48 protein-coding genes, 1 other RNA gene and 1 pseudogene (1 of these 50 running past the window's edge) are annotated in these 57,671 nt (G+C 55.8%); 19 read left to right on the forward strand and 31 right to left on the reverse strand.

Features of this window, described 5'->3' with window-relative positions; all coding sequences use genetic code 11:
* Positions 1 to 142: 142 nt before the first annotated feature.
* The 8 genes from Pla52o_RS18195 to Pla52o_RS27040 form a co-directional block, all read right to left on the reverse strand.
* Positions 143 to 604, reverse strand: a complete 462-nt coding sequence (locus tag Pla52o_RS18195) for a hypothetical protein (protein WP_146596064.1) — start codon at positions 602 to 604, stop codon at positions 143 to 145.
* 345 nt (positions 605 to 949) lie between these two features.
* On the reverse strand, positions 950 to 1,429 hold the full coding sequence (locus Pla52o_RS18200) for an HD domain-containing protein (protein WP_146596065.1): 480 nt from the start codon (positions 1,427 to 1,429) through the stop codon (positions 950 to 952).
* A gap of 109 nt (positions 1,430 to 1,538) precedes the next feature.
* A complete protein-coding gene (locus Pla52o_RS18205) occupies positions 1,539 to 3,263 on the reverse strand; it encodes a DUF5060 domain-containing protein (RefSeq protein WP_146596066.1) in 1,725 nt (574 codons plus the stop codon).
* Positions 3,264 to 3,562: 299 nt separating this feature from the next.
* Positions 3,563 to 4,708, reverse strand: a complete 1,146-nt coding sequence (locus Pla52o_RS18210) for a glycoside hydrolase family 130 protein (RefSeq protein ID WP_146596325.1) — start codon at positions 4,706 to 4,708, stop codon at positions 3,563 to 3,565.
* On the reverse strand, positions 4,708 to 5,022 hold the full coding sequence (locus Pla52o_RS27030; RefSeq protein ID WP_197169344.1) for a hypothetical protein: 315 nt from the start codon (positions 5,020 to 5,022) through the stop codon (positions 4,708 to 4,710). The genes Pla52o_RS18210 and Pla52o_RS27030 overlap by 1 nt, the downstream gene beginning before the upstream one ends.
* Positions 5,023 to 5,028: 6 nt before the next feature.
* Positions 5,029 to 5,490 carry a hypothetical protein gene (locus tag Pla52o_RS27035; protein ID WP_197169345.1) on the reverse strand — a complete coding sequence of 154 codons (462 nt, stop codon included), beginning with the start codon at positions 5,488 to 5,490 and terminating at the stop codon, positions 5,029 to 5,031.
* The gene (locus tag Pla52o_RS18220; protein WP_146596067.1) at positions 5,487 to 6,092 is read right to left on the reverse strand and encodes a histidine phosphatase family protein; all 606 of its coding nucleotides are present in this window, start codon (positions 6,090 to 6,092) and stop codon (positions 5,487 to 5,489) included. The genes Pla52o_RS27035 and Pla52o_RS18220 overlap by 4 nt, the downstream gene beginning before the upstream one ends.
* The gene (locus Pla52o_RS27040; protein ID WP_197169346.1) at positions 6,089 to 6,253 is read right to left on the reverse strand and encodes a hypothetical protein; all 165 of its coding nucleotides are present in this window, start codon (positions 6,251 to 6,253) and stop codon (positions 6,089 to 6,091) included. The genes Pla52o_RS18220 and Pla52o_RS27040 overlap by 4 nt, the downstream gene beginning before the upstream one ends.
* Before the next feature lie 613 nt (positions 6,254 to 6,866).
* On the opposite strand from Pla52o_RS27040, the gene Pla52o_RS18225 reads away from it, so the two are divergent.
* The 10 genes from Pla52o_RS18225 to Pla52o_RS18270 all read left to right on the forward strand — a co-directional run bounded on the left by Pla52o_RS18225 (position 6,867) and on the right by Pla52o_RS18270 (position 15,080).
* Positions 6,867 to 7,748 (forward strand): oxidoreductase, encoded by an 882-nt coding sequence (locus Pla52o_RS18225; protein WP_146596068.1) that lies wholly within the window; start codon positions 6,867 to 6,869, stop codon positions 7,746 to 7,748.
* A gap of 541 nt (positions 7,749 to 8,289) precedes the next feature.
* Positions 8,290 to 9,807, forward strand: a complete 1,518-nt coding sequence (atpD, locus tag Pla52o_RS18230) for a F0F1 ATP synthase subunit beta (protein ID WP_146596069.1) — start codon at positions 8,290 to 8,292, stop codon at positions 9,805 to 9,807.
* The gene (locus tag Pla52o_RS18235) at positions 9,779 to 10,186 is read left to right on the forward strand and encodes a F0F1 ATP synthase subunit epsilon (protein WP_231612464.1); all 408 of its coding nucleotides are present in this window, start codon (positions 9,779 to 9,781) and stop codon (positions 10,184 to 10,186) included. Before atpD ends, Pla52o_RS18235 begins: the two co-directional genes overlap by 29 nt.
* The gene (locus Pla52o_RS18240) at positions 10,179 to 10,535 is read left to right on the forward strand and encodes an AtpZ/AtpI family protein (RefSeq protein WP_146596070.1); all 357 of its coding nucleotides are present in this window, start codon (positions 10,179 to 10,181) and stop codon (positions 10,533 to 10,535) included. Before Pla52o_RS18235 ends, Pla52o_RS18240 begins: the two co-directional genes overlap by 8 nt.
* Positions 10,528 to 10,851: an N-ATPase subunit AtpR gene (locus Pla52o_RS18245; RefSeq protein WP_146596071.1), complete on the forward strand. Its 324-nt coding sequence runs from the start codon at positions 10,528 to 10,530 to the stop codon at positions 10,849 to 10,851. Before Pla52o_RS18240 ends, Pla52o_RS18245 begins: the two co-directional genes overlap by 8 nt.
* Positions 10,832 to 11,536, forward strand: a complete 705-nt coding sequence (locus Pla52o_RS18250) for a F0F1 ATP synthase subunit A (protein ID WP_146596072.1) — start codon at positions 10,832 to 10,834, stop codon at positions 11,534 to 11,536. Before Pla52o_RS18245 ends, Pla52o_RS18250 begins: the two co-directional genes overlap by 20 nt.
* Positions 11,537 to 11,557: 21 nt before the next feature.
* The gene (locus Pla52o_RS18255) at positions 11,558 to 11,839 is read left to right on the forward strand and encodes a F0F1 ATP synthase subunit C (RefSeq protein WP_146596073.1); all 282 of its coding nucleotides are present in this window, start codon (positions 11,558 to 11,560) and stop codon (positions 11,837 to 11,839) included.
* A gap of 3 nt (positions 11,840 to 11,842) precedes the next feature.
* Entirely contained in the window at positions 11,843 to 12,640 is a 798-nt protein-coding gene (locus Pla52o_RS18260; RefSeq protein WP_146596074.1) for a F0F1 ATP synthase subunit delta, read from the forward strand.
* Entirely contained in the window at positions 12,637 to 14,205 is a 1,569-nt protein-coding gene (locus Pla52o_RS18265; protein WP_146596075.1) for an alternate F1F0 ATPase, F1 subunit alpha, read from the forward strand. The genes Pla52o_RS18260 and Pla52o_RS18265 overlap by 4 nt, the downstream gene beginning before the upstream one ends.
* On the forward strand, positions 14,202 to 15,080 hold the full coding sequence (locus tag Pla52o_RS18270; protein ID WP_146596076.1) for a F0F1 ATP synthase subunit gamma: 879 nt from the start codon (positions 14,202 to 14,204) through the stop codon (positions 15,078 to 15,080). Before Pla52o_RS18265 ends, Pla52o_RS18270 begins: the two co-directional genes overlap by 4 nt.
* Positions 15,081 to 15,247: 167 nt before the next feature.
* On the opposite strand, the gene Pla52o_RS18275 is transcribed toward Pla52o_RS18270, so the two are convergent.
* From Pla52o_RS18275 to Pla52o_RS18295, 5 genes are read right to left on the reverse strand one after another with little or no spacing between them, the layout of a single operon-like run.
* Positions 15,248 to 16,354: an ABC transporter permease gene (locus Pla52o_RS18275; protein ID WP_197169347.1), complete on the reverse strand. Its 1,107-nt coding sequence runs from the start codon at positions 16,352 to 16,354 to the stop codon at positions 15,248 to 15,250.
* Positions 16,355 to 16,365: 11 nt separating this feature from the next.
* Positions 16,366 to 17,613 (reverse strand): ABC transporter permease, encoded by a 1,248-nt coding sequence (locus Pla52o_RS18280; RefSeq protein ID WP_197169348.1) that lies wholly within the window; start codon positions 17,611 to 17,613, stop codon positions 16,366 to 16,368.
* Positions 17,610 to 19,496 (reverse strand): ATP-binding cassette domain-containing protein, encoded by a 1,887-nt coding sequence (locus Pla52o_RS18285; protein WP_146596078.1) that lies wholly within the window; start codon positions 19,494 to 19,496, stop codon positions 17,610 to 17,612. Before Pla52o_RS18285 ends, Pla52o_RS18280 begins: the two co-directional genes overlap by 4 nt.
* Positions 19,493 to 20,563 carry an efflux RND transporter periplasmic adaptor subunit gene (locus Pla52o_RS18290; RefSeq protein ID WP_146596079.1) on the reverse strand — a complete coding sequence of 357 codons (1,071 nt, stop codon included), beginning with the start codon at positions 20,561 to 20,563 and terminating at the stop codon, positions 19,493 to 19,495. The genes Pla52o_RS18285 and Pla52o_RS18290 overlap by 4 nt, the downstream gene beginning before the upstream one ends.
* A 2-nt stretch (positions 20,564 to 20,565) precedes the next feature.
* Positions 20,566 to 20,907 (reverse strand): hypothetical protein, encoded by a 342-nt coding sequence (locus Pla52o_RS18295; RefSeq protein ID WP_146596080.1) that lies wholly within the window; start codon positions 20,905 to 20,907, stop codon positions 20,566 to 20,568.
* Between the two features lie 796 nt (positions 20,908 to 21,703).
* Between Pla52o_RS18295 and Pla52o_RS18300 the strand changes: the two genes are divergently transcribed.
* The 3 genes and pseudogenes from Pla52o_RS18300 to Pla52o_RS27950 form a co-directional block, all read left to right on the forward strand.
* Complete coding sequence (locus Pla52o_RS18300; protein ID WP_197169349.1) at positions 21,704 to 22,966, forward strand: NRAMP family divalent metal transporter; 1,263 nt, start codon at positions 21,704 to 21,706, stop codon at positions 22,964 to 22,966.
* 11 nt (positions 22,967 to 22,977) lie between these two features.
* Positions 22,978 to 23,457: a GNAT family N-acetyltransferase gene (locus tag Pla52o_RS18305; protein WP_146596082.1), complete on the forward strand. Its 480-nt coding sequence runs from the start codon at positions 22,978 to 22,980 to the stop codon at positions 23,455 to 23,457.
* 644 nt (positions 23,458 to 24,101) lie between these two features.
* Positions 24,102 to 24,350: pseudogene (locus Pla52o_RS27950) on the forward strand (HvfC family peptide modification chaperone); the annotation flags it as partial.
* 443 nt (positions 24,351 to 24,793) lie between these two features.
* On the opposite strand, the gene Pla52o_RS18310 reads toward Pla52o_RS27950, so the two are convergent.
* From Pla52o_RS18310 to Pla52o_RS18355, 10 genes are all read right to left on the reverse strand, one after another.
* A complete protein-coding gene (locus Pla52o_RS18310; protein WP_146596083.1) occupies positions 24,794 to 26,083 on the reverse strand; it encodes an SGNH/GDSL hydrolase family protein in 1,290 nt (429 codons plus the stop codon).
* A 415-nt stretch (positions 26,084 to 26,498) separates the two neighbouring features.
* Complete coding sequence (locus Pla52o_RS18315; RefSeq protein WP_146596084.1) at positions 26,499 to 27,407, reverse strand: dihydrodipicolinate synthase family protein; 909 nt, start codon at positions 27,405 to 27,407, stop codon at positions 26,499 to 26,501.
* 359 nt (positions 27,408 to 27,766) lie between these two features.
* Positions 27,767 to 28,144, reverse strand: a transfer-messenger RNA (tmRNA) gene (gene ssrA, locus Pla52o_RS18320).
* A 308-nt stretch (positions 28,145 to 28,452) separates the two neighbouring features.
* Positions 28,453 to 29,196 carry a YebC/PmpR family DNA-binding transcriptional regulator gene (locus tag Pla52o_RS18325; protein ID WP_146596085.1) on the reverse strand — a complete coding sequence of 248 codons (744 nt, stop codon included), beginning with the start codon at positions 29,194 to 29,196 and terminating at the stop codon, positions 28,453 to 28,455.
* Between the two features lie 45 nt (positions 29,197 to 29,241).
* On the reverse strand, positions 29,242 to 30,324 hold the full coding sequence (locus Pla52o_RS18330) for a hypothetical protein (protein WP_146596086.1): 1,083 nt from the start codon (positions 30,322 to 30,324) through the stop codon (positions 29,242 to 29,244).
* Between the two features lie 77 nt (positions 30,325 to 30,401).
* Positions 30,402 to 30,854: a 30S ribosome-binding factor RbfA gene (rbfA, locus tag Pla52o_RS18335; RefSeq protein ID WP_146596087.1), complete on the reverse strand. Its 453-nt coding sequence runs from the start codon at positions 30,852 to 30,854 to the stop codon at positions 30,402 to 30,404.
* Positions 30,855 to 31,119: 265 nt separating this feature from the next.
* Complete coding sequence (gene infB, locus Pla52o_RS27730; protein ID WP_146596088.1) at positions 31,120 to 34,104, reverse strand: translation initiation factor IF-2; 2,985 nt, start codon at positions 34,102 to 34,104, stop codon at positions 31,120 to 31,122.
* A gap of 753 nt (positions 34,105 to 34,857) precedes the next feature.
* Entirely contained in the window at positions 34,858 to 36,399 is a 1,542-nt protein-coding gene (nusA, locus tag Pla52o_RS18345; protein ID WP_146596089.1) for a transcription termination factor NusA, read from the reverse strand.
* A gap of 676 nt (positions 36,400 to 37,075) precedes the next feature.
* Entirely contained in the window at positions 37,076 to 37,582 is a 507-nt protein-coding gene (locus Pla52o_RS18350; RefSeq protein ID WP_146596090.1) for a hypothetical protein, read from the reverse strand.
* A 277-nt stretch (positions 37,583 to 37,859) separates the two neighbouring features.
* A complete protein-coding gene (locus tag Pla52o_RS18355) occupies positions 37,860 to 38,045 on the reverse strand; it encodes a hypothetical protein (RefSeq protein WP_146596091.1) in 186 nt (61 codons plus the stop codon).
* Positions 38,046 to 38,413: 368 nt separating this feature from the next.
* Between Pla52o_RS18355 and Pla52o_RS18360 the strand changes: the two genes are divergently transcribed.
* Positions 38,414 to 39,586, forward strand: coding sequence for a baeRF10 domain-containing protein (locus Pla52o_RS18360; protein WP_146596092.1), 1,173 nt, complete (start codon positions 38,414 to 38,416; stop codon positions 39,584 to 39,586).
* 35 nt (positions 39,587 to 39,621) lie between these two features.
* The gene (locus Pla52o_RS18365; protein WP_146596093.1) at positions 39,622 to 40,977 is read left to right on the forward strand and encodes a diadenylate cyclase; all 1,356 of its coding nucleotides are present in this window, start codon (positions 39,622 to 39,624) and stop codon (positions 40,975 to 40,977) included.
* Between the two features lie 33 nt (positions 40,978 to 41,010).
* Here the strand turns inward: Pla52o_RS18365 and Pla52o_RS18370 are convergent, their stop codons facing one another.
* Both Pla52o_RS18370 and Pla52o_RS18375 read right to left on the reverse strand, forming a co-directional pair.
* On the reverse strand, positions 41,011 to 43,293 hold the full coding sequence (locus tag Pla52o_RS18370) for a TIGR00730 family Rossman fold protein (RefSeq protein ID WP_146596094.1): 2,283 nt from the start codon (positions 43,291 to 43,293) through the stop codon (positions 41,011 to 41,013).
* 172 nt (positions 43,294 to 43,465) lie between these two features.
* A complete protein-coding gene (locus tag Pla52o_RS18375) occupies positions 43,466 to 45,163 on the reverse strand; it encodes a Na/Pi cotransporter family protein (RefSeq protein WP_146596095.1) in 1,698 nt (565 codons plus the stop codon).
* A gap of 453 nt (positions 45,164 to 45,616) precedes the next feature.
* On the opposite strand from Pla52o_RS18375, the gene Pla52o_RS18380 reads away from it, so the two are divergent.
* A complete protein-coding gene (locus tag Pla52o_RS18380) occupies positions 45,617 to 46,567 on the forward strand; it encodes a universal stress protein (RefSeq protein WP_146596096.1) in 951 nt (316 codons plus the stop codon).
* A 127-nt stretch (positions 46,568 to 46,694) separates the two neighbouring features.
* Here Pla52o_RS18380 and Pla52o_RS18385 read toward each other — a convergent pair whose 3' ends face one another.
* The 5 genes from Pla52o_RS18385 to Pla52o_RS18405 all read right to left on the reverse strand — a co-directional run bounded on the left by Pla52o_RS18385 (position 46,695) and on the right by Pla52o_RS18405 (position 51,744).
* Positions 46,695 to 47,597 carry a universal stress protein gene (locus Pla52o_RS18385; protein ID WP_146596097.1) on the reverse strand — a complete coding sequence of 301 codons (903 nt, stop codon included), beginning with the start codon at positions 47,595 to 47,597 and terminating at the stop codon, positions 46,695 to 46,697.
* Between the two features lie 159 nt (positions 47,598 to 47,756).
* Positions 47,757 to 48,686: a universal stress protein gene (locus tag Pla52o_RS18390; RefSeq protein ID WP_146596098.1), complete on the reverse strand. Its 930-nt coding sequence runs from the start codon at positions 48,684 to 48,686 to the stop codon at positions 47,757 to 47,759.
* Between the two features lie 52 nt (positions 48,687 to 48,738).
* Positions 48,739 to 49,008 (reverse strand): hypothetical protein, encoded by a 270-nt coding sequence (locus Pla52o_RS18395; RefSeq protein ID WP_146596099.1) that lies wholly within the window; start codon positions 49,006 to 49,008, stop codon positions 48,739 to 48,741.
* 200 nt (positions 49,009 to 49,208) lie between these two features.
* Positions 49,209 to 49,568 (reverse strand): SpoIIAA family protein, encoded by a 360-nt coding sequence (locus Pla52o_RS18400; RefSeq protein WP_146596100.1) that lies wholly within the window; start codon positions 49,566 to 49,568, stop codon positions 49,209 to 49,211.
* Positions 49,569 to 49,863: 295 nt separating this feature from the next.
* The gene (locus tag Pla52o_RS18405) at positions 49,864 to 51,744 is read right to left on the reverse strand and encodes a heavy metal translocating P-type ATPase (RefSeq protein ID WP_146596101.1); all 1,881 of its coding nucleotides are present in this window, start codon (positions 51,742 to 51,744) and stop codon (positions 49,864 to 49,866) included.
* Between the two features lie 250 nt (positions 51,745 to 51,994).
* Between Pla52o_RS18405 and Pla52o_RS18410 the strand changes: the two genes are divergently transcribed.
* On the forward strand, positions 51,995 to 52,564 hold the full coding sequence (locus Pla52o_RS18410) for a TerB family tellurite resistance protein (RefSeq protein WP_146596102.1): 570 nt from the start codon (positions 51,995 to 51,997) through the stop codon (positions 52,562 to 52,564).
* A gap of 255 nt (positions 52,565 to 52,819) precedes the next feature.
* On the opposite strand, the gene ppsA is transcribed toward Pla52o_RS18410, so the two are convergent.
* Positions 52,820 to 55,246 (reverse strand): phosphoenolpyruvate synthase, encoded by a 2,427-nt coding sequence (ppsA, locus tag Pla52o_RS18415; protein WP_146596103.1) that lies wholly within the window; start codon positions 55,244 to 55,246, stop codon positions 52,820 to 52,822.
* Positions 55,247 to 55,678: 432 nt separating this feature from the next.
* Here ppsA and Pla52o_RS18420 point away from each other — a divergent pair, with 432 nt between their 5' ends.
* Both Pla52o_RS18420 and Pla52o_RS18425 read left to right on the forward strand, forming a co-directional pair.
* Positions 55,679 to 56,515, forward strand: a complete 837-nt coding sequence (locus tag Pla52o_RS18420; protein WP_146596104.1) for a pyruvate, water dikinase regulatory protein — start codon at positions 55,679 to 55,681, stop codon at positions 56,513 to 56,515.
* A 212-nt stretch (positions 56,516 to 56,727) separates the two neighbouring features.
* Positions 56,728 to 57,671, forward strand: the 5' portion of a protein-coding gene (locus Pla52o_RS18425) for a helix-hairpin-helix domain-containing protein (protein ID WP_146596105.1). It continues 28 nt past the right edge of the window; the window shows 944 of its 972 coding nt (coding positions 1-944); its start codon is at positions 56,728 to 56,730; its stop codon lies beyond the right edge, outside the window.

A 57,671-nucleotide genomic window follows, 5' to 3' on the forward strand; every position in this document is an offset into this window, starting at 1 on the left:
GGTTCGCATGCTGATTGAACAGGAGCAAACGGAGCTTCGATGTTCGTTATTTGATGTCGGCAAAACCTCCCCGACGGCGACCGATCGAGGATCGATTCCGTCGGCCACGCATGGGAGACGGCCGGTAGGAACCGGCCTTACTTCACTTCGTGTGCAAGCTGACTAGGTATTGGCCTCCAGTGGTCGCGATTTCCGTGCGCACCTCCAAGTCGGGAGTGAGACGCGAGAGTCGATCAATCAGCCAGGCCGCTGCGGCGTCGGCGTCTTCCCGCGTGGGGCAACGCGCCATCGCTTCGCGGCCCCCCATTCGCTCCAGTCGCTCGGCGGCTGCGATGATCGGTGCCGGGTCCACGACAATCAGGTGATCCGCCCAGGGCACCACGGGATCATTCGCGCCCTTGCCGGTGTTGCAGCCCTTGTGTGCCAAACGCTCGGGTGGCAAGTCGCCCTTGTCCTGCTTTCTTTTCTTCGCGCGGCCCTTGGTGATGCGAGTGTCTACACTGGCTGCGCGAGGATCGTTGGGCGACATCTCGCGCTGGACCGGTTCGTCACACAGCCAACATCGCCAACCGTCGGCCTCGCCCACGTCATTAAGTTGTCCCATCCGTTTTCATTCCTGGATTCGTTGAAAGATTCATGAATTGCTGGGCCTCATCCGGGCAAGTCCACCGCAACATATCCAGGCTGCGAGTATCCAGATACGGGGGTTCGGCCATCGCGTGATGGGGCCCTTGCACCCCCGAGACTCGTCTCGCCATCGTTTGGAATTGGGCTCAGGCGGACCGCGGTTTCTCGATCGGAGCCACACCATCCTAAGTGGTGGATGCATCGAGCCCCACACGGGGCTCTCCGTTTCCTCCCTTCCATCCTGTTACCCCCCCGCGGCCGCTCGACAAACTGGGCCCGTTGTCTTTGCCCTACGCGGTTGCTTTGATTGACACCGCGGAGGCTAAATGGTCGGCAAGGCTTTCATCCGTCGGCGATAGCTCGGCTCATCAATCTCGTCAGTCAAGAACTGGTGGCTAAGCAAGTACTTTTGGATTCGCACCGTATCCCGCCCTTCACAGCCTTCACGCAAGAGCACCCGTCGAGGATCGGTGTTGTCGCGAAGATCGGCAAGCTTGACTTCGCGAGCAATCGGATTGGCTTTGATACGCGCCACATAGTCCTCGTACGAGTCCGTCGGATGGTGCGTGACCAACTCCACCGCGGTGAGTACCGATTCAGAGAAGCCCTGTTGCCGCAAATCATCCATCGTCACCGAAGTGTCTTCGACCAAGTCATGCATCACCGCGACGATCTTGGCATCAAGCGACTGGACTCCCATCATTGCCCGCAGACAGTGCAGCACATAAGGCGCGCCGCTCTTGTCGCGAACTCCACGAAAATGGGTCGTCACCAAAACTAACGCTGCATCGAGATCCGACATCAAAATTCCGTTTCAATCATTGGTTTCCCATTCAGCAGCAACGCTTCCGCGCCGACGATTCCGCCGTTAAGGCGACACGAGCTGCAGTTCAAATTGACGCCTAACCCACCTAAAGTGAATCTTTGAGTCGGATCCGGAAAGCCCAATTCCGTAATGGGTCCGGTACGCGGGGCCAGCGCAGTTTGCCGTTTTCATCCGTTTTGATGGTAGTCGCGTCTTGCCATCGGCCTGTTTCAACGTCCCACCATGCAAAGAGATAGTCACGATTCGGTGGAAGGCCTTTGACAAATGAGGCAGGGAATCCCTTTGTACAAAAACCTAACGCAAAGCTCTTGTTGTCACTTGAGATCGCCAACGCATGCATGTCCCCATGACTGTTTCCCAGGTGGGTATCCGATGCCGGTTTCAAAACCCGATAGTCGTGTCCTTCGTCCAGCACGTAATTTTTTAAGTGCATCATGCCCGAGGACTTCCACTTGGTGAGCGCATGCTTCTGCTGACGCTCGTCAGCTGGAATCGGATACTTTTTATCGATCCAGAACGCGACTCCGCCAAAATAAGCATCTCCCCATGCGTGCCCGCCGAAGCCGCCATTGAGCACCGATCCATACATTTGGAACTGAGCCATCTCCGTAGCATCCAGACCTTCGACTTCACCAACGGGAACCGCCGGGTAGTAGGGTTCGACGTTCATCGCGGGATGTTGTGGCGAATTGCGATACATCTCTCGCAACCACAAATACATTCGCTCGTCACGGTATTTATTGCTGACATTGTGCAGGTCCAACAGTGCCGGCTCGTCCTTCGCCCACGTCTTTAGACTACTTCCATAAGCCATCGCCGTGCGAGGTTGACCGTAGGGCAACTTGCCCGTGCCATTTTTAGCTTTGAGATAAGCGTGTGCATTCTTCACTAGCGGCAACCAATCAGGGTAGACACGATCGACGGTATCCCAGTGCAGCCAGCTGTAGATCATGTTGTAGCAACCATAGCGAGCGATCAGGTATCTCGTATAGTTCGTGAACGCGTTTTTCTGAGCCGTGCTCTTTCGCGGCCACACTTCGTGACGTCGGACCGACTCAAAAAACGGGACGAACCCGTTGTCGGACAAGTACTCCATTTTCTTGTCCGTCTCTTGCCAATACTCGGGATGGATGCGTGTGTAATCGGCTTGGTCCAAGACGATTTCGAAGGGAGTAAGACCGGTTTCGGAAACCTTTTGACCGCGTACTTCTCGCGCCCAAACGCCCTCGGCCGAAGTGGTTGTATCGGTGGGATAACTGGCGATCACATTGACGCCGTTAAACCCCTGACGTTTCCGCTGCGAAAAGTAATCCTGGAAGGAAATCCCGGCGATGCCTTCCGCGTTCCAAGGAAAGATTTTTGTGAATGCGACCCATACCGTATCGGCGGTAAAGAAATAAGGGGTTCCGTCGGCATACTCCAAGGTCGCCCCACGGGTACGAATAAAACCACGACGGTTCGGGTTCTCTTGCTTCTGAGTTTTGGTCGTTGCGGTGGCAATATAGGATCCGCTCTTATTATCGAGTCCTGAATCGTTAGTCGTGGTTCCGGTTGACCAGGACCATTGGCCCGGCGAGGTTGCGACCAAGCGTACGCGAAACACATCCTCGCCATCCCAAAAGGCGGGCACCAAGTACGTTTCGCCGCTCGGTCCCGAAAGTGTGACCCACAGGTCCACGTCAAGGTACGGGTTGCTGTAACTTCGTGACGCGTTAAAGCTAACTTCGTTGACCTGCATGACCTCAACGGCTTGAGCACGCAACGCGATGAAGCAGAAGCACACGCAAGTGACGAATCGAAGGGTTTTCATATTGATAAAATCGGTAAGCGGCGAGTTTTTTGGGCGGTCTAAATTGTACCGACATTCTTGTAAAATGCACTTTAGGCAAACGACGCTTTCCACAGGATTGGGCGATATTTAAACGCTTGAGGCGACGGGGGCGTTTTGCCTCGGGTTCCTCGGTCAGTGCACGACGCCAGGACCGATTGATGGGCGCAAAGCGTACACCAAAGTCTGGTTCGCTCGGCGACGACCTCATTCATCCATGGGACATCGTATCCTCCCCCTGATACGCTGTGCCGCTTGGCGTCTTGACTCGCGGCCCGCCATCAATTCCGCGAAGGTCGGTTCGCGACGATTGGCACGATTGCGTTCGGTGCATCGACTCTCGGTGCGATCGTGATGGGAAGTTCCCGTGGAAGCGTCATACTCGCTACGCCGATTCGCGAGTCGGCCATGCCGTAGTAGATATCGAAGCGATCCGGATGACCAATGTCACTGCGGCAATCGATGCCGGTGGGAAAAACCACATTTGCGACAACGCCGTCTCGTTCGTGGGGAAAGTTAGGGGTCAACACGGGTTCGGCGGACCGGTACAGAATCGTGCGAGGATGGTCCTTGGATAGAATCATGACACCGGCCGAATAGCAGAGATGTTTTCCGATTCCGTCCATTTCATTTGATGTATGAACACCATGGTACAGAATCATCCAGCCCAGACGTGTCAGCACCGGCGGTGTGCCGCCGCCGATTTTGAGTGACTCCCATGGTTCAATAGGGGTAGCCAGGCGGTGATGGGAATTGAAACATCCCAGATGTTGTGAGCCGACGCCATCTAATTTCATCGGGCAATACGAAATCCAAATACTCTCGTGATCAAGGTCGACCATTCGAGAACATGCTTCGCACTCGGTTTCTTCCGGCCGCGATCCAATGAAAAGTGGACGGTGAATCATCGCCAGCTGCAACTTTCCTTGATGGTTCGGGACGGCAACCGGAAACAGACTCGCGTCCTTGTTGTCCACATTCACGAAATCGATCCCACCAAACGGTTCAAAAGTGGCGAGCCCAAGTCGCTGCCAATGAAACAAGTCCTCCGAAACGGCCAATGCAATCCGGGGACCGACTTTGGAGAATGCGGTGTAGGTCATAACGTAGCGTTTGAGGTGTTCGACATAAGTCACGCGAGCGTCTTCGCATCCGCCGCGACCGTCCGCTTGCAGTTCGTAATCCGCCTCCGGTGCCAATGCGATCCCCAACCGCTCGACTCCGCAAGGGTCGCCGGCTTCGCTAAATTGCACTCGCGCGATGCCGATGCGTGAGAAGTTGTTCTTCCCGACCAAGCGTGGAAACAAGTACAGATTGCCATCCGGTCCACGAACCGCAGCCGGATTCAGCACTCCGCCAACTTCCTGTGGATTGCCAGGTTCAGCCTCCATCAATAGACCAAGACGCTTCAGTTCAAAGTCATGCATCATGTCACTTCCGTGGTGTTCGCGGTTATCGGATCACTCAGGCATGCGATGATCGTTTCGATAATACGTTTCGTTTCATTGGGATCTCTGACGCAGATCGACGGCGTCCCGCTTTGCGTAGTCGGATGGTCGTTGCCGCCGGGAAAGATTGCATCGCCCACGAAGATCCTATCGCTGATTTCAATCCCCAGTGTGTCGCGTCGCTTTCGGATGCCATCCCCCTTGTCGATGCCCGGCTTAGTGATGTCGATGGACGTCGTGCCATCAAGGTTCACGGCAACCTCAGGAATCAGTTCACGAAGGCTCGCTTTCATTTCATTTCATTTCGCTTGGTGAAGTTCGGATCCCACTTTTCTTTCGCGTCGATCGGAGCCTTGTGAGGCTAACCCTGAAAACGTGATTTGACTTCCACGGTCCTCGAGCGGTTCACCCCAGACATTTTCAACTTCAGTCTCTGTGACGTGAATCGCATTTCCCAAGGCACTGATGATCTTTGCTTTCTGTGCTGCGTCAAAGTCTTCCGAATCGATTGGCGTCCACTCGCCGATGAATCGATAGAACTTCGTCCCACAAGCCGGCAGGATCGACAGCTGCTCGAGCTTGGCGTGGTCCGGTAATTGTGCGAGCACTTGTTTTTCAAACTGCGGCCAAGCACCACCGGAAATCACTGCGACGTCGACGATGCTGAGCACCCCGGTGAGCCGTTCCGCCATCTCGTCGTCGAGCGGGGATTTGGTCTGAGCGAGCGTGCCGTCCAAGCCGAAGGTAACTAGTTTTTTCATAGCGTTCCCCCGCCGAATCTTTCCAGCGGTGCGGAGTTCCACAACGCAATGGCGGGTTGGTCTGGCCGATCGTGTTCGTAGCCGAGAATACTCAGTGACGCGGTGTTGAGCAGAAATTGCTGAGCATGCTTGGCCGACAAACCGATCCAACGTGCGGCCAGGACACGCCCAAAATGACTGTGCGAAAAAAGAGCAATATCGCCATCCAACTCAATCAGTCTGTGAATCAGTCGGTCGGCCCGGGCCGAAATTTGCTCGGGCATCTCACCGTTGGGGCAGCCGTCTCGGAACAGATTCCATCCCGGATGCGTCGCGACGATTTCCTGATGAGTTCGGCTCTCGTAGTCGCCGTTGTCCCATTCCATCAAGTCGGATTCGATTTCCGCTGGCCGCGGCAAACCCGCCAATTCGCACGTCCGCTGCGCACGTTGTAACGGGCTGGTCATGACGTGGCTAAAAGTGAAGCTGCGAATCCGATCACCCAGTTGACGCGCTTCGTGCTCGCCATTCTCGGTCAGCGGAATATCGGCACGACCGCTATGTTGTCCAGACAGCGACCACGCGGTTTCACCATGTCGAACAAGGAATAAACGCAGTGTCATTGTGGTACTCCGACGTTGCTCTTGAGCCAACTCAGCGTGACTTCGTTTTCGGATTTGGAAAAGTGTTTGACGTCGGGATACACGCGGTGAGCGGTTTCCAACGGTCCCGAGGGCTCGAGAATGCACCCCCCATCGGCGGAAAGGAATGTGTGTTCGAGCATGGGTCGGGTCTTCCAATAAAGTGAATGCAAACGGCCGTTATCGTCGGCGACTAAATCCCTCGTCATCCTTGCCGATGCGGACGACGAGCTAGCCGAAGTTCTTTCCAGTGGTCCGACCAAATACATCCCCATCGTGTTCGTACTCAAACGCTCGCATTGTTGGACCGCTGCAAAATTGCGAGTTCAGAGTGATTCGCATGCATTTGTACTTTTACTCTCATCGATTGCTCGAAACGTAAGGCAATGAATCGATTGGAATCGCCTTGGATCCCTCTGATTTGATAATCGCAACCAACATTTGCTATTTTCGCATTAACGCGTCGAAACGCAATCCAAAGCGTGCCCCACGGTTCCATGGCGGTATCCACCAAGGTGCATTCGTGAACCTCTCAATGCGAAAAAACGCGTTGTGGGAGGGAACCGTTAAATCAGGAACGAAGTTTCAACCTGCTGCTTAACCAATCCATCGTGACCTCTGTCGTTTGCAGACCTTAGCTGACAATCCGAAAGCAATTTCGATGATTGATCCAAAGTGGCCCGCCAAATGCACTGAAATGCACTCTCAGTTGAAAACGCTCCGTTTGATGGTTCCTGAACAAAGAAAAGTAAAGCAATGACATCCGCAACAAAGAACAGCAAGCAATCCGAGACGCCCGTTTGGTTCATCACGGGATGCTCCACAGGATTTGGGCGGCAGATCGCCAAGCATGTGCTGGAACTTGGCTATCGCGCAGTCGTGACGTCTCGCGATCCGGAAGATGTTCGTGACTTGGCGGAACTCGGAGACGCTTTGGTTCTCAAGCTGGATGTGACGGACAGGTCACAAGCGGAAGCAGCCGTCAAAGCTGCTGAGGACCATTACGGTGGCATCGATGTGCTGGTCAACAACGCGGGCATCGGCTACTTCGCCGCTGTGGAGGAAAGCGACGAGGAGGGAGTCCGAAACATGTTCGAAGTGAATGTGTTTGGGCTCAGTCGTATGATCCACGTCGTGCTGCCTGGAATGCGAAAGCGTCGCCAGGGTTATATCGTTAACCTGTCTTCGATTGGCGGACTACGGTCGTTCCCAGCGCTTGGCTATTACAACGCGACGAAGTTTGCGGTCGAGGGATTGTCGGAAGCACTGTGGCAGGAAGTGGAACCACTGGGCATTAAGGTCATGCTGGTCGAACCGAGCGGCTTCCGAACCGATTGGGCTGGACGATCAGCGAACCAAACCGAACACCAGATCGCAGACTATGCGAACACGGCGGACAAGAACATTCGTCAGCTACGTGCCAATTCAGGCAATCAGAATGGCGACCCAGTCCGTGCCGCTGAAGCGATTGTAAAGGCTGTTGAGTCCCCCAATCCACCCCACCGTTTGCTGCTTGGTAACGATGCCTATGATGGCGCGATTTCAAAGCTTGACGAACTGCGTGACGAGTTCGCGGCATGGGAAGCGGTATCCCGTGGAGCCGATTTCCCCGATGCGACTCCCGCAGCGACAAAATGATTCAAATCAGATTGTCGCTTGGCGAATCAACCGTTCGACCTCGAATCGAGATTTTCAAAGGGTGCAAGCCGTCAATGGCGATACTCAAACATTGACGCTCGTGAACGCCGAACTTTCGCGGTTCGCACAAGGGCGACGATCGAGCGGAAAATCGATGTCGACTTTCGTTTTGCGAAAGTAGCGTTTCTGCATTCTTCCGCGGAGCGAAAGACGCCCCAACACGGCTGCGTCCATGGTAGAATCCGACATCTGGGGCATGGCTTCCGGCTCGATGACGAATCAAGGGATTTGCACCTCGACTCGCAATTCTATGATCGTCATTCCAATAGCGATCAACGGATAAGCAGGGAGGCAGGAATGATTGGGTGAAATCCCATTAGCCGCTTGGGCGTTAGCCTCAGTTGAACCGCTTGAACCGTGGCTAACGCCAAAACGGCTAATCGACCGAAAGACTCCTGCCTACCTGCTTAGCTGAGTGCGAACGCGCCTCGCCTGATCGAGTGGGCGCTAATTTGCTACAGAACTGCAAAGAATGCGACTGATGACGACATCGCACGAAACAACCCGCACCCCATCGACTGACACCTCAAAACCGGGATCGCATTTCGGCAAGGTGGTCGCAGTGCGCGGCAGCGTTGTGGATGTTAGCTTCAATGAACGGTTGCCTGCGATCCATACGATGTTGCGAGCTGGGCCCGACCAGGAGATCGCGATTGAAGTGCTCGCCCAACTCGATGCCCATCTCGTGCGTGGGATTGCGCTGACGCCCACGCAAGGATTAGCACGTGGGATGAAAGTGCAGGACACACAAAGTCCCTTGTTGGCTCCCGTGGGCAAACCGATTCTATCGCGAATGTTAGACGTGTTTGGCAACACGATTGATCGGGGCCCGGCTCTGGCAGACGTCCAGTGGCGAAGCGTGCATCAAGCCCCACCTCCACTTGTCCGCCGATCGACGAAATCCGAAGTGTTCGAGACGGGAATCAAAGCGATCGACGTGCTCCTGCCTTTGGAACGCGGTGGCAAAGCCGGTCTGTTCGGCGGCGCCGGAGTTGGCAAGACGGTGCTGTTGGCTGAGCTGATTCACAATATGGTCGGCCACGAAGAAGGGACGAGCATTTTTTGTGGCATCGGAGAACGTTGTCGCGAAGGTGAAGAGCTTCACCGCGAAATGAAGTCCGCCGGTGTGCTGGACAACATGGTGATGATTTTCGGTCAAATGAACGAACCACCGGGCAGCCGGTTTCGTGTTGGCCACGCAGCCCTGACGATGGCTGAGTATTTTCGTGACGAAGAACATCGCGACGTGTTGTTGTTGATCGACAACATCTTTCGCTTCATCCAAGCCGGCATGGAAGTCTCTGGTTTGATGGGTCAAATGCCTTCGCGCTTGGGTTATCAACCGACGATGGGAACCGAGCTTTCTGGGTTAGAAGAGCGGATCGCCAACACCGATTCGGGCGCGATCACGTCGATCCAAGCCGTGTACGTCCCAGCCGACGACTTCACCGACCCCGCCGCCGTCCACACGTTCTCGCACCTGTCGGCTTCGATTGTGCTGTCACGTAAACGAGCGAGCGAAGGCTTGTTTCCGGCGATTGATCCGTTGCAATCGAATTCCAAAATGGCGACACCGGGAATCGTCGGTATGCAGCACTATGAATTGGCTCAAGAAATTCGACGTACGCTCGCTCAATACGACGACTTGAAAGACATCATCGCGATGCTAGGGCTGGAACAACTATCGCCGAACGATCGAAACGTCGTCGCTCGCGCTCGGCAGTTGGAACGATTCCTGACCCAACCGTTCTTCACTACCGAACAATTCACCGGGCTGAAAGGCAAAGCGGTCAGCTTGGAAGATTCGCTCGACGGATGCAGGCGGATTCTGAACGATGAATTCAAGGACTACCCAGAAAAATCGCTGTACATGATTGGCAAGATCGACGAAGCCAAAATGCCCAACTCCCCAAACCCCAGTGGATCGGAACCCAACGGATCCGATCCGCACAGCGACAAGGAGACCGAGCATGCCAATCTCAGCACACATGACGCTTAAGATTTTGTTGCCGTTTGAAGTGCTCGTCGAGCATACGCGTGTTTTGCGGGTGGTCGCGGAAACTCAGTTTGGCTCTTTTGGACTCTTGCCGCACCGACTCGACTGCGTGGCCGCGATCACGCCCGGGATACTAGTCTACGAAACCGAAGACGCTGGCGAGTCGTTTGTGGCGGTCGACGACGGCGCGATGGTAAAGACCGGAATGAACGTGTTGGTTTCGGTTCGCAACGCAATCGTGGGCGCGGACTTGAGCCAGCTGCGTGAAGCAGTCCAACGAGAATTCTTGACGTTGAATGAACAAGAGCAAAACGTTCGCGCCGTGCTGGCAAAAATGGAAAGCGATTTCGTTCGTCGCATCGCGAATTTGCATCATGAATGAAAAACCCGACCCAAATCGAACGAACCAAGCGAATCAAACGAGCCACTCATCTACGTTTGCTCGCCAAGTAGACACAAAAGCAAAGCGAAAAATGAAAGCGATGCGGCGACATGACTCCGGCGTTTGGTTCGGACTGGGCATGATGGGGCTAATCGGTTGGTCGGTCGTGGTGCCGACGTTGGTGGGAACGGCCGTTGGTCTGTGGCTTGACCGTCACTTCCCACGTGCTCAGTCGTGGACGTTGATGTTGTTGGTGGCCGGTTTGCTGATCGGTTGTTTCAATGCTTGGATGTGGGTTTCCAAAGAGGATAAAGCGATGCACGAAGAGAAGGACGACGAAAATGAATGAGCTACTCAACACGGGGGTGCCCCTCATTTCTGGCTTGGCCTTAGGTGCATTTTTCTTTGGTGGGTTATGGTGGACCGTTCGCAAAGGGCTGACCTCGGATCATCCTGCGGCTTTGTTTTTGATCAGCCAACTGTCGCGAATGGTGGCCACACTGGTTGGTTTCTACTTCGTCGCTGACGGAAAATGGCAGCGAGTCCTGCTATGCCTAGCGGGATTTTTGATCGCGAGAGTGGTCGTGACACGTCTGACGCGAAACGCTGAAACCTCAGGATCTCGTCCCGCGAAGGAGAGCGACTATGCGTCTCAGCCCCGATGAATGGATCCTTTGGCAATCAGGTTTTGTCAAACTCAACGGCACGATTGTATTCACATGGGCAATCATGCTAGTGCTTACCATCGGATCGCTGCTGATTACGCGAACGTTGTCGCCGGAGATCAAGCGTACTCGCTGGCAAAACCTGTTGGAAATCATCGTCACTGGAATCGTCGAGCAAATCAAAAGCATCGGACTTCGCAAACCTGAGAAATACCTCGCCTTTATCGGGACGCTGTTCCTGTTTGTTGCCACCGCGAGTCTGTTCACGATTCTTCCCGGCTATGAACCTCCCACGGGATCGCTTTCGACCACCTGTGCGCTGGCGTTATGCGTCTTTGTCGCCGTTCCGATATTTGGAATTGAAGACCAGGGAGTTGGCGGCTATTTGAAATCCTATATCGAACCGACGTTCATTATGCTGCCGTTCAACCTCATCAGCGAAGTCTCACGAACGCTAGCCCTCGCCATCCGCCTGTTCGGCAACATGATGAGCGGGGCGATGATCATCGGCATTCTGCTTTCGATCACGCCCTTTCTCTTTCCGATTGTGATGACACTGCTAGGACTACTGACCGGGATGGTCCAGGCATACATCTTCAGCATTTTGGCAGCGGTCTACATTGCGGCGGCGACTCGTGTTCGCCAGCCCAAGGTCGAAACGGAAACCACCATAACAACCGAATGAGACACTTTTAAAGGAAACAACATGGATAGCACAACTTGGATCGCAGTGACGTCGATTGTCATTGCAGGAATCACAACGGGTTTTGGCACGATGGCACCGGCGTTTGCCGAAGGCCGAGCGGTCGCAACCGCGCTGACGTCAATCGCGCAACAGCCCGATGCCTCGCCGACGATCACGCGAACATTATTTGTTGGCTTGGCAATGATCGAGTCGACCGCAATTTATTGCTTCGTCGTATCGATGATTCTAATTTTTGCCAACCCATTTTGGAATCACGTTATCGCCCAAGCGACAGGGAACTAAACGATGCTCGTCGACTGGTTCACCGTCGCTGCACAGACTGTCAACTTTCTGATTTTAGTCTGGCTACTGAAGCGTTTTCTCTACAAGCCCATCTTGGATGCTATCGACAAGCGGGAGCAGCGAATCGCGGACGAACTTGCTGACGCAGACGCGAAAAAACGTGAAGCCAAGCAGGAACGCGACGAATTCACAAAGAAGAACGAAGCGTTTGACCAACACCGGAACGAATTGTTGACGAAGGCAACCGAGGACGTCAAGGCTCAACGACAGCGGATGCTCGACGAAGCGAGAAGCGACACCGACGCCTTGCGAACGAAACGTCAAGAATCGTTGAAACGCGAGCTCACGAGTTTGCAGGCAGAGATCAACCGGCGGACGCAAGCCGAAGTGTTTGCCATCGCGCGTCATGCGTTATCGGATTTAGCCGATGCCGACTTAGAAGGCCGAATCTGCGATGTGTTTCTTGCTCGCTTGGAATCACTCGATGATGGCGTGAAGCATAAAGTTGCTGAAATCCAAGTTTCCCATTCCGATCCCGCAATCGTGCGGAGCGCGCTGGAGCTGACTGCTCAGCAACACGACGCGATCCAGCGAAAACTCAATGAAGTATTCTCAACGGAGATGCCTGTTCGATTTGACACGGATGCGGAACTCGCCAGTGGGATTGAATTGACGATCGGCGGACAAAGGATCGCATGGAGCATCCGTGACTATCTCGATACACTTCAAAAACGTGTGGGCGAATTGCTTGACGACGATTCAGCGCAAACGGCGGATGTGCAAGCAGGAATCGCCCCATGAACGAACCTATTGACCTAGTGCAACTCACATTTGAGCGAGCATTCGAGCGTCTTTCCCGTGGCCGTCAATCGTTCTCGCCAACGTTGCTGCCGCAGGAGGTCGGAACGCTCTCAAGTGTCTCGACGGGCATTGCTCAAGTCACCGGATTGCCGGGAATTGGGTACGACGAAATCGTGACGTTTCCCAATGGGACGCTTGGCATCGCGTTCAATGTCGATGCCAAAGAAATTGGCGTCGTACTGCTCGGTGACTACACGACGCTTCATGCGGGCGCGGAAGTACGCCGAACCGGCCGGGTCATGGACGTCGCGGTCGGCGACAGTTTATTAGGCCGTGTGATCGATCCGCTAGGCCGTCCGCTCGATGGAAGAGCCCCCGTCGTTTCCAACCAACGTAAGCCCGTCGAGCGCCCTGCGGCTTCGATCATGGATCGCGCCCCTGTCACCGTGCCGCTGCAAACGGGGCTGAAAGTTGTTGACGCAATGATACCGATCGGTCGCGGTCAGCGTGAACTCATCCTGGGAGATCGCCAAACGGGTAAAACAGCGATCGCCATCGACACGATTCTTAATCAACGAGATCAAGACGTCGTTTGTGTCTACTGCGCGATCGGTCAACGCGCATCAGCGGTTGCAAAAGTGGTGGCAGCTCTAAAAGACCAAGATGCGATGGGCTATACGGTCGTCGTCGTCGCCGCAGGGAACGAACCGCCGGGACTCGCCTATGTCGCTCCGTACGCGGCAACATCCATCGCGGAGTATTTTATGGAGCAAGGCCGCGATGTGCTGATTGTCTATGACGATCTGACTCACCACGCCCGAGCCTACCGCGAGTTGTCTTTGTTGCTTCGGCGTCCGCCAGGTCGCGAGGCTTTTCCCGGTGATATCTTTTATCTCCACGCACGACTTTTAGAACGCGCCACTCATCTGCGTGAGGAGCTGGGCGGTGGTTCGTTGACGGCACTTCCCATCATCGAGACCGAGGCGCAAAACATTTCCGCCTACATTCCAACCAATTTGATCTCCATTACCGACGGCCAAATCTATTTATCGCCGTCGCTATTTGAATTGGGTATTTTGCCGGCAGTTGACGTTGGCAAATCGGTCTCGCGGGTCGGCGGCAAGGCACAACGGGCGGCCTACCGTGCGGTAGCTGGCGATCTCAAATTGGCGTATGCACAGTTCGAAGAGCTGGAAACCTTTTCCAAGTTTGGAGCTCGGGTCGATGAATCGACTCGCCAAGTGATCGAGCACGGCCAGCGCATCCGTGCCTGTTTGAAACAGGCTGAACATTCCCCTGCCTCGGTGCCGGCGCAGGTGATGGTCCTGTTGGCTCTGACGGGCGGCTACTTTGATCCGGTTCCGATGGACCAAATGACCGAGGCCGAAGCCGCGGTTCGAGACGCTGCGGGAAGTCTTTCCGCTGAGCTGCAAGATCGTCTACAGACCGCGGACGCGTTAAGCGCTGCGGACCGCGACGAAATCCTGAAAATCGCCCGCGATGCACTCCAATCATTTCAGCCAAGCGATAAGACGATTCCTTCAAGACAGGTAGCCGCCACTTGAGTCAAACCACAGCAGATCTAAAACGCCAGATCGGGGCAGCCACCGATTTGCAATCGGTGGTTCGGACGATGAAGGCGATGGCCGCTTCTAACATCGTCCAGTACGAAAACTCGGTACGCGCGCTCGCCGATTATAGCCGCACCGTCGAGCTCGGTTTAGGCGTGGGTATTCGAGCAGCCGAATCCACCGGCAGCAAACTCCAGCATGCCCAGACACCGGCCACGAACATGACGGCAGCGATCGTGTTCGGTTCCGATCAAGGGCTGGTCGGACAATTCAACACGATCGTTGCTGACGAAGCGTTACGAACGCTCGCGAAGTTGCCCGGCGAGCAGATGACTTGGACCGTTGGCGAGCGAGTGCATCCGTCTCTTGGCGATTCACAATTGCAGTTTGCGGGTCGATTCAACGTGCCGAACACGGTGAAAGCGATTGCACCTTTAGTAGGTCAACTTCTCGTCGAGTACGAGACGCAAACCAAACACCACCCAGAAACCCAACTCTTTTTGTTTTACAATCGACCTACGGCGGGTTCACTTTACGAACCCGTCCGTCAACGCCTTCTGCCACTGGACAACGCATGGCGTCGTCAGCGATCTGAAATTCCGTGGCCGACAAAGAATCCGCCACAAGTTTTGGGTAACAATCTACAAACGATTCGCAAGTTAACCGGCGAATACCTTTTCGTGTCCCTGTTTCGCGCCTGTGCCGAGTCATTGGCCAGCGAGAATGCCAGTCGATTGGCTGCCATGCAACGTGCTGACAAAAACATTGAAGAGCTACTTGCGACACTCAACGCATCATTTCACCGCAAGCGACAAAGCAGCATCGACGAGGAACTCTTCGACGTCGTTTCAGGCTTTGAGGCGTTGTGAAGTTGAGGGCGACCCCAATTCGCCGCGAAGATGAAAGTTGCATTCATCGATCCTTGGCGAAGTGGTCCCAGAATCGCCCGGCCGGAAGTCCACGATGGTCGGTCTAAAAATGCAGTCCAATGCGACGGGACGACTAGCACCGTAGCGAGGCTTTCGAGCGAACAACGCTAGTACATCCGGCGACGAAACAGCCATCCTGCGGAGGTCAGCGTTGCAGAGGCGATCAAGACCATCGGCCAAAACTGTTCAATCAGCAAATGGAACGGTGTGCCTTCGAGAAACGTGCCACGCACCACGATCATAAAGTAACGCAGTGGGTCGAGGTAGGTCAGCGTCTGGACCCACGGAGGCATGTTCGCGATCGGCGTGGAAAATCCCGACAGAATGATCGCGGGGACGAGGAATAGGAACGCCCCCAACAAGGCTTGTTGCTGGGTCACCGCCAGCGACGAGATCATCAGCCCAATTCCGATGACTGCCAGCACGAACAGCACGACTCCGCAGTAGAGCGTCAACAGGCTGCCGTGAAATGGAACTTGAAACCAGTAGATCGTTGCCACGATAATCACGGTTGCTTCGGCAATGCCAATGATGAATCCAGGAGTCGCTTTGCCGACCAGGATTTCCCAGGGGCGATACGGCGTGACCAATAACTGGTCGAACGTGCCTTGTTCTCGTTCGCGTGCAACGGATAACGCTGTGACCAGCAACGTGACGACCAGCGTCAACAATCCAACGATGCCCGGCACGATGAACCAGCGACTCTGTTGATTCGGGTTGTACCAAGAGCGTACTTCCAGTTGGGCGGGCGATGCACCTAAGCCGTGCTGTGCCGCCCAGGTGGCATTGAACTGCTTGACGATCTGTCGAGCGTACCCCAGCGTGATCAGGGCGGTGTTGGAATCACGCCCATCGAGAATGATCTGAATCGTGCCCTGGCCATCGCGGTGCAAGTCACGGCTAAAGGTGCGACCGATGTGCAGCACAACTAGCGCGGTGCGGCTATCGACGAGCGGGACGATCTGCTGGTCTTCCGTGATCGTGGCTACGCGCCGAAAGTTGGCGGAGCCTTCAAAACGTGCGACCAATTCACGCGATGCCTCTCCGGAACTCTCGTTGTAGACCGCCAGCGGGACATCCGTCACATCGAACGTTGCTGCATAACCAAACACCAATAGCTGAATGATCGGTGGCGCAATGATGACGAAGCGACTGCGAGGATCCTTCAGCAGGGCCAGGAATTCTTTGTGGATGAGTGCGATCAAGCGGAACACGGGCAAACCTGCTAATCGAGTCGCTTTTGAGAAAGCATGAGAGTAAGGCCTAAGAAAACAATTGCCATGATCGCCAGTGCCGCTGAATTGGGCAGGATGACGCTCCACACATCACCGGCAAGAAAGGTCGTCTTCAGCAGCGTGACGTAGTAGCGGGCTGGGATGAGGTGCGTCAGCCATTGGATCGGCCATGGCATGCTGCCGATGTCAAAGATAAAACCTGACAAGATGAACGCGGGTAAGAACGTGGTCAGGATCGCCACTTGACCGGCCACGAACTGAACTCGGGTCACCGTCGAAATGAAAAGCCCCATGCCAAGAGCGGTCAACAAAAACAGAGTGGAACTCATCATCAAAACCCAAAGGGAACCGCGCAGCGGCACGCCAAAAAGCCACACTCCCATCGCCACCGAGAGTGTCAGCCCGCCCATGCCAAGTACAAAGTACGGCAGGATTTTTCCGAACAACACTTCCATCATCGAGACGGGCGTCACCATCATCGCTTCCATCGTGCCGCGTTCCCATTCACGAGCCATCAACATCGCGGTTAGCAACGAACCAATCAGTGTCATCACCAGGGCGATGACACCGGGGACGAGGTAGTTTCGGCTGCGGACATTGGCGTTGAACCAAATCCGTTGTTGCACGACGACGGGCTCAACCAGCGATTCGCCTCGCGCTGTCACGCGGTGTTCCAGCCATTTGCCGTACGCGGCAGTGACATATCCATCGACAATTCGAGCGGTATTCGCATCGACACCGTTGAGGACCAATTGAATGGTTGCTCCGCCCGGCCGCCGTAGCTTTGCGGAAAAATCTTCCCGCAGGTGCAAGATCGCGTCGACCCGGCGCTCCATCATCGCCTGGCGAGCCGCTGGCATCCCATGAACATAGACTGGGCTGAAGTACTGCGAGTGCTCGAGTTCGGCACAGAAGCTGGTCGTATCCGGAGTCGTTTTCTCGACCACCAACGCGATCGGTACATGTTCAGCATCCAGTGACACTCCGTACCCAAACATGAGCAGCAAAACCACGGGCAACACGAACGCGATCGCCAAGGAACTCGGATCACGCCAAACCTGCAAAAACTCTTTGCGAACGAGCCCCCGTAGCCGCATCCACGATCCGCCACGGTGTTGGGCTTGCGGTGGTTGGGACACCGGTTGCTGGCCCGTTAGTTGCTGGCCCGTTAGTTGCTGGCCCGTTAGTTGCTGGCCCGTTAATTGCCGGTCCGTATATTGCTTGTGTGATCGTGTCATTTTGGCGATTCAATTAACTGGATGAATGCCTCTTCCATCGTGGGTTTTGGATTGGCTTTGCTGGCAGATTGCTGTTTGATTTCGGCGGGGCTGCCTAGTGCCAGGATTTCACCTGACATCATGATTGCCATCCGATCGCAGTACTCCGCTTCTTCCATGAAGTGCGTCGTGACCAATACTGTGACACCGGCTGTGGCGAGCGAATTGATACGATGCCAAAACTCCCGCCGAGTCAACGGGTCGACGCCGGAGGTCGGCTCATCCAGAAAGAGAAGCTCCGGTTCATGCATCAGCGCGCAGGCGAGTGACAACCGCTGTTTGTAACCCAACGGCAAATCACCGCTGTTGTCGTCCGCAATCGTCCCGAGTTCGAACTCGTTGGTCGCCCATTCCATTCGGTCGCGGCGACGACGTCCGTTCAACCCGTAGGCACTGCTGAAGAACCGCAGGTTGTCGGCGACACTCAGCGTTCCATACAGCGAAAATTTTTGAGACATGTAGCCGATCTTCGCGCGCGCCTCAGCAGCCGCTTTGCGGACGTCGACCCCCGCAACTTGCAAGGTTCCCCCGGTGGCGGGAAGCAAGCCACAAAGCATTCGGAACAAGGTTGTCTTGCCAGCACCATTGGCCCCCAGCAAGCCAAAGACTTCGCCACGACTGACGCCGAAGGTCACACCCTTGACGGCATAGAAATCGCCAAATCGTCGCTCGACTTGGTGAACGTTGATAATACGGCTATCTTCGCCAGCAATGGGATCGCCACCCGTCGGTGATTCCGATTTCCCCCTCCCTTCGCGCGGGTCGAGCGAAGCGAGGGGAGTCGCCGGCAGGGATGTTTCGGGTTTCGATCCGCTTTCGTGACGTTCTTGGTCGTGATCACCCTTTGCGTGACGCTCACGGAGCATGGCGATGAACCCGTCCTCAAATCTCGGCGGCACCGCGGTGATCGAAGCATTGGGATCATCGGGCAACCATTGCGCGGCCGACCACTGCACGTTGCGTCCCACTACCAATCGGACCGTATCCCCTTGAATCACGGCGTCGGTCACGCCTGGCTGGCCGGACAACCGTTCTTGCACATCACGATTCTTGCGACCAGGAATTTGCACCTGGAAGGTACGCCCAGTCAAAGGTTCGCTGAACTGATGGGGCGGGCCCTGGCCCAACAACTGACCTTCGTCCAACAGGATCACTTCATCACAGCGTTCGGCTTCGTCCAAGTAGGCCGTGCTGAGCAGCACCGTGGTTCCTTCTTCCCGCACGAAGCGTTCCACGATCGCCCACAGCTCTCGCCGCGACACGGGGTCCACGCCGACGGTGGGCTCATCAAGTAAGAGCAGTCTTGGCGGATGGATCAGCGTGCAGGCCAACCCCAGTTTTTGCTTCATGCCGCCGGACAATTTTCCCGCCAGCCGTTTTGTGAACGGGGCCAGTCCGGTCATGTGCATCAGCTCGTTGAGACGCGCCGGTCGAACGTCAGCGGGAACCCCTTGAAGATCGGCGTACAGATCCAGGTTTTCCTGAACCGTTAGATCCTCGTACAAACCGAACCGCTGCGGCATGTAGCCCACGACCGCTTGGACCTGCAGCGATTGCTCGGCAGGATCCAGTCCCAACACGGTGACCGTTCCGTGATCCGCATGCAGAATCCCCGCAGCCAATCGCATGACCGTTGTTTTGCCGGCACCATCCGGTCCAATCAGTCCGGTGATCTTTCTCGTTGCGACACTGAACTGCAGTGTTCGCAGCGCATCGACCGTCCGCTTTCCCGCTCCGAACCTCTTGGTGACATCGCTCAATTGCAAAGCAACATCGCCGACGTTGGGAAACGAGTGGTCATGGATTGTCGTCGTGGACGAGCCAACAAGTCCTTGGCGTTTCATTGTTGCGCCACTGCGTCCGTGGTCGCTGTGGAGCCGCCCGCACTGGGGTCATCCGCGACGGATTTCTCGGTAGTTTGTTTGAGCTGGATCTTGACCGTCGCAGGCATCCCCATCCTCAATTCATTGTCGGGATTTTTGACAAAGACACGAACCTGATAAACCAGTTTGGTGCGCAATTCACGAGTTTCAACGGGCTTCGGAGTGAATTCGGCAGACGGTGAGATGTACCCGATCCATCCCACGTACTCTTTGTCCGGGAAGCTGTCCGTGATGACGGTGGCGCTCATCCCTTCTGAAATCTTGCCCAAGTCGGGCTCCGAAACATAAGCACGCACCCAAACGGGATCGATCAGTGCCATGGTGAAGACTGGTTTCAGCGGTGAAGCCATGTCGCCCACCTCCAGAATCCTGGCCTGAATGATGCCGACGGACGGAGCGTATAGCGACGCGTCGCTTAAATCATGTTCCGCCTGTGCCAACTCTGCTTCATAGCGTTTGAGCGTCGCCTTGGCTTCGGTCTTGTCTTCCTGTCTCGGCCCAGCGACGACTAGGTCCGCAACCGCTTGCAACGATTTGATGCTCGCTTTGGCCGACTCATATTCCGCCAACGCGTCGTCGACTTCTTGTTGCGACGCCGCATTTGATTTCAGAAGCTTTCGGACACGCTCTTCCCTTCGTCTCTTGTCGACCGCGGTCGCTTGTGCTTCCTCGACATCCGCGTGAGCCTTCGCGATCTCTTCACGTCGCGAGCCCGCCTCGAGTCGAGCGACGACCTGCTTCTGAGCGTCAACGATGGCTTGGGCCCGCGCGACGGATTGCTCCAACCGCGTGGTTTCCAACTTGGCGAGCAATTGCCCGCTGGTAACACGATCCCCCTCCTCGACATTTAACTCGGCAATCCGTTCGCTACCGTTGATCGCCAACTCAACCTGGCGAACATCAACGTTGCCGTACAGGACGAGTTCGCCACTCTCCTGCAGACTCTGCTGAGATCGCCAATACCAATATGCTGTCCCAGCGGCCCCGAAAAAACATACCAAGAGGATAAAACGAATGATCTTTTTCATGCTTATTTGACAACAACGGTGGTTGCGAAATTTGGAAGGGCCAGCGGTGGATTGCGCGACGGAATCACATTGACGCGGTAGGGGCAAGGCGTCGCAAAAGTCCCCCTCGGAAACCTGCTTTCCATGTTGCGATTCGTCGCGGTCACAATCCAGACAAGTTCCATGTCGAGGATGGCGATGTCGAAATCATAATGGCGGCACAGCTCGATGCCGTCTTGACCGCAGGTGGACTGAGCCACCCGGTAGCCCTTACGCTCCCACCCGCGGGCACAACCTTCGCCGAAGTCTTCGTCGTTGCCATAGAGAGTGTCGACAAACAGAGGATTGAGTGGGTTGGCCCTCATGCGTGATTCCCGAAAGTTGTGCACCGATGCGCAGTTGATGGCCCGAAACGCACACGCCGGGGCGGAGAGAGCAGCCCCCACCGACCGCGTTCGGACGTTTTGGCCTGAATCGCAAGCTGGATGATTTCAAGTACGCTGAGGAACGCAAACTGCGAGCCGAGTCAGTTGCAACAGGGCGGCGAACGCGATTCGGTGAAGATGTGCTTGATGGCCATTCGGCGACTTTGCTGGTTGGCCGACTCGGCTTACTGGGAACCAATTTGTTGTATCGACGCAAACGAGAGCAATTACGGCAGAGCGGCCCAGTCGCCTCGTCGCCCAGTCGCTTGATAGTGGGGTGAAGGAATTGGATTAGGCATGGTAAACTCGATCCGAGTATCGGAAAGGATCAAGAACGATGAAGCGGGTTCAAGCCAACGTCCTGCTTCGTGGTAGGGATGCGAAGTCTAGAGGTGAAGTCTAAGCAGGTAGGCAGGAGTCTTTCGGTAGATTAGCCGTTTTGGCGTTAGCCCCGCTTGAACCGTGGCTAACGCCAAAGCGGCTAATGGGATTTCACCCAATCATTCCTGCCTCCCTGCTTATCAGCGACGAATAATTCTCTCGGACGGAGGGCTTCACTCGTTTTTTCTCTCGCATTTTGTATAACGCGACGATCCGAGCGATCACTGGATCATCGCTGGCCGCTCCCGTCCGATTTTTCCTTGGCTCACCAGTATGAAATTTGCAATACGATTACGGGGCCGGCGTCTTACGCGTCAAAACGGGTGCCGACCACACCATCATTGGACAGAACAAATTGAGTGACTCAGCTGACGTCAAACCCGTTTCACTCTTTGGACGGTTCTTCAAGATTCTCGGACCTGGACTTGTTGCTGCCTGCGTCGTGATTGGACCTGGCAGCATTGTGACCAGTTCCTCGGTCGGTGCGATTGCCGGATTCGCCAACGTTTGGGTGGTCATCGTTTCGGTGATCTTTATGTCCGTCTATCTAACGCTCGCAGTGCGATTGGGTGTGGTCACTCAGCGATCGGCCGGGGATGTGATCGCCGACGCAGCGGGCCGATTTCTTTCGATTCTTGTTGGGGTGTCCGTCTTCTTCATCGCAGCGGCTTACCAGTTCGGGAACAATCTAGGCGTCCACGCGGCAATCAACGGTTTCATTCCTTGGAACTACTGGGTCGTGATTCTCAATGCGTTTGCTTTGATGTTTCTGTTCGGTTTCAAAGACCTGTACGCGATGCTGGAACGCTGTATGGCGGTATTGGTTGGCGTCATGCTGGTTGCGTTTGCGACCAACCTTGCCTTTGCACGGCCTGACCCGATGGCGCTGCTCCGAGGACTCAATCCGTTTTCCGGGTCGACCGAGTTTGGCTTGCCACTGATGGGGCTGATCGGGACGACCTTCATCGTTTCTAACGCACTTTATCAATCGTACTTGGTGCGATTCAAAGGCTGGAACGTCGCCGATATGAAGCTCGGATTGTTCGACGCACGCGTGGGCGCGACGATCATGGCCGTCATTACCTTGATGATTATGTGTACGTCCGCGTCGGTTTTTCATCCACAACTGCTCGCTGGCGAGATGGCGATCGAAGACATCAACGATGTTTCCAAAATTGCCAATCAATTAGAGCCACTTTTTGGACCAGCGGGTCGATATGTTTTCTGCATTGGATTATTCTCCGCTGCGTATTCGTCGTTCATCGTCAACTCGATGATCGGAGGGTTTGTGCTGTCGGATGCCTTGAAGTTGGGGAACCTACCAAATGAGCGTGGCCCCCGGATCATGTCCGCCATCGTGTTGCTTTCGGGAATGGGAGTGGCACTTTACATGATCGTGACGGGCGTCGGCAAACCTGCCGGGCTAATCGTGGCGGCTCAGGCAACAACGGTCGTGGCGTCGCCATTGATCGCGGCGACACTGTTGTGGCTCACCAATCGCAAGTCGGTGATGGGAGAGAAGACGAACGGTCCTGTCACGAATGCGGTCGCGGGTATCGGTTTGATCGTTTTGTTATTGATCTCCGCCAAAATATTGTTCATTGATTTACTCAAATAATACGCCACGCCATGATTTTACGTCTCTACCAACCGGCGGACCTCGACGCGATGCAGCGAATCGCAATCGCGGGATTCGAGCAGGTCTCGATTGATCGTAAGCTGCAGCAACGATTTGGTCTGTTAGGCGAAACCGATTGGACGGACCGCAAAGCGTTTAGCATTGCCGAAGACGTTCGTGGTGATCCTGAAGGAACGTTTGTTGCTATGGACGACGATGATCTGTGCGGATTCATCACCACCTGGCATGACAAGCAATCCAGCGTCGGTTATATCCCCAACCTGGCCGTCGCGAGTGATCATCAGGGCAAGGGGATCGGTCGTTTGTTGATCGACAAGGCAATCTCACATTTCGCAGATTTGGGACTCACCGTTGCGCGTATCGAAACGCTCACCAACAACTCCGCAGGCAATCACCTGTATCGCTCCATCGGCTTCGAAGAGATCGCCCAACAGATTCATTTTGGAATGAAAATCAATCGAGAGTCTTGACGAAGAGCTTTGACGAAGATGGGTTCCAGTGTGCTGATCAGCCAACTAGGCCCGGTTCCCAGCGGCATTGGAGAATCGGTCAGACGCGATCAAATGAGTCATGTCTCTTTGACGAGTGCTACCACTCGCTGCACCGATGTGGAGCGACGCTGAATGAGGCCGCCGCTAGGCAGCCTTTATTCTGAGGAGGAACGATTCCTCACATTCTTCGGCTGGAGGCCGGACCGAGCACGCAAGAGCATAGGACCATACGCCGCTAGGCACGGTGGATAGGATGTCCGCCGATTGAACTAGTGCTTTGTCTAGCCTAGGAATTGAGGTTGAAGCTACTAGCCGCTTTGGCGTTAGCCACGGTTCTGTCGCTAAAACCGTGGCTAACGCCAAACGGCTAGCCCCGAAAGTAAGGTTTGACGCAGCACGAGCCCGGTGACAGCGGCAGAGACAAATTATCGTGCAGGAATCCCGCAGCCTTCTCATTACACGATGGCGGAGATTGAGTAGTAGTTTTTGCTGAAGCAAAGACGCATCCGCGAACATCGGCGTCCCAACGTCTGATCCACCTTACCGACGCGCACCATCGCAACGAGCGGTTCAGGAATGGATGCTGACCGTGCTCGCAGGGCACTGCGACCCGGGATGATTTACCGAGGGCCAATCCGACCTTCCTGGTCGTAACGCGACTGCGGTATGTCGTCCGCACGATTGCTGTGGAGGAGTTGGAGTTTGAGTTGCTCGAACGGTTGTCAAGCAACGTCAGCCTCGACGAGGCGATCGCCGAAATTGCTGATACCTCATCGCTCGATGACGAACCATTGACGACGTTCGTTGCCACTTGTCTTCAGAAATGGGCATCGAATCGTCTCTTCCTCGAATTTCAACTGCCGAGTCAATAATCGTGTTTCCAACTGCAATCGCATCGTGAGAACCGTCGCTGGCCTTCAACTCCAGTTCAATATCGACGGCCGGTTTGTTACGGCGAGCCCCGCCGACAGCGATGGCGTTTGCGCGGCTTAGCCTGGATATTGCATCACCCGACGCGTTAGCGAGCGTCCCTTCGTAAATTCCCTCGCTAACGCGGCGGGCTAGGATTTTGATTGCACACATCACTCAAAAGTCGTAACTCCTTCCGGAGAAAACGGTGGAGAGATTCTTCGTGGTTCGGATGCGATCTCCGGCTTGCGTATTGCCAGTCGGTGGATTTGGCCACAAGACACACTTGACCTCAAACCACCCGAAAATTTGCTCTGTCCCCAAGACATTGTCCCCAAGACATTCGTCCCCGAAACATTCGACATTGCTCGCCTCACGGGACGCCGGTTTGATCCAACGGCAATCGTTACTTGGCAGACTTTGACGCTGCTCGCGTTGCCTGCCAGCTTTGTTGTTGCGCGTCGATCCACGAGCCGACGATCTCGCTGGGTGAACGTGCGTCGTCCGCTTGGCGTGCGATATAGAGGAGGTCTTTGCCGCGGATGATTTGGCTTGCTAGTTCCACGTATCGTTGTTGTGCGTCGGATTCGCTCTGCGCTTCCAGCGGCAAGATAGGGACGACGCTGCAAGCTCGGCCGGAAAACGGCAAGCTAAAGTTCAGCACCCATTGGTAATCACGAATGAACGCTGATGGCGAAGCTTTCGACGCTGCCGGCGGAATCGTCGGAATCACCAACTGAGGTTGCAACTGACGAATCCGCTTCGCCCAGGCAGACGCTTCAGCGATCGTTTGCTTCTCGACAGGCCAGACGATCACCTCGAACTTGGCGTCGGGAAAATGACGACGCAGCTGCTCAGGCACCAGCGTATCGTAGGGGGCTGCGGCAACCAACTTCACTGTCTGTTTGTTTGCGAGATGATCAAACACGTTGTCAAGCGACTCGCTCGGCTCAGGCGTTTCGTCAAACGAAAGAGGCCGACCGGAAATGACCGATCCCATCAACTCAGCAAACCGCAGGTGCCCCGTCATGTTCGGGTGAATCTCGTCGCTCATCATCAGCGACCAAGAGAGCGCATCTTCGCTGCGATACGCTTGCCAAGCGGCAAAGCAGTCGACCAGCGGCAATTTTTCTTCCACCGCAATCGCTCGAACCGCGTCGACATAATTTGCCAACTTCGCTTGCGGCCGTGCTGCGGTTTCGGAAACAGCGTTCGGCGTGCAAAGGACGACCGCCGCTCCCGCTTGGCGACAGCGTTGAATGATTTCACGCATATTCTTTTCATACGTCTCCAGCGGAACCCGGACGACGTCATTCATGCCGAACATTACCACGACCAATTGCGGCTTTTTCGCAATGACGTCTGCTTCGATTCGGGCGAGCGCATTGATCGTCGTATGCCCGCTCTTGCCAGCGTTGATCATTTCCAGATCGGCGTTGGGGTAGGCTTGTTTCAATACGATCCCCAGCATGTCGCACCACGCCCGCGTTCCCCCGGTGTGATAGTAAACGCCGGTGATACTGTCACCAAAGCAAACGATCTTGGTTGGCTGGCCGTCGGCAAGCCGCTGCTGGATCTCAGGAAGCTTCAGCGGTGCGACTTCCTGGGCTTCCGAAAGCGCCGGAACAAGCAGGATCAAGCCGACCAAGATGGCGGCAAGGCGAAGGACAGCAAATGCATTAGCAGCATGAATCATGTGTGACGTACCTTTTCAGTTAACGCATCATCGACGATGCGAGCGAGTCGAAGACGCCCAGGAAGGAACAGACGCCAATTTTAATTGGGCATAGGGTCGCTAGCTAGTTTGCTCTGTCTCGAGTGGAGCCATCGTATCAATGCCCTGTCCCGGTAGATCGCGTGGCGGCTGAGCAACGAGGCAACGAACGGCATAGCCGACAAACTCGCAGGTCAGCGTTCCAGCCGCTCCGGCCAAATAGACGTGCAGCGCCGAGTCAAATTGAACCTACGCAGTCGCCAGCGCTCGGGCGCCTAACCGACCGGCGCGCCAATCCAATTGGCACGCGCCGTGAAGACCGCCAGTAGAAAAATGCCCGGCGGTCTGCCGCCGAGCATGATAATGTATTTAGCAGCCCTCGTTTGAGGATTTGCGTTTAGCTTGCTTGGGCGACGGAGAGTTGCGTTTCCTTTTCAATGACGCGACAAATCGTCGGATTGTTAAGGAGTTCCGCCTGTTCGTCGCTCGAAAGCGAAGAGCAAGGAGCTGGCGCCATCAAACCGGGAACGCCAAGTGCGTTCAAGGTGCAGGTGACGACGGCAAACAGATTTTTCGCGAGCGCAATCTCGAGAAAGTCGGCCAGGTCGGCTTGCAGCTGCGCCGCTTCTTCCCATTGGCCACCATCAGCGGCGCGCGCGAGAGCGTGACTAATTTGAGGGAAGACCGAAAACAGTCCATCCAAATTGTCGGGAATCTGCATCCGCACGACTTCCGCCACATGAAGCGCTTGCGCCGGCACGATCCGTGTTCGACCACGGAAGCGATCCCACAATTGAGTCGTCCATTCGAGATCGCGAGAGCATTTCAGGCCGTGCACGTTGGGATGGGCGACCACCTGCTCGATCAATTCCATCGTAAGGGCCGTTCCGGTCAGGCTCGGGAGGTCGTACAGAAAGAGAGGCTTGTTCGCCGCGTCAGCCAATCGCAGGAAATATTGGACCAGCTCTGGCTCGGTGAACTTCATCAAATAAGGGGTCAACACCACCAACCCGTCGACCGCTTGGCGTTCGGCGATTCGGATGCGTGCTAAGGTTCGTTGGTAGCTGGCGTCGCCGACTCCGACCAACATTTCGGTTCGTCCGCCGACGATGTTGATGCTGTGGTCAATTAACTGCTCGTAAGTCGCGTCGGTTTGCAGTTGCATCAGCCCCATCGTGCCGCCGACCAACAAGCTATCAATGCCAGCGGCGATTTGGGCTTCGATGTGAGCGGAGAGCCCTGCGACATGTAGATCGCCGTCAGCAGAGAGCGGCGTACAGATAGCTGAGATCAGTCGTGTTTGCATAGTGAAGGTCGTTTTAATCGGTTCGGGTTAACAGGGCGGGGATCAGGCGGCAGCGCTCGCGATGCTCTAGCAGCGTAGGATGGCGTTTGCTCCGAACTACGTCGACCGTATCGACCGCCGAAAAGTAAGCAGGTAGGCAGGAATCTTTCGGTATATTAGCGATTTTGGCGCCGGCCACTATTAGCCGTTTTAGCGCCAGTCGCGGATCCAACCGTACAACCGGGGTTAGCGTCCAAGCGGCCAATGGGATTTCACCCACTCATTCCTGTCTACGTGCCTACCTGCCTACCTGCCCCCCCCGGAAACCACGACAAAGCCAATAAAAAAGCCACTTACGTCAAATGGCGTAAGTGGCTTTAAGATGGAGGCGGCGGGAATTGAACCCGCGTCCCGCGATGCATCCACGACAGCGTCTACATGCTTAGTCAAACTATTTGTGTCTCCTCGAAGGAAACTCTTCGCTCACCTTGGCGCTGCCTGACAGGCTCCAAGCTTTGCTAACTCGAAACTTTTTTAGCTCCCCGCGTCTCGAGTAGGACGGGCAGCGATCCAGAATTGTGACGGGCATTCAGGCGACTCTGGCGGCCCCCATCAGCCCGGGCTACCTGTTCTTAGGCGGCCAGTGCGAAACTTTCGTCTGCAACTAAAAATTGTGATCAGCTTTTTACGTGGCCAACTGATCAACCACGACATGCAACCATCGCTTCAAAACGTCCGGTCGAATCCAGATCGCCCCCGGCTCTGGTGCGGACAACGTAAACGCGTCCGCGAAGCGAATTGTATTCTACCAGGTTTGCGAGATCTGACAATTCGAAAGCGAAGGAGCGGGGGGCAAATTCGCGGGACGGTGATTGATACGCTAGTAATTGATGCGTTAGTAGCGGTGCGGCGCAAGACACCCCGTCACAGCAAGAAAAAACATTCGAAAAACACCAACAGCTCACGCCGCTCCGCTAAGTGGGCGGAGGACGCTGCGGGCGATCAACAAAAGCCTTGGCGACCTGCGCAATGAAGACGCGCGGCGGGCGAAGCGGGAAAAAAACCGCTAGTCTTCAAACATCTCATCGGTGATGTTCAGATTCGTACTGACGTTTTGCACGTCATCGTGATCATCAAGCGCCTCAAGCAACCGCAGCACCGATTTGGCCATCGATCCCTCGACCTCCACCATCGTCTGGGCAATCTGGCTGATCGACGAAATCTCAGGGACGAGTTCGGCTTCGGCGAACGCGTCCGCCAACGTCTGATGGACATCGGGGTTACAGGTGACTTGGATCTTGCCATCATCGAGCGGCTCGACATCGTCGCCGCCGTTTTCCAAGGCGATCTCGGTCAGCTTTTCTTCATCGGCCGTCTCAGGATCAAAAACGAACAATCCCTTACGCTCGAACAAATATGAGACGCAGCCGGTATTCCCCAGGTTACCGCCAAACTTGCCAAACATACTGCGCAGCTCGGGCGTGGTGCGATTGCGGTTGTCGGTCATGACTTCGCACATCACCGCGACGCCACCGGGGCCGTATCCCTCGTAGAGCAACTCCTCGACTTCACTGCCTTCGAGCTCGCCGGTCCCGCGTTTGATTGCGCGTTGGATATTGTCCTTAGGCATGCTGATCGCCTTGGCATCCTCGATCGCTTTGCGCAAGCGGATGTTCGCCTCGGGGTCGCCGCCGCCCATTTTGGCAGCGACGATGATCGCTTTGCTCAGTTTGCTCCACATCTTGCCGCGTTGCGCGTCAACTCGGCCTTTACGATGTTGGATATTGGCCCATTTTGAGTGCCCAGCCATGATTGCTCAGAAGGTTTGTTGGAGAAGTAAAGAATTGTCGTGGGTCTATCGCGGTTTCCGTTTGGTTAGCTTCCGGCTTGCGGATTTCTTAGGTGCGGAGGCCTTTTCATCGACGTTGGACGCGGATTTCTTGGTCGATTTTTCTTTTGAATCTTTGCCCGTCGCCTTTTTCTTTGTTTCGGAGCGAGGCTCTGCAGCCGCCTCAGCGGGCTTCGATACTATCTTTTTTTTTGACGTCGACTTTTTGGTTTTAGCGGGCTCGGCAACCACCTCCGCAGCCTTGCTCGACTTTTTGGGCTTGGCGGCCGGCTCGGTGGTTTTCTTGTCGGCGGACTTTTTCGTCACAGCCACCGCTTCCGCTGCCTCTTCATCGCCTTCTTCTTCGGCCGCGTGCGCGGCAGCCGCCTTGCGATTAGCAACGCGGATTTTGGCCGCTTTCAAGCCCGTTTGCCATTCATCCAACCGCTTGCTTGACCCCTTGGCGACATCGTCCACCAAGGCGCGAGACTTCTTGTCCTTGGCATTGTTGTTCAAGGCCACAGCGGCTTGATGCAACAGGTCGGAGAACTCAATGCCCTTGCTCTTGGGAATGGCGCGTTCGAGTCCCGGGACCTTCCCAGCGGCGGCCTCGGCTTGGGAAGCAATGTCGGTGACCATCAACACGACCATCGCCGAATAATCGACTGGGATCGAGTGTCCGCCCAGTCCATGTTGGATGGTGTAGCTGAGCACGAACGGGGTCATTCCCGGCATCTTTTCGAACTTGGCGACCGCTTTGCCAAGATTTTCTTTTTTGAGATGGTCGAGATCAAACGTATAGAACTCTTCGAACACCGCTTGCAGATTTGCCTTCAAACGCGTCGCCGCTTTCGTCGCATCGGGCAAACGCGAAAGGACTTGGCTCAACTCGCTGACCGTGGTGACACGCACCTCGTTCCAGTCGAAGAAATCTTGCTCACACTTTGCCATGCCTTCATCGGCCAGCTCCGCGGAGCAGTCTTGCAACAAGGACGCATACAAAATGTGTTCGAGCAACGGGCGAGTGGGCTGTTGCGGCGTTGGCTTGTAGTGCTTCTTTAACGCAGCGTACAGTTTCGTGATCAGGGCAGCGCGGTTAGTTGCGGACATCTTGCGGCAATTAAGAGTTGTTGAGTGTTACGTAGTGAGGGGAGTCAACGATGACCATCCGTGGCCAACCATGGCGGCTATGGTTGCGAATCACTTTCGGGTGACCTCGAATCTTCCGATACCTCGGTGTTCTCTATCGGCTCAGCGATCTCGCCCGATTCCAATTCGGTGGGCAACTCGTTTCCCGTCTTCTCTTGCTTGATCTTATTCAACAATTCGCTCACGACCAGCGCATTTTGTAGCCCCTTGTCAAGCGTAAAGGTGAGCTTGGGCGTGTAGCGTGCTTCGATTCGGTTGGCGATCTTGCTCTGCAGAAAGCCAGCCGAGTTTTGCAGTCCACGGATCGCCAACTGTTGTTGGTTTTCATTCCCCATCACACTGACAGAGACCTTCGCTTCACGCATATCGGGCGAAACTTGCACCCCGATCACGGTCACATCCTTGATGCGAGGGTCACGCACTTCGGTCAGGATGGTCGACGCGACGACTTCGCGGATCGCTTCGGCAGCTTTAAGTAAACGACGAGACATGGGGAACGGAATTGAGGAGTGAGAGGGTTCGGTGGAGGAACGAGAGTTTCAGGATCGCCGCAGCGACAATCGGTTGTCGCTAACACTCGGTCATGTACTCTCGCTTGGTTCGCAGCGGGCGTGAAACCCGCTCCCCGCGACAATGTTTTGTTCGCAGGCGTTACCTGAGCTTGAGTGATCGCGGGGCGAATTCAAACTCAGGCGATCACCGAACTCAGGCGAGTTCGGTGACGATGGCACGATGCCGCCGCATTCAAACTTTGGTTTAATCCAACGTTCGAGCGACCTCTTCAATGCGATAAGCTTCCAAAACATCATCTTGTTTGATGTCGTTGAAGCCACTCAAGCGAATACCACATTCCATGCCTCGCGGCACTTCTTTGACGTCTTCCTTGATTCGCTTGACGGTATCGAGCGGGTAGTCGCCGATCGTTCGACCGTCGCGATTGACACGGATGCGGCAACCACGCTGGATAACCCCTTGGGCGACATAGCACCCTGCGATCGTTCCGACACGGCTGATTTGGAAGACTTGCTTGACGAGGGCACGGCCCAATTCGACAACACGTTCTTCGGGCTTCAGACGGCCTTCGATCAACGCCTTGATGTCGTCGGCGAGCTTGTAGATGACTTGGTAGCGTCGGATTTCGATGCCACGATCATCGGCCAGCGAACGAGCCTTGTCGTCGGGGATCACGTTGAATGCCAGCACGACCGCATCGGATGCCGAAGCGAGCGTGATGTCAGCGAGCGACACACTGCCGACGCTCTTTTGCAAGATTCGCAGTTCCACTTCGGGGTGATCGAACTTGCTGAGTTCTTTTTCGATCGCCTCGAGCGAGCCCTTCACATCGGCGCGGATGATCAAGTTCAACTTGACTCGATCCTCCACTCCAATCTTGCCGCCGGCCAGCATCTCTTGGAAATTCTCGAACGAGACCTTCGTGGTGATGCCGGACAAACTTTCGCGACTGGAGGCGGACTCGCGAGTTTCTGCGATCTCTCGAGCTTGACCAATGTCTTTGAGCACGTGGAAACGATCGCCCGCTCCGGGAGCTTGGTCGAGCCCCGTGATATTGACGGGCGTACTCGGTCCGGCTTGCTTGATATTCTTGCCGGTCAACGTGTCCTTCATCGAGCGAACGCGACCGTGCGAAGGTCCACAAACCAAGATATCGCCGACTCGCAGGGTACCGTTTTGAACGACCAACTTGGCGACCACTCCGCGGTTGCCCTGTTGTTCCGATTCAATACAGACCCCGAGTGCTTTCCGCGTAGGATTGGCTCGGTATTCCTGCATTTCCGCGATCGTCAACAACGTCTCGAGCAACTCGTCCATGCCGGTGCCCTTGGTGGCACTGGTGCGAACCACCTCGACATCACCGCCCCATTCGCTGGGGGTCAATTGATGCTCGGTCAATTGCGTGAGCACACGGGTAACGTCGACCCCTTCGAGGTCGATTTTGTTCAAGGCCACGACGATCGGCACTCCGGCCGCCTTGGCGTGACTAATCGCTTCGGCCGTTTGCGGCATGATGCCGTCATCGGCAGCGATGACTAAAACCGCGATGTCGGTGACGTTTGCACCGCGAGCACGCATCTCGGTAAACGCCTCGTGACCGGGCGTATCGACAAAGGTAACTTTACGTCCATCCTTGTCGACTTCGTAAGCACGAATGTGTTGCGTGATTCCGCCCGCTTCGCCTCGAGCGACGTTGATGCCGACCAAGTAGTCGAGCAAACTTGTTTTGCCGTGATCGACGTGGCCAAGGAAGGTCACGATCGGAGCGCGAGCGACCAGCGACTCTTCGGAATCTTCTTTTTCTTCAAGCTCGGTGATCAGCTCTTCTTCGAGCGTCTCGGAAGCCTTCAGTTCGATATCAAGGTCCATCTCCGCAGCGACCAACTCAGCCGTTTCAAAGTCGAGTTGAGCGTTGATATTGACCATGATTTGCATGCCCATCAAAGTGCGAAGCACCTGTGCGACGGGAACCCCGGCGGCTTCAGAGAAGCTGCGCACGGTACAAGGCAATTCAAGCTGGATCTTTTCTTTACGCGGGGCGGCGGTATTGGTGCCTTTGCGTTTGAGCGTACGACGCCGGTAGGGTGATTCACGTCCACCCCGATCGAACGAATCATTATGTCGACGTCGTCCCCCGCCTCCGGAAGAACCGCGAGCGCGTTCGGCGCGGGCGCTGGCCATCCCGGAAAGCCCTTTCTTGCGTGGCTTGTCCTCTTCTTCGACCGCCTTGCCACCCTTGTGACCTTTTTCGCCAGTGAAGCCACTCAGGCCGCCACTGCCGATTTTACGAGTCCCGCCACGCTTGCTATCAGCGTCATCTTGAGCGATTTGCTCGAGCGGAGCCTTCATGCCTTGCTTGTGGCCGGCGATCACATCTTTGCTGAGCTTAATGTCGGGCTTTTGCGCCTTCGGTTCGCCTGGAGCGGACTTCGGAACGGCCGCCTCGGGGGCATCGCCGAGCGCCGCCATTTTGACATTGATTCGGGGTTCGCGTCGCTTGGGCTTGGAACCTTTTTTGTCCCCGCCCCCGCTCGATGCGGGACGATCGAGGGAGCGAATCCCACCGCCGGAGGGCGAAGCCGAATCGGGGCGGACCGCGGCCACCGGGGCGCTTCGATCCACATTTCCGGTAGGAATCGTCCGTGTACCAAAGCCGATTTTATCAGCGACCCGAGCGGCGATACCGCTGACGCCCGATTTTCGCGATGGTTTGTCTTTGGGCGTATTTTTGGGCTTGGCTTCCGGCTCAGCAGCCTTGCGGGCCGACGCCTTCGCTGCGGCTACTTCGGCTGCAGCGGCCGCTTCGGCAGCGGCCTTCGCCGCCGCTTCAGCCGCGGTCTTTTTGCTGGTCGGGGAGTCGTCAAAGCGTGGAGAGCGAATCGGAGCGGGAGCCGCAGGCTTCGAACCGCCGACGTCCTCCGGCTTGGCCGCTTTGCTGGGCCGACCGATTTGAATCGCAACCGGCTTGCGTTTCTCGGGCACGACCGAGTCGCGAACCGCCGCAACGGGTGCCGTCGTGGAAGTGGTTGCCTTGGCTACCACGGGTGCTTTGGGGGGAGCAGCTTTTGCAGAGCCCGCGAGATGATCGCGAACCTTCTGGGTCTCTTCATCGGTCAGGCTGGCAAGCGCCGAGCCTTTGCCGGTAATACCGACTTTCCTGACGATATCGACGAGATCTTTGCTGTCTAAATTCAGTTCTTTGGCGAGCGCGTAAATGCGTGCGGGCACGGGGTAGAAGTCCTGTCAGTTTCGTTTGGGAATCGGTACGACCAACTACGCTTTCCTTTCAACACGACGGAAAGTGTACGTTGCGGCGATCCACTGAACGCAGCAACATTTTGCGTGTCTTACTAACACGCCGCCGAATTCCCCGTGTTCTTTACACGGCGTCTGATTCGACAGTAGGTGATCAATAGAGTTTGGCGTATCACACCTGGGTTGATGGCATACCGACTCGTGCTATGTGGTTGAAGTTACATAAATGATTTCCTCCATCGCCATTATGGACTTCCACGCAGTGAATAAATCGCTGGAAGAATAATGCCGGGGAATGACTCAAGTGATGCTTGTGGGTCCGCAAGGGTCCCTGTCCGAGGTAAAGAATAGCGAAAAAAGTGTCTCAAGCAGAGTGGCACTTGACCTGATTCTTACTCAAACCGCAAAGTTTTACCTTCGCATGCCACTTTCGCAGCGTTAGGCGAGGCAGTTGACGACCGTTTTGCCTGCAAAACAGGCCTATCCGCCACTTTGGCAGCAGCAAGAGGACTCAAATGACTTTGCCGGGCAACTTTGCTTTCGTTAACAATTTGACCTTTATACTCTATCGGCCCCCTCTTGTCGCCACCACAGCGGGGACAACCAAGCCCACCTCAACAGGGGGCGGTTCCTAACCGGGGAAGATTCCCATCAGCATCGCGGCTCTCTTCGCAGTGCTTTGCTGCGGAGAGAGAGGGAGAGGTTCGAGCGGGAAAGCCGCAGGAGCTAACTCGGCTTAACGGCCGACGAATCCGAGTCGGTCAAATCGCTTTTCTCAGCCGACTCGCCTTCTTCGGCCGCGGGCTCCGTAACTTCCTCAGCCGCAGGCTCGGGTACTTCTTCCGCCGCAGGCGATTCCGCGCTGACGGGCTCGGCTGGCACTCCCTCGGCTGGCACTCCCTCGGCTGGCACTCCCTCGGCTGGCACGGGCTCGGCTGGCACGGGCTCGGCTGGCACGGGCTCGGCTGGCACCCCCTCGGCTGGCACTGCCTCGGTGGGAGCATCGCCGGCCGGCGAAGGAGGCGTTGCTTCGGGTTTCGGCTCCACGATTCCAGCCGCTTCGGCTTCTCGCATCAAGCGTTCGTTTTCTTTGCGAGCGCGCCGTTCGTCCGATGCCGCTTTCTCTGCTTCTTCGGCTCGAGCCTCGGCAGTCTCGACGATGAAGTCGACTTGCTCGGCGGTCAAGCCGCTCATTTCCATGAACAGATCGGGCTCGATCACCGACAGGTCATCGTAGGACAGATAGCCTTGCTCGACGAGCGATTGAGCAATTTCTTCGGTCACGCCATCAATCTGGCTGAACCCAGCAACGGCGCGTTCGATTTGCTCCTCGAGTTCGCCACCGGTCATGATTTCGATGTCCCACCCGCAAAGCTTGCTGGCGAGGCGAACATTTTGGCCGCGGCGACCGATCGCCAGCGACAATTGGTCTTCTTGGACCAACACGATCGCGCGCCCAATCATATCGCACAGCAACACTTGCTCGACGGCAGCGGGTTGCAGCGAATTGGGGATCAAGACTTCCGGGTCTTCACTGTAGCGAACCACGTCAATGTGCTCGCCGGCTAGCTCTTCGCGAACCGCCTTAATCCGGCTGCCACGGAAACCGACACAAACCGCAATCGGATCGACTTGCGAGTCAACGCTACTCACCGCGACCTTGCTGCGGTAGCCTGGCTCGCGGCTGATCGATTTGATGGAGATGACTTCTTCGGAGATTTCTGGAATTTCCTGTTCAAACAAACGCTGAACTAATTGGGGGCGTGTTCGGCTGAGCACCACGCGAACGCGGTTACCCGCTGCCTTGACTTCGAAAACGACTGCGCGAACCCGCTCGCCGGCGTGCAAGGACTCGCCCGGAATTTGTTCGCTGCGTGGCAGAATGGCTTCCACATTACCGAGGTTGACGGTTGCAACGCCACCATCAGCGCGACCGATGATGCCGGCCACGATCTGGCCAACCTGCTCGCGATACTCGGCCATCAAGGAGTCGCGTTCGGCTTCCTTGACCTTTTGGATGATGACTTGCTTGGCGGTTTGGGCACCGATGCGGCCAATTTGGTCTTCGCCCAGCTCTTCGCCATCATGTTTTGCCGTGATGCGTCCGTTTTGGCGGTTCAATGTGATGGTGATGTCGGCATCTTCGCCATACTGGCGTTTCGCGGCCGTTTGCAAGGCTGCTTCAATCGCAGAAAAGACAAGCTCCGTATCGATGTTCTTTTCACGGTGAAGCGAATCAACATAGCGAAGGATGTCTTGTGGGTTCATAATATGGTTTCGATAAGGGCTCTAAAAAAACTGCCCGAACCTTTGGGGGCCCGGGCACAGCGAATGCTCGATTGTTTGAACTAGGTTATCGATAGTCCTCAGAGGTGTCAACCAAGACTGGCGACCACAAATCGGCTCGCGGCAGTGCAAAAGCGCCCCGTTTTGCCGGGTCAGCGGAGGGGGAAAAATGCCGGAGATCGCCGAGTGAAATACGTTTCCGATGCGGATGAAAAAGTGAGGCTGATCCGTTGCCAAAAAAGGGCAAGAATCGACACTCGTTAATCGTACGTTTTTTCGCTCCCGCGCTACCGCGTCCGCGTTTGCCTAGATCGCGATTAACGATCAGCCCCGTTTGAGATCAGCGAAAGCGGACTCGATGACGGTCCAAACTTCCGGCCCAGAATGCCGGCCCAGAATGCCGGTCCAAAATAGCAGCGTGTTGCGCTTCCCATGCTGTCACGTAAAGTCCGAGGTTCTTTCTCGGGGTGACGATCTCCTTGACTCGGGCTCATTGATTCGCTGTAGCGAACACCGTTTTGCGAGCTTGGCGAGGCAATGATGTCTTGTGCGATCTGCAATCTGCACAGCGTCAACGTCAACGATCAAACCAACGTCAACGATCAAACCAACGTCAACGAGCCAAGTCGGCACGCATGGGCAAAGGAGGCAAGCTCGATCAAGCCGAGGCGATGCTCGAAAACAACAATACGACCAAAACGAATAATCCGAACCACGTATAGTTCTGGGGCTCAAACGATTGTGGTCGAGTCGGTTGCGTGACGCCCCTGACCTTGTCCGCCACGCCGCGATCGTCGCATTGCGTTTGGGGAACCGCGATTTTGCAGGGAACGGAAACGTCGCTCGGAGCTGAAACCGCGTTGAAATAGGGACGCGGATGGGCCGCATCGATGACGAGGATGGAATCGCATGGGCGATGGTCCCCCATCATGGTTTCGGATTCCTGCAGGACTTCGCTGCTGGCCGCTTCCCCTTCGTTTTGCTCGCCGTTTGCTCGTTCGTCGTTGGACTCGTGCTCAGGGTTCGTGTCGCTGAAACCGATGACGCGGAAGGAGCTCTGGGTGATGTCGCGTTTCTTTTTTTCGCGGCCCGTCGCAGGCAATCCAGAAGCGGTCCGCTCTTGATCCACGATCGTGTCGGCGGCGATACGAATGGCTGGTTGCAACGTGAAAACTTTCAAAACCCGAACTCCTGCGACATGATGGCAATATGGCGTGGACCGTGACTTAACGAGTTTGTTCTTTCCGTTAACGAAGGTCCGCAGCAGCGAGTCAACGCAAAAGGCAAGCCCGTCACTTTCAGTGGGAAGGGCGAGAGGTACGACGGAGTGTGATTTCCAGCTTGTTTTGTCGCGGAAAAAAAAAGTTTCCAGGATGCCAGGGGAGATGAAATCGATTTGCTCAACGTTGCGTTAACGCATCACGGGCCGATTCGCATTGGGTTCACGTGTTGACGCTTAGCATCATCGCCATCGCAGGGGAGCCGAGGGTCAGCCGCTCCGCGGAGCAACGCCGCGGAGAGGGGCTCCGCACGGCGACCGGGCGATCTACTTTGACCACTTTCGTGTCGCTCGCTTTTGAGTCTCGCACTCCCTCGCCCACGTCAACACACGCTGAAAATGGAGCCATGCGGTCCAAAATCCCAAGACACTTCCCCGATTCACGCGCGTCCAGAGGGTAAAATAGTCTTAGGTCTTTGTGACTGAACGGTTACCTTTTAAGCAGGTAACTTTCAAGTAGGCCATCCGAGCGGGTGGGCAAACCGAGTGAGGCAAACCGAGTGAGCACGAACGCCCGAGTGCACTGACGAACCTGAATGCACTGACGTACCGGCGTCTCCCCCCATCGGGTTTTCTCACTTGCTTTGGATGCAGAACTCGATTGATGTCTAGCCCGGTCGATGCCTACTCGAAGCGAAGGGATTGGAATCCTGGGGACGTGGTAACGGTCGGGATCGGTCGCGTCGCTCCACGAGATCGGCTTCAGCCTTGATAAGCATGCCTCAAATCGACGTGCGAACGATGGAATTAAGACAACTGAAACAACACATCCTAACTTTAGCGACGTTGCCCGAGACCGAGGCGCCGGTGGTCAGTTGTTATCTAGCCCTCTCGGCAGGTGCAGTCGCAGACCGCAACGAGTTTGAGGCTCAAGTCGCTGCGTTAAAAATTGGTTCAAGGGGCATGAGTCGTCGGGATCTCGCGGACGCAATCAAGCCGATCGAAGCCTATTTGGCAACGGAGTTGTCACCCGAAGCAAAGGGGTTGGCGGTGTTTTCTCGCGCTGGCGACACCCCCTACTTTCTACCGCTCCCAGTCCATATCTCGTTGCCAAATTGGATTGTCGCGGACAGTACCCCCAACCTCTTTCACTTGGTCGAATTGAAAGACAGCTACCACCGTTATGTACTAATGATTTGTTCCGAAACTCGGGCGCGGATATTGGAAGTGAATCTGGGGGCGGTGACTGCCGAGTTATGGAGGCAACGCCCGGAAACACGACAGCGTGTGGGCCGTACGTGGACGAAGCGACATTACCAACATCACCGCCGCGGCCGCGCCGAGCAATTCCTAAAGGAAAAGGTAGCCGTGCTTGAAAGGCTGATGTCGTCGGAGGGGCATGTGCATCTCATCTTGGCTGGCGATCGGCGGATCACCGATCGCCTTCGTCGCGAGCTGCCCGAGCATTTGTTGGCCCAATTGGTTGGCGTCATCCCCGCATCGTCTACTTCGCGTGATGACACCGATGTGGTCCAGAGCACGATCGCCTCCTTAATTGCCGCCGAGCAAACTGAATCACACGAAACGGTCGATGAGTTGTTGTATCAGTTGCGGCAAGGACACTTGGCTGCCGCGGGCACCAAGGCTACGCACCGAGCACTGTACTGCGGCCAAGCCGACGTGGTGGTGATCGCGAAGCAGTATGCTCCGGGGCTGGGGTGGACCTGTGGAGAGTGCGGTTTCACGGAGTTGGAACAGCCTCGACCGGACACGTCGTGTCCAGAATGCGACGCCCGCGCGCTGCATGACTTTGACATCAAGGAAGCCATTGTGCGGATGGCGGAGCGCCATGGATGTATCGTCGAAGTCGTGAACGAGAGCGAGCCGTTACAGCGGCTCGGCGGCATCGGTTGTCTACTGCGATATCGTCTCTCGGACAGTTGCGTTTAGAGCGACCGCCCGCGAGGTGGCAAATGGAAAACAGAGTGGAATTTCAAGAACTCATTGATGCGTTGCACATTGTCGAGTTGTCGGGTACGACTCGACAAGGTGTGTTACAAGAGTTGTTTGACGCAGTAAACTGGGAACGAGAATGCGTTTCGCCGAGTGAGGTGGTCAAAGCGATGGAAGGGTGTGAAGCCACCACGCCAGGGATCCCCGACACGGGGCTGACGCTGCACCACGCAAAGATCGATTGGCCGGGGCACTTCCGTTTGGTGCTCGGGCGGAGCCGGTGCGGAGAGAGCCAAGTGCGTGAGGGTGACAGCCCGCATTTGGTTGGGCTGCTGGTGGTCGGTCGGGAGAGCTTGTCCAGGCACTTGGACCTGTTAGGCTCTGTGGCCGAATTATTTGGCCACGCTGAATTTCGCGGCGCATTGAGCACCGCGAGTGACCCTCGCGAGCTGAAGCAATTGTTCATCGACCGCGTCCTGCAGCCCCCCCGAGGAGATGCATCGATAGCGGAGATTCCCCAGCAAAGTTTGGCGATTGCCAACCACGCCGTCGGGTTGGCCACGTCGTTATCAGCCCAAGCGATCCTGGTCGTACTCGACCCGGGGCAAGCCGTGCCATGGTCCCCGTTGAACTCCTGGGCTGGACGATTGCTGATTGTGACCGCAACGAAGTGCGAGGGATTCGTGCCGGGACGAGCGGACATCCATCTGTTGGACGTCATGCACACTAGTTTGTCTCGCATGGACCGCGCCAAGTTGGGATTACTGTTGGCGGCTGCGAATGGATTGGTCGACGAACAACGAGACGTTGTCTGTGTCACCGGATCGCAGGCACAAGCCTTGGACAGCATCACGGTGACACGGCCGGCGCCCCATTTCCGCGCCGTGTTCCCCCGCCCGCTTCAAGCCAATGGAACGACCGTTCGCCCCGAAGTCATTCTCCGTGTGCTCTCGTTGGCGATCGAAATCGCATCCGAAGGGCGTGAGTCACGTCAGATCGGGACGATGTTTGTCATCGGCGATACGCGGCAGGTGGCACGCCAATCTCGTCAATTGGTGCTCAATCCGTTTCATGGATTTGCCCGCAATTTGCGCAATGTGCTGGAACCGGGTTTAACCGAAACGGTCAAAGAGTTCGCGTTGCTCGACGGCGCCTTTATCATCGATGCGGACGGTTCGATTCGTTCCGCGGGTTCGTACTTGATCCCCCAGTCCATCGCGCAAGGATTGGCCAGTGGTTTGGGCGCCCGGCACCAAGCCGCCGCGTCGATCACGAGGGCGACGCGAGCGACCGCAGTCACGGTCAGCCAGTCCACTGGAACGGTCACGTTATTCCAGCAGGGAGGCATGGTGTTGACCTTGGAGCGAGCTGCGTTGACCCGTTGGTAAGCTCCTTTGGATTGCGAAGCCACCGTTACCTGTTTAACGCAACCCTCCCTCGATGATTTGATCGAACCACTCGGCGATCGCATCAGGATCATCCATGATTCGGAACCGCAGCAAATCCAGCTCGTCGACACAGGTTTTCTGCAACACGGTCGTTTTCAGCCAATCGACCAGCGGATGCCAGAACTCGGTTCCCACCAAGACGACTGGAAACGCGGCGAGCTTTCGGGTTTGAATCAAGGTCAGCGCTTCGAAGAATTCGTCCAACGTGCCGAAACCGCCCGGAAAGATCAGAAAGCCACACGCATACTTGGCAAACATCATTTTGCGAACAAAGAAATAGCGACAAGTATAAGAGGCATCACAATAGGGGTTCAACGACTGTTCGTGCGGCAGCTCGATGTTCAATCCAATCGACGGGCTGCCGCCATCACGCGCCCCGCGGTTGCCCGCCTCCATCAATCCAGGGCCACCACCGGTGATGATCGCGAACCCACGTTCCCCTAACGCTTGGGCCGTTTGCTGAGCCAACTGGTACGACGGGTCGCTCTCGGACAGTCGCGAACTTCCGAACAAGGCGACCGCTCGACGGCGTCCTTGCAGCGCCCGTGTCATCACCTCGATGCCTTGAATTAGATCGGCTTGAATGCGCAACACACGCCATGGATCATCGTGTAAAAAATCGATAGGACGGCGTCCCGCGCTGTCCAAAAACTCTAAGTCAGGATCCTGAGTCACGCCTGGAAACAATTCGTCCACGTGGACGTGATCCACGTCGAACCGGCCGTTGGTGGCCTCGATATCGCCGATCGAATCGTCGGCATCGTTTCCAGTCTCGCCACCCGCGCCGGGAGTCGACCGTCGCGTGACCGCGATGGCATTCCCGTCGCGGTCCGCGACCAACGTTTCCCCCGCGACTTCGAACACGTGCTCGCTGCGGTAGACGGGGATGAAAACGTCAAATGCGAACCGCGATTCGATACTTTTCTTCAATGCGAGTGCAACGTTTGCTTCACCATGAGTGAGAAAAACTTTCCGCGGTGGTTGCTCGAGGTGGCTAAGCCACTGAAGCAAACCGGTTCGATCGGCGTGTCCCGACAAGCTCAAAATCTGTTCGATCTTTGCATCCACTTGATATTCACGACCATGGATACGAACTTGTTTTTCGCCCGAAACTAGCCGCTGTCCCAAGGTTCCACGCGCCTGGAAACCGACGAATAAGATCGTGGATTCGTCACGTCGAACGTTGCTGCGGAGGTGATGCTTGATCCGTCCCGCCGTGCACATCCCCGAGGGTGCCATGATGATACAGGGTTCCTTGACGCGATTGATCGACTTCGATTCCTCCACCGTGCGCGTGATTCTCAGCCCAGGAAATTGAAGTGGCGGCTGGTCAGCCTCGATCGCACGACGAGTTTCTTCGTCCAACCAACTCGTAAAACGACGGAAGATGTTCGTGACGTCGTATGCCATCGGGCTGTCAAGAAAGACCTGAACCGCAGGGATGCGGTGATGGTGCACCAAGCGACTTAAATAGAACATCATCTCTTGAGCACGCTCCACCGCGAACACGGGGATCACCAAATTCCCACCACGTTTGAACGTGTCATTGGCAATGGCTTCGAGTTGCTGCTCCACACTACTGTGATCCCCATGGTCGCGGTCCCCGTAGGTCGATTCCATCACGACATAGTCCGCACCTCGAAAATAGGTTGGGTCGTGCAGCAGTGGTTTATCATGCTGCCCTAGATCCCCGGAGAACAGAATCGTCCGCTGGCAATCCAATTCCTGGAGTAAGATTTCAAGAGACGCCGAACCAAGAATGTGTCCTGCATCGTGCCAAGTCACCGTCACCCCAGGCACGATCTCCATTGGCACGCGATAATCGACCCCACGAAAAAGCGGGATCGCTTTCTCGACATCCTTTTCCGTATAGAGCGGTTTCACACGATGCAGCCCGCTACGTCCTTCCTTGCGATGCCGACGTCGTTTGTAACGAGCGTCCTCCACTTGAATCTTCGCAGAGTCCCTTAACATCACATCGGCCAAGGCAACCGTTGGCCGGGTCGCGTAGATACGACCTCGGAAACCCTCGGCGACCAATTTTGGAATCAGCCCGATGTGGTCGATGTGCGCATGCGTCACCACCAATGCATCGAGACGGTCCGCCGCGAGCGGGCACGGTTCCCAGTTCCGCGAAAGAAATTCGCGTTCCTGGACCATGCCACAGTCGACCAAGACTTGTTTTCCCGCGACCTCTAACAGGTAACGCGACCCGGTGACGTTTTGGTTAGCGCCCAGAAACGTGATTTTCATCATCCCACCATTTCTCTCTCATGATGTCAAATTCAATAATTCATGCGAAATCCCAGTGGCAACGGGATTTACCATCGGCACCCCGCATCCGCATTGCACCTTTCATGCCAGCGTGATGAGGTTACCGACGTCAATGGAGGCATCGGCAAAGTCATCGGGAGCGTTTCGAGCGGGGTTAGCGATGTTGCGATTCCGATTCGGATGTTTCCGTTGCATCGGCCAATACCACGCGGGCGATTCGCCGCGTCAGCGTGTGGATTCGTTTTAGATTTTCGATGATGTCGGTTTCGACTTTAAACGCAGCGAGCCGATTGGGTTCGTAAGCGATCAGTCGTCTGGCGAGATGAGAGGTTGCCAGCTCGGCTAATTCGTTTACTTTCGTTTTGCTTTCGATTGCAACACGCGCGGATTCCAAATCTCCATGGCGCAAAGCTTCGCACGAACAATCAAATGACCACAGCACTTTTTCGTGAACCGTCCGTAACACCTCCGTGGTTGCGGTGCTGACAACGACTCCCAATCGGATGCGTTTCAAGGCGTCCACGAGCACATTGTTTTCAATCACATCGCCGATATTTTCCAAGTAGTTGGCAATGCCGATATATTGGTGCAACTGCGTCGATTGGGGAGAGACGAGATTCTTCTGCGACAGTTTTGCCAGGTAGAGAATGATCGCACCGTGCAGCGTGTCCACATCGTCTTCGGCCCGACGAAGACGGTTGATGTCCCGCGGTGTCCCCTTGGTTGCGATCTCAAGCGATCGCTCTAACATGTCTCGGTTTAATTCGGCAAGCCGGACGAGTTCGCGACGCACTTGATCCAACGCCACCGCAGGGTTTTCCAAGTACATCTTGTCCAGGAACTGAGGACAAATCCCAATGGGTTCCTTCCGCTCGGGGACAAGACGATCGACCAACTTCGCTAACGGCCCGGTAAACCAAATGAAGACGAAGGCGTTTCCGACATTGAATAGCGTATGCGCGTTGGCGAGTTGGCGTGGCGTGTCGACAGCCAACCGAACGGCCCCGTCAAGGCCCGAAGTTGTAGGCGAAACACTCCGCACCAATTGTGCAAACGCGGGAATAAAAAACATCCACAACAAGACGCCGCCGATATTGAACAGGATATGGATCCAGGCAGCTTGGACCGCTTCACGCGGCCGCCCAAGAGCCGACAGGAGCACGGTCACACAGGTTCCAATGTTGGCACCAAAGATCAGCCCAATCCCCGATTCAAGTGAAATCAGTCCCTGGCCCGCCAACACGATCACAATCCCTGTTGTCGCCGAGGAACTTTGCACGATGGCTGTGAACAACGCGCCAATCAGAATGCTAAGCAGCGGATTCTGCATCCCCTGTAACGCGTTAATGAAGGGAGGCCATTGACGTAACGGACCGGTCGCGCCGCTCATCAACTCCATCCCAAAGAAGATCATCCCCAGCCCAATCAAGACCATTCCCCATTGCTTGCTCCGCTCACCCGTCGTCACGACATTCCAGAGGAATCCAGCCGCAATCAGCAATAGGCCGTACTGATAGACATTAAATGCAATTACCTGCGCCGTGATCGTCGTCCCCACATTCGCGCCGATAATGACGCCAATCGATTGGCCAAGCGTCAATAATCCAGCGGAGACAAACCCAACGACCAACACCGTGGTAACGGAAGAGGATTGAATCACGGCGGTAACGATCACGCCCGCGATGGCGGCAGTGAACCGATTCGCCGTCAATCGCCCCAGCAGGTTCTTCATGCTGCTGCCCGCAACCGTTTTGAGACTCTCGCTCATCTGTTGCATGCCAAATAGAAACAGGGCCAAACCGCCTGCGAACCCGGTCACAAGCCCTGCACATTCGACGCTGCTGATCGGCATGAACGAAAACCTTTTTGGGGGCGAACTGCGTGGATGCGAGTGAACGGTGTTGGAACGTATCAAACACAATGGGATATGGGCGGTTGAGTTTCGACGAACGATCGGGGCGGCAATGGAAAGTTACCGCGGAACGTTGACAATGGTCTCCCATAACATCGCAGTGATTGATTGCATTCATCGTGCCAAACCGGCGTTCGCAAACGCCGGTCGAGTCCCCCCATCGGTCCAGTCATTCGCTGCGTGCGGATTGGCACGTGCACAGACGCTTTTGCGATACAAGATGCCTCAAAACCGCACACCTATAAACCGGCCATCGCTATTGTTACCGCGCGGGATCGCCCCGACTGGCAGCGCACGATGGTGGCACATCATTTGCCTTTCAATCGCCCCAGGAGAACAAGGAAGCGGCCACTACCCTCGGCTTTAATCTCGGCGAAACAAAGGTGAGTTGAAATGAAACGATTCAAATCCATTTTGGTCGGCGTAGCTTTAGCGGAGGGAGATCGTCTCGTTTCGGAGCGAGTGCCGTCCGCCTCCGAAGAGGCCGTCGCGCGCGGCACTTGGCTGGCGAAAGCCAACGATGCGCAACTAAACTTTCTGCATGTCCTGCCTTCTTGGGCGGCCAATCTCGATGCCAACACTCAAGTTTTGATTCAGAATGATCACGGCCAGCAGACGGTTCGAGATCATGCCAAGGAAGTGATGGCAAAATTGGTTCATCAGGCGGAGAGCGAAGGGATCGCAGCGGAAAGCCGGGTGGTGTTTGGGAAAAGCTGGGTCGAGGCGATTCGGCAGGTGCTTCGCAAACATCATGATTTAGTCATTGTCGGAGCCAAGGACACGAGCCAGCCGAGACCGTTTTTGGCCGGCAGCACCGCAATCAAACTGTTGCGAAAATGTCCCTGTGCGGTTTGGGTCACAAGACCCACGCCCGACCGGATCCTTCACTCCATCTTGGTCGCCCACGACTTGAGGTCAGTTGGAAATGACGCGATGGAATTGGGCTGCTCGTTGGCAAAAATCCACCACGCCAAGTTGCATGTGTTGCATGCGGCCGAGTACGCGAATTACGACAACATCTTTCCGACCTTGGTTTCGCTGGATTCGGCGGAACAGTACCGTCAGAATGCAGAAAAACAGATCGCGGAGCAATTGGCCAAGTTTCATTTGGCTCATGAAGCTCAAGTGCACTTTTCGACCCGGGCCCCAGACTTAGCAATTTGGCACTGTATCGAAGAGGAGAACGTCGAATTGCTGGTGATGGGAACGATCGCACGAACGGGCATCTCGGGTTTGATCACCGGCAACACCGCCGAGCGACTATTGCCCCTTCTTTCCTGTTCAATTTTGGCGATAAAACCACGAGACTTTCAATCACCCGTGACGCTCGAACCCCACGGCTGAGCTTGAGCGAGTTTGGGAACGTACGGGGCATCCGCTGACAACTCAACTGCCACGCCGCGGGTACCTCAAAACAGCGAGTGCGGAAGGTGAGATGCTTCGCTTTGTTTTCCAGTGAAACGCGTCATCGTCACTCTCCCGCAGCCGTTCGGTGATGACGAGAAATCCACACACTGCAAGGCGCATGGCGAAGTACGTACTTTGTGGTGCTTCCCAGAAACCAATCGTGCAACCGACTGTGTCCGGTTTCACCGAGCACGACAAGGTCGCTTTGGTTTTGATCGACGACACTCACAATCGCCTCGCCAGCGTGCTGTGCACTGACGACTTGAGTCCGGGTATGGGGCAGGGTCGTTGCGATTTGTTTTGCCTGATACTCCGCCTTGTCCTGCATCCGTTTGAACTCCATTTCAGCGTCCGTCAGCACAGCGGGTGTCAACGCATCGCCCATCAAATAGTCGTACGTCGGCGCCACCGAGACCACGTTCATTTCGGTACCGGGATCCCACCTCATGCTCATGATTTCATGGACCGCTTCGTGCGCGGCAGGCGATCCATCATAAGCGAGCGAAATTTTTCTTGCCGGCACCTTCGCGGAGGTTGCCTCTCCGCGGGGGCGGACGACAAGCACCGAGCAATCGGCATGCGTTGCGACATTGTCGGACACACTCCCCAACAACATGCGGCTAACCACGGAGTGTCCCACGGCACCGACAACGATCAAATCGGCCACGATTCGTTTGGATACTTGCAAGATCGCCTGGGCGGCATTGCCGGTTTGTCGCAGCTTAGAAAAGCCGCGTTCACACCGACCGGCTAACCATCCTTCGAGTTCGGCGTGATGGCTCGCCACGAATTCCCGTTCACGTTGGTCCCATTCCGGATTTTGAATATTGCCGCGAATGCTGAGTTCCGGAAGCAGCGAAACCGTCAACACGGTGAGCTGCAACTTGCTATCGAACTCAAGCTCACCTAGAAAACGAGCAGCGTTGATGGCCATCGACGAGCCATCGCTTGCAAGTAGAACTTTCATCTTCGTTTTTTCTCCTCTGTTATCGTGACATGGGCGTCCAATGAAGCGACACCGTATCGGCCCCCAACTTTCGTATCATTTGATCTCCCCCGAGTGCCGTCAGTAAGCACTCGGCGTGAGGTCGGCGAATTTTTGACCAATCCTCGGCTCCCATGCGTTTCAAAGCTGGATCGGAGATTTGAACTGGTACGGTTTAACTGCGAGTACCGAGCAATGAAGCAGATCAAGGATCGTTTCGGACGTATTCCCGATCACCAATCCGATCAAACCTGAGCGAGCGACCGTGCCCATCACCACCAAGTCGACAGCGTTGTCACGGACAAAGTTACCGACCACTTCGGACGTCTTGCCCTTGATGAGGTGAACATGGGCACTGGTATCGCTCGATTCGTATTGGTGCAGGAACGTGTCCAGCAATTTTTCACGATGGGTTCGCTCGTTCCGCTCGTATTCCGCGAGCGTTTCGGGCTTCAACCGCGAGCGGAGAGTTGACTCTTCCTGGATCGACCAAGCGTGAAGGACCGAGAACTTTGACGCTTGAAAAATATGGATAGAGGAAGCCAGTTCGTAAACTTTCTCGTTCAATTCGGCATCCAACGGATGGTCCGAGGACGTGTCGACGCAAGCCAAAACGTGCCTGACTTGGGACACTGCATCGGCCGCGACTAACCAAGTCACCGCGGGGCAATGTCGTAACAAACGCCGTGCGGTGTGACCAAAGAAGCTGCGGTGACGACTGTGGTCCCCTTTGGAGACCGCCATCACCAAATCATGTTCGCCTCGGATGACTTCACGAACGATCTCGACCGACGTCTTGCCCTCCAATAGTTTGGTATGCACCTCGACACCACGGTCACGAAGCGGGGCGGCAAGAGCCTCGAGCTGCTCCCTTTTCTCTTGTCGCATCAGGGTTTGCAAGTGTTCATGGTCCTGAATCGCCAAGCGGGCTGCCCAGGAAAAGTCGGGAACGACATCCACCACCTGCAAAGAAGCTTCGTTATGAATGGCGACCTCCGCAGCCGCATTCAGAACGGGGTGCTTGTCCAGACGAGAGTCAGTAGCAACGAGGATCTTCCTAAACCGCTTCATCGACAACGCTCCTGTGCTGCGTCCATCCTATGATGGACGATACCCGAGGGGCTCAAAGTGATTTGCGAATCCGTTTAAATCCGTCACTGATCTCGCTACCGACCAACTTCAAGGAATCCCAGACATCCTCGGCCGATTCATCAACGGCGTGCTTCAAGGGATCAAAACGGTGCACCAAGGAGTCGAGCTTGTCATCGAGAACCTTCCATTCTTGTTGAAGTTCCATCTTACCGAGATGCACTTTCACCTTCAGCTCGTCACGCTCCTGTTTGAGTTCGCGAATCAAAGTTGCAACGACTTGGCTCTTCTTCTTTCTGAACATGGGTATTTTCTGCCGTGAATTGAGTGGCTGGCGTGAAGTGAGTGGCGTTAAATCGTGTCCATCGCGTCTCGGGATGCATGCACAGGGACTTCTAAAGCACGAACTGTGCCATCGCGGGAAAAACGGTCCAAAAAAGAATGCGGCGAGTTGCGATGGTGGCTTGGCTGGGGACAACATCGCCGGTCGAATCCCGGTGGACCCTATTCTTCAATCCACCGTCGCGCCTTTTCCAGCTCGCTGTGATCAAAGTATTTGATCTTCGCAGTCGTAAAGGGGCGGCAGAACACCGACATCCCTTTCTCCCATTTGGTTTCACCCACAATCGCCAACCGCTCGATGTGATTGAAGTGCTTGAGGTCAAACTTGAAGTCCTCCCACGCCGCGCCCGCACTCCAACCATGAAAATCTTCCATCACAAACAGGATGCGAATCTTCCCATACTCTTTGATCTTGTCATCCGTCATGGGCACAAATTGTTCGTATGCCTCCTTGGTCAACTTCCCCGTGGCTCGGACCTCAATGATGTTATCAACAGCGGTTTCGGTGATCAAAAATGACATCCTCTTTTCCTTTCAAATGAACGCAGTTTCTAAAACACAAAAACATGAAATTCCGCTCCGTCTTGATCTAGCGTCCCCCACCGCGGCGCCGCTCCAGTGCATTCCAGTGCCTATCAACATCGAGGGTGCCTACCAACATCGAGGACAGGGGGGGGCCAGGCGACCGTGATCGCATGCAGCTTCCATGCCAACTCGATTGTGCTTTGGCTACACAACGATTGACGGCGACAAACGAGCGTGTTGCAAACAAGATGTGCGGAAACGGCACACTCGTCGAAACGGCGTCGAGAATGACTTAGAAATCGACCAATGATTTGGGAGGGATCGCCACTCGCAACGCATTGAGCACGGCAACGACGTCAATCACCTCCTGGGCCAGCGCGCCGGCGACCGGGGGCAGGTAGCCCGCCGAGGCAATCAACATCCCCACGACACTGAGTGCCATCCCGCCTACGGCGCTCTGCAATGCGATGGAGCGCATCCGACGGCTGATATGCATAAACTCGTCCACTTTGGCAAGCGAGCTGTCCATGATCACCACCCCAGCGGCCTGGCTGGTCACATCGCTGTTCTGGCCAAAGGCAATTCCGATGGTTGCTGCCATTAGGGCCGGCGCGTCGTTGATACCATCGCCGACAAAGATCGTCGTCACCCGCTCGGTTTCGCGTCGCACGAAGTCGAGTTTGTCCTCGGGACTCTGGCCACCATAGTATTCGTCAATGCCGACCAAGTCCGCCAAGTACTGAACTTCCGATTCACGATCGCCCGAGAGCAACACGACTCGATCGATACCGTGACGACGCGCTAAATGATCGACAAACAAGGCGCCCTCTTGGCGCGGCGCATCCCTCAATCGATAGGTCGCAGCGTACACGCCATCGATCAAAATCAGACATTCTAAACCGCCGACTTGGGGCGGCAATGAATCGACCACCGCAGGATTTTGCGCAACGTATTTTTGCCGACTGGTAACGCGGATTTCTTTCCCAGCGACGATGCCGCGGAGGCCTTCCCCAGGACGCTCACTCATTTGGCTGGTTTCCTGCAGCACGACTCGCGCTTCGCGTCCCGCGTCCACAATGGCTTCCGCCAATGGATGTTTGGAATACTGCTCGAGGCTGGCGACCAATGCGAGGACGTCAGCGGGTTGGTAGGACGGCGCACAAATTTGTTCGGTCAACTGTGGCTTGCCGTAAGTCAAAGTCCCCGTCTTGTCAAAAATAATCGTCTTGCACGCATCGACCTGTTCTAGCACCGTGGGATCTCGCACAATGATGGCTCGCCGCGCGGCAAGCGAAATCGATCCGATGATCGCTACCGGAATGGCAATCAAAAGCGGACAGGGAGTGGCCACCACCATCACCGCAAGGAAGCGGATTGGGTCGCCCGAAACAATCCATGCCGCAACCCCCAGCGCCACCGCAAGCGGAGTGTAGAAGGCGCCCAATTGATCCCCCAATCGCCGAATCCTTGGTCGATGCTGCTCGGACGACTGCATCACTTGCATGATTTGGGCATAGCGTGAATCGACGGCCAATCGGTCGGCGCGAATCGTCAGCGCGGACTCGCCGTTGACTGAACCCGACAAAACGCTCGAACCAGGTGTTTTGGACATCATGTACGGTTCGCCGGTCAAGAAGGATTCGTCCATCACGCCATGACCCGCGACGACGGTGCCGTCGATCGGACAAATTTCATGTGGCAGGACCAGCAACGTGTCTCCAATCTGAACCGCATCCAATTCGACCTCCTGGAGTGTCGAACCCTGTTTGCGGTGGGCGATCGAGGGCATTCGTTTCGCCAACGCATGCAACACCGATGACGCGCTGCGAACCGCGTAGCCTTCTAAGGCTTCGCCTCCAGAGAGCATCAACACGACCAGTGCCCCCGCCAGATACTCGTCCAACAGCACCGAGGTCACGATGGAAATCCCTGCCAATAAATCGGACCCGAACTCGCGATGCAACAACTTAACTCCCAACTCCCACACCAACGGTACGCCTCCGAGGATCACCGCGACCTTGAGCGGTAATTCGGTGACAAACGGATCCGCATGGATCAGGAATCGCAAGATCAGATGTACGACGATCGCTACAATCGCAAGCAGCGCAATCGAACTTTGCTTTCGACTTACCGCGGTCTCAGTCTCAGCAGCATGGGTTGGGGTTGCGGGCATCGGATTGTGGGACTGGTTTTAAGGTGGACGAGCGAGCGCAGATGCGGCGCAGCGGTGCCGCTTGCTCGATTTTGAATTAGATCGACTGCTTCCCATGGTGACCAGCCCGCAGCGCAAAGAGATCCATTGCAAGCGGCGGAGCCGTGAATTGGCACAAGGCTTGCACTTCAGTCCTCGCGACCGACCGGCGGCCCTCGCAATCCATCACAAGTGACGACAACCGCGGCTGCCAGACTCTTGCTAAGGAAAAATGATGAGCAAAGATGCGTTTAGTGAGCGTGGCCAGGCATTAGAAGACGAGTTTTTCCGCCGCGTCGACAAGCGGTTATTGGCCGAATTGAAGGCCAAGGACGCGTTGCAGTCCGATCGCAAGCAATTGCAAGAAGCCACCGGAATCACCAATCCCGATCTGCTCGATGAACTTCTTGCCGCGGGCGCGTCGGCTGAGTCGATCGCGGCGATCTCGTTGGTTCCCTTAGTCCTCGTGGCCTGGGCCGATGGAAACGTTGCCCCCGAGGAACGTAGTCCGATCATCGAGGCAGCCAAAGAAAAGGGAATCACGAGTGACAGCCCGGCTGCAGCATTGTTGGAACAATGGCTGTCGGTCAAACCGAGTCGGAAGCTCATCACCACTTGGCAACACTACATCGCCGCCGTCATGGATCAGATGAGCGTCGAGACGCAAGCGGCACTCCGCAGCGATCTCATCGGACGCGCCCAAGCGGTCGCCAATGCTGCCGGCGGGGTGCTGGGGTTCGGTAAGGTAAGCGCCGATGAAAAACGGGTGCTCAACGAACTCGAACAAACACTCGCGCGGTGATGCTCCGCGGTTCGCTTCTCTTCCCGCTAGCTGATCTGGAAAATCTTCCCGTCCCGTGAAACAGGACGCCGGTCGTCCTCGAAAGAGTGAGCGGCAGTGTCCCTTTGCGTGTGCGATACCGCACGCATAAAGGGCGTGACGGGACGCGAAGTGACGGGACGCGAAGTGACGGGACGCGAAGTGACGGGACGCGAAGTGACGGGGCGCGAAGTAAAGGGGCGCGAAGTAAAGGGGCGCGAAGCTCATCGAAGGGTACTAAAACGTAGGTTCGAATCGCTGTTCTTCCGCCTTCAGCACATGCAGACGGGTCTTCAACACCGCGTCGGGGGTGAGCGACATGCTATCGATCCCCAGATTGACCAAGAATTCTGCAAACTCGGGATAATCGCTCGGCGCTTGCCCACAGATTCCAACCTTCACCCCGTGAGCCTTGGCCGTTTTGATCAACGATGCAATCGATCGTTTGACGGCGTCATTTCGCTCGTTGAATAGGTCAGCGACGATCTCCGAGTCGCGATCGACGCCCAACGTCAACTGGGTCAAATCATTCGATCCGATCGAGAACCCATCAAAAAGCTCGGCAAACTGATCGGCCAGGATCACGTTGCTGGGAACTTCGCACATCACATACAGTTCGAGTTCGTCTTGACCTCGAACCAAGCCAAATTTTGCCATTTCGGCTTGCACCTTGTGCGCTTCTTCGATCGTGCGGCAAAACGGAATCATCAGCTTCAAGTTGCGCAGCCCCATCTCTTGCCGCACCTTTTGAACGGCCTTGCATTCCAAGCCAAATGCGGCTTGGAAGCGTGGATGGTAATAGCGTGATGCGCCGCGGAATCCGATCATCGGGTTGGCTTCGTGAGGTTCGTAGGCAGCCCCGCCGATCAGATTGGCGTATTCGCTGGTCTTGAAATCGCTGAGTCGTAGGATCACGTCCTTGGGATAAAACGCGGCTGCAATCATTGCAACCCCTTCGGCCAATCGATCGATATAAAACTGCGGTTTGTCACGATATCCGGCGGTTGCCTCGTCCACCAACGCCTTCGTCGGCGGATCCAATTGGTCAAACTCGAGCAGCGCTTGGGGGTGCACTTTCACTGTGTTCGTGATGATGAATTCTTGTCGAGCCAAGCCAACCCCATCGTTGGGAATTGCGGCCAACGCAAATACTTGATCGGGGGCACCGACGTTCATCATGATTTTGGTTTCCGGTCGTTTCATCGAGGTCAGATCCGTGGTTTCGATCTCAAATGGCAACTCCCCTTCGTAGACGATCCCGGTCTCTCCTTCGGCGCAACTAATCGTAACCTGTTGTCCATCTTGCAGGACGTTGGTGGCGTTCAAGGTGCCCACGATCGCAGGCACCCCCAGCTCGCGACTGACAATGGCGGCGTGACAAGTGCGGCCGCCGCGGTTCGTGATGATCCCTGCGGCCCGCTTCATCACCGGTTCCCAATCGGGGTCGGTTTTGTCGGTAACAAGAATTTCTCCCTCGCGAAACGCCGCCAAGCCATGAACGTCGCGGACCAGCCGGACCGGCCCCGATGCGATCTTCTCACCCACCGAACGTCCCGTTAAAAGTGGATGCGACCGCTGTTTCAGGTGGTACCGCTGGAGCTTCGTGATGACCTTGAGCGATTGGACGGTTTCGGGTCGAGCCTGGACAATGAACAACTCGCCGCTATTCCCATCTTTCGCCCATTCCATGTCCATTGGACAAAAGTGGCCTCGCCGCTGTGTGTAATGCTTTTCAATCTCGCAGGCCCAATGGGCCAGTTGTAAGATGTCGTCGTCTTGGAGCGCAAAGCGATTGGCTTGCTCCTCCGGTACGGGCACATTCTTTGTCATTTTACTGCCGCCGACGTCGTACACCATCTTCAACGCCTTGGACCCGAGCGACTTCTTGATAATCGGGCGAAAGCCTGAGTGTAGCGTGGGTTTGAAGACGTAGTATTCGTCTGGATTGACCGCGCCTTGGACGACATTTTCTCCCAAACCATAAGCGGCATTAATTAGCACGGCGTCGCGAAATCCGCTTTCGGTATCGATCGAAAACATCACGCCCGAGGTCGCTAAATCCGATCGCACCATGCGTTGGATGCCGATCGATAAAGCCACTTGCATGTGATCGTATCCGTGATGGACACGGTACGAGATTGCGCGGTCAGTAAACAAGGATGCAAAACAGCGGCGACACGCATCCAACAATGACGCTTGGCCGCGGACGTTCAAGTACGTTTCCTGTTGACCGGCAAAGCTGGCATCCGGCAAATCTTCGGCCGTCGCGCTGCTGCGCACCGCAACGTCGGCCAAGTCACCCCGCGGGCGACAAAGATCGTGGTACGCTTGGACAATGGCCCCGGCCAAAGCATCCGGCAAGGGCGTGTCCAAGATCATGTGGCGAATCAAAATGCCGTGATGCTGCAAGCTGTCCACATCAGAGGCGTTCATGCCGCTTAAAATTTGCGGGATCTTCTCATCCAACCCGGACTCGTTAAGGAAAGTGCGATACGCATCCGCCGTGGTCGCGAATCCATTGGGAATGCGAATCCCATGCGGTGTCAACTCGCGATACATCTCGCCAAGCGATGCGTTTTTCCCTCCCACGATATCGACATCATCCATCCCGACTTGATCGAACCAGCGAATCAAACCGGCCGACGTAACAACAGACGTACTCATGGGAAGGCTCACAATACGAGTCAAGAACGGGATGAATTCGTGGATCGCTTTGCACTCAGGCTACCGCAACGTCCGTTCCATTTGCCGAGCGTCTGACTTTCGCGGTTCGCGGCGAATCTCGGTGTGACAATACACACCACTTGCAGGACTCGGTGGGTCAGATTCGCACAGCCACAACGCACAGCCCGCTCAGCGGAGCCCTTCCGATTCCCCCCAGTTCCGCCCCGGAGATCGCTTTGCGTCGCGCCATGGCGTCTCGTTCCTCCGCAAAGGGGGGAGATAACGACGGGAAAGATTCCATGGGGCTCCGATGCAAGACGGCGTCAGTCGAGTGTGAAGCCAGATTTCGTGTGGTCCGCTGGTTGCTGGCATTGAATCTGCAAGTGAGGCCCGCAAGAAACTCATCTCGAACCTATCTCGGCGGCGACGCGAATGACGACAACCCAATCATTACCGATCATCATCCTCTCGGGCGGTACCGGTCGTACGGCCGAACAATTGCTCCGCGCCACGTTGGCCCAGTTTCCCGACAATGAAGTCGAAATGATTCCTAAGACAGGGATTCGCAGTACTGACAAGGCGTTGAAGGTGGTCCGAGAGGCATCCTCGATGGGGGCGGTGATCTGTCATTCACTCGTCGACCCCAAAATCCGACAAGCGGTCCAATCCGAGGTGCGGCGTCTGGCCGTGCCTTGCATTGACGTGCTGGGACCATCGTTGGCGTTGGTGGGCGACCACTTGCACCGCCAACCACGCGGGCGTGCCGGGTTGTTGTACGAGCTGCACCGCGACCAATTGGACCGAATGGCGGCAATGGATTTCACCTTGGCTCATGACGATGGAAAACGGATCTCGGAATTGAAGAAGGCCGATGTCGTGTTGGTCGGTGCCTCGCGCACTTCCAAGAGCGTGACGTGTTTCTACCTCGCGTTTCGCGGGATTCGAGCGGCCAATGTTCCGCTGATCCCCAACCACCCATTGCCCACCGAATTGCTGCGTTTGAATTCGCGGCGTGTGATCGGTTTAACGATGAACGCAGCCCATTTGGAATACATCCGCCAGAATCGATTGGACCGCATGAGCAATCGTCCCGTTCCACACTATGCCAACTTGAGAGACATTCAAGCCGAGCTCCGTGAGATTCGATCGGTCATGCTCGAGCATCATTGGGAATGCCTGGACGTCTCGTACAAGGCGACCGAAGAGGTCGCCGATCGCGTGGTTGAGATGCTGCCGCGACGGCGGGGCAGGAAGCCATCGCAACTATGATCCGCTTCGTCATTGCCGAGACATTGTCAGGGAAGGTGCATTCATTGCCGACCTTTTTTGACGAATTGACGCGTTAAGAAATTGCTCTTAATTCCGACGAGCTAACGAGGTTCGGTACACCAATTGCGATGACAAGAGGAAGCAGAGGAGCGATCCCAAAGGCACATTGCAAGTGGGGTCCCGTTCCCAATCAATCCAGATGGAAGGCAGCGATGGTCGCGATTCAATCCCATCAACCCGACGAAATCGCACGGGAAATCGAAGCGGTGCCGAAGACGACGCATCCCGTTTCAGAAAATCAGGTGATCGCCACCTTGCTGGAAGAGATTGCAATGTTGCTATCAGACCAAGGGGCAAGCGAATTTCGCGTTCTCGCTTATCGCAACGCCAGCCAAACGCTGCGTGAAATGTCGACGCCGGTGCGTGATGTGCTCGACCGCGACGGCATGCCGGGGTTGATCGACTTGCCAACCATTGGCCGTTCCATCGCCAACCTGATCGAAACGTATTTCCGACTCGATCGGATGCCATTGTTGGATCGGCTTCGCGGTGAAGAAACGGCGGAGCGGTTGTTTGCCACCTTGCCCAGCATCGGGGCGGAGCTCGCACATCGAATTCATGAAACGCTCGGTATCGAAACGATGCTAGAGTTGGCGGCGGCGGCTCAGGATGGACGACTCGCAAAAGTCCCTGGGATTGGCCGCAAGCGATTGCAAGGGATCCGCGAGAGTTTGGCCGAAAGACTGCGGGACCACCGACCGCAATCCGAACCAAGCGTCGCGGACCAAGTCGATCGCTCCGCATCGGTCGCCGAGTTGTTGGATGTCGATACGGAATATCGACGTCTCGCCGCAACAGGAAAATTAGTGAAGATCGCGCCGCGTCATTTCAATCCTGGATCGATCGCTTGGCTGCCAATTCTGCATTGCGAACGGGGCGGCCGGCACTATACCGCAATGTACTCCAACACCGCTCGCGCCCACGAATTGAACACGACCAAGGATTGGGTGATCCTTTATCGTGACGATCCTGAATCCCAGGGGCGATGGACGGTGATCACGTCGCAATTTGGCAAGCTGCGAGGATGCCGGATTGTGCGCGGCCGTGAACAGGAGTGTTGGCAACATTACCATCCCGATCATCCCCATCCTCAACA

It is taken from the genome of Novipirellula galeiformis, from assembly GCF_007860095.1.
GTDB classification, from domain to species: Bacteria; Planctomycetota; Planctomycetia; order Pirellulales; family Pirellulaceae; genus Novipirellula; species Novipirellula galeiformis.

Excerpts from the sequence above, each read along its gene's own strand:
- Pla52o_RS18195 (WP_146596064.1), bottom strand. The coding sequence starts at position 604 with ATGGGACAACTTAATGACGTGGGCGAGGCCGACGGTTGGCGATGTTGG.
- Pla52o_RS18200 (WP_146596065.1), bottom strand. The coding sequence starts at position 1,429 with ATGTCGGATCTCGATGCAGCGTTAGTTTTGGTGACGACCCATTTTCGT.
- Pla52o_RS18205 (WP_146596066.1), bottom strand. The coding sequence starts at position 3,263 with ATGAAAACCCTTCGATTCGTCACTTGCGTGTGCTTCTGCTTCATCGCG.
- Pla52o_RS18210 (WP_146596325.1), bottom strand. The coding sequence starts at position 4,708 with ATGCATGACTTTGAACTGAAGCGTCTTGGTCTATTGATGGAGGCTGAA.
- Pla52o_RS27030 (WP_197169344.1), bottom strand. The coding sequence starts at position 5,022 with ATGAAAGCGAGCCTTCGTGAACTGATTCCTGAGGTTGCCGTGAACCTT.
- Pla52o_RS27035 (WP_197169345.1), bottom strand. The coding sequence starts at position 5,490 with ATGAAAAAACTAGTTACCTTCGGCTTGGACGGCACGCTCGCTCAGACC.
- Pla52o_RS18220 (WP_146596067.1), bottom strand. The coding sequence starts at position 6,092 with ATGACACTGCGTTTATTCCTTGTTCGACATGGTGAAACCGCGTGGTCG.
- Pla52o_RS27040 (WP_197169346.1), bottom strand. The coding sequence starts at position 6,253 with ATGCTCGAACACACATTCCTTTCCGCCGATGGGGGGTGCATTCTCGAG.
- Pla52o_RS18225 (WP_146596068.1), top strand. The coding sequence starts at position 6,867 with ATGACATCCGCAACAAAGAACAGCAAGCAATCCGAGACGCCCGTTTGG.
- atpD (WP_146596069.1), top strand. The coding sequence starts at position 8,290 with ATGACGACATCGCACGAAACAACCCGCACCCCATCGACTGACACCTCA.
- Pla52o_RS18235 (WP_231612464.1), top strand. The coding sequence starts at position 9,779 with ATGCCAATCTCAGCACACATGACGCTTAAGATTTTGTTGCCGTTTGAA.
- Pla52o_RS18240 (WP_146596070.1), top strand. The coding sequence starts at position 10,179 with ATGAATGAAAAACCCGACCCAAATCGAACGAACCAAGCGAATCAAACG.
- Pla52o_RS18245 (WP_146596071.1), top strand. The coding sequence starts at position 10,528 with ATGAATGAGCTACTCAACACGGGGGTGCCCCTCATTTCTGGCTTGGCC.
- Pla52o_RS18250 (WP_146596072.1), top strand. The coding sequence starts at position 10,832 with ATGCGTCTCAGCCCCGATGAATGGATCCTTTGGCAATCAGGTTTTGTC.
- Pla52o_RS18255 (WP_146596073.1), top strand. The coding sequence starts at position 11,558 with ATGGATAGCACAACTTGGATCGCAGTGACGTCGATTGTCATTGCAGGA.
- Pla52o_RS18260 (WP_146596074.1), top strand. The coding sequence starts at position 11,843 with ATGCTCGTCGACTGGTTCACCGTCGCTGCACAGACTGTCAACTTTCTG.
- Pla52o_RS18265 (WP_146596075.1), top strand. The coding sequence starts at position 12,637 with ATGAACGAACCTATTGACCTAGTGCAACTCACATTTGAGCGAGCATTC.
- Pla52o_RS18280 (WP_197169348.1), bottom strand. The coding sequence starts at position 17,613 with ATGACACGATCACACAAGCAATATACGGACCGGCAATTAACGGGCCAG.
- Pla52o_RS18285 (WP_146596078.1), bottom strand. The coding sequence starts at position 19,496 with ATGAAACGCCAAGGACTTGTTGGCTCGTCCACGACGACAATCCATGAC.
- Pla52o_RS18290 (WP_146596079.1), bottom strand. The coding sequence starts at position 20,563 with ATGAAAAAGATCATTCGTTTTATCCTCTTGGTATGTTTTTTCGGGGCC.
- Pla52o_RS18295 (WP_146596080.1), bottom strand. The coding sequence starts at position 20,907 with ATGAGGGCCAACCCACTCAATCCTCTGTTTGTCGACACTCTCTATGGC.
- Pla52o_RS18305 (WP_146596082.1), top strand. The coding sequence starts at position 22,978 with ATGATTTTACGTCTCTACCAACCGGCGGACCTCGACGCGATGCAGCGA.
- Pla52o_RS18310 (WP_146596083.1), bottom strand. The coding sequence starts at position 26,083 with ATGATTCATGCTGCTAATGCATTTGCTGTCCTTCGCCTTGCCGCCATC.
- Pla52o_RS18315 (WP_146596084.1), bottom strand. The coding sequence starts at position 27,407 with ATGCAAACACGACTGATCTCAGCTATCTGTACGCCGCTCTCTGCTGAC.
- Pla52o_RS18325 (WP_146596085.1), bottom strand. The coding sequence starts at position 29,196 with ATGGCTGGGCACTCAAAATGGGCCAATATCCAACATCGTAAAGGCCGA.
- Pla52o_RS18330 (WP_146596086.1), bottom strand. The coding sequence starts at position 30,324 with ATGTCCGCAACTAACCGCGCTGCCCTGATCACGAAACTGTACGCTGCG.
- rbfA (WP_146596087.1), bottom strand. The coding sequence starts at position 30,854 with ATGTCTCGTCGTTTACTTAAAGCTGCCGAAGCGATCCGCGAAGTCGTC.
- nusA (WP_146596089.1), bottom strand. The coding sequence starts at position 36,399 with ATGAACCCACAAGACATCCTTCGCTATGTTGATTCGCTTCACCGTGAA.
- Pla52o_RS18355 (WP_146596091.1), bottom strand. The coding sequence starts at position 38,045 with ATGGCTCCATTTTCAGCGTGTGTTGACGTGGGCGAGGGAGTGCGAGAC.
- Pla52o_RS18360 (WP_146596092.1), top strand. The coding sequence starts at position 38,414 with ATGCCTCAAATCGACGTGCGAACGATGGAATTAAGACAACTGAAACAA.
- Pla52o_RS18370 (WP_146596094.1), bottom strand. The coding sequence starts at position 43,293 with ATGATGAAAATCACGTTTCTGGGCGCTAACCAAAACGTCACCGGGTCG.
- Pla52o_RS18375 (WP_146596095.1), bottom strand. The coding sequence starts at position 45,163 with ATGCCGATCAGCAGCGTCGAATGTGCAGGGCTTGTGACCGGGTTCGCA.
- Pla52o_RS18380 (WP_146596096.1), top strand. The coding sequence starts at position 45,617 with ATGAAACGATTCAAATCCATTTTGGTCGGCGTAGCTTTAGCGGAGGGA.
- Pla52o_RS18385 (WP_146596097.1), bottom strand. The coding sequence starts at position 47,597 with ATGAAAGTTCTACTTGCAAGCGATGGCTCGTCGATGGCCATCAACGCT.
- Pla52o_RS18390 (WP_146596098.1), bottom strand. The coding sequence starts at position 48,686 with ATGAAGCGGTTTAGGAAGATCCTCGTTGCTACTGACTCTCGTCTGGAC.
- Pla52o_RS18395 (WP_146596099.1), bottom strand. The coding sequence starts at position 49,008 with ATGTTCAGAAAGAAGAAGAGCCAAGTCGTTGCAACTTTGATTCGCGAA.
- Pla52o_RS18400 (WP_146596100.1), bottom strand. The coding sequence starts at position 49,568 with ATGTCATTTTTGATCACCGAAACCGCTGTTGATAACATCATTGAGGTC.
- Pla52o_RS18405 (WP_146596101.1), bottom strand. The coding sequence starts at position 51,744 with ATGCCCGCAACCCCAACCCATGCTGCTGAGACTGAGACCGCGGTAAGT.
- Pla52o_RS18410 (WP_146596102.1), top strand. The coding sequence starts at position 51,995 with ATGATGAGCAAAGATGCGTTTAGTGAGCGTGGCCAGGCATTAGAAGAC.
- ppsA (WP_146596103.1), bottom strand. The coding sequence starts at position 55,246 with ATGAGTACGTCTGTTGTTACGTCGGCCGGTTTGATTCGCTGGTTCGAT.
- Pla52o_RS18420 (WP_146596104.1), top strand. The coding sequence starts at position 55,679 with ATGACGACAACCCAATCATTACCGATCATCATCCTCTCGGGCGGTACC.